This window comes from Shewanella sp. WXL01 (genome assembly GCF_012263345.1).
GTDB lineage: Bacteria > Pseudomonadota > Gammaproteobacteria > Enterobacterales > Shewanellaceae > Shewanella > Shewanella maritima.
Genome location: NZ_JAAIKQ010000002.1, coordinates 591,331 through 649,001 on the forward strand (window position 1 = coordinate 591,331; position 57,671 = coordinate 649,001).

At 44.4% G+C, this 57,671-nt stretch carries 46 protein-coding genes, 2 tRNA genes and 1 riboswitch (1 of these 49 running past the window's edge); of the genes, 29 read left to right on the forward strand and 19 right to left on the reverse strand.

All coding sequences use genetic code 11. The features are described from left to right. Positions 1 to 5 precede the first annotated feature (5 nt). Positions 6 to 81: transfer RNA gene (locus G3R49_RS07690), tRNA-Asn, on the reverse strand. A 1,310-nt stretch (positions 82 to 1,391) separates the two neighbouring features. Between G3R49_RS07690 and uvrB the strand changes: the two genes are divergently transcribed. Beyond that, entirely contained in the window at positions 1,392 to 3,410 is a 2,019-nt protein-coding gene (gene uvrB, locus G3R49_RS07695) for an excinuclease ABC subunit UvrB (RefSeq protein WP_167869226.1), read from the forward strand. 123 nt (positions 3,411 to 3,533) lie between these two features. Here uvrB and G3R49_RS07700 read toward each other — a convergent pair whose 3' ends face one another. Together G3R49_RS07700 and asnS are read right to left on the reverse strand one after the other, a co-directional pair. Beyond that, on the reverse strand, positions 3,534 to 4,457 hold the full coding sequence (locus tag G3R49_RS07700) for an energy transducer TonB (RefSeq protein WP_167869227.1): 924 nt from the start codon (positions 4,455 to 4,457) through the stop codon (positions 3,534 to 3,536). Positions 4,458 to 4,732: 275 nt separating this feature from the next. Further along, positions 4,733 to 6,133 (reverse strand): asparagine--tRNA ligase, encoded by a 1,401-nt coding sequence (gene asnS, locus G3R49_RS07705; RefSeq protein WP_167869228.1) that lies wholly within the window; start codon positions 6,131 to 6,133, stop codon positions 4,733 to 4,735. Positions 6,134 to 6,407: 274 nt separating this feature from the next. On the opposite strand from asnS, the gene G3R49_RS07710 reads away from it, so the two are divergent. Then, positions 6,408 to 6,743, forward strand: coding sequence for a hypothetical protein (locus G3R49_RS07710; RefSeq protein ID WP_130597519.1), 336 nt, complete (start codon positions 6,408 to 6,410; stop codon positions 6,741 to 6,743). A 27-nt stretch (positions 6,744 to 6,770) separates the two neighbouring features. On the opposite strand, the gene G3R49_RS07715 is transcribed toward G3R49_RS07710, so the two are convergent. Next, complete coding sequence (locus tag G3R49_RS07715; RefSeq protein ID WP_167869229.1) at positions 6,771 to 7,346, reverse strand: CoA pyrophosphatase; 576 nt, start codon at positions 7,344 to 7,346, stop codon at positions 6,771 to 6,773. Between the two features lie 205 nt (positions 7,347 to 7,551). Between G3R49_RS07715 and G3R49_RS07720 the strand changes: the two genes are divergently transcribed. The 3 genes from G3R49_RS07720 to G3R49_RS07730 are packed head-to-tail and all read left to right on the forward strand — an operon-like array spanning position 7,552 to position 12,675. Beyond that, a complete protein-coding gene (locus tag G3R49_RS07720) occupies positions 7,552 to 8,241 on the forward strand; it encodes a TetR/AcrR family transcriptional regulator (RefSeq protein WP_130597517.1) in 690 nt (229 codons plus the stop codon). Continuing rightward, on the forward strand, positions 8,228 to 9,565 hold the full coding sequence (locus tag G3R49_RS07725; protein ID WP_167869230.1) for an efflux RND transporter periplasmic adaptor subunit: 1,338 nt from the start codon (positions 8,228 to 8,230) through the stop codon (positions 9,563 to 9,565). The genes G3R49_RS07720 and G3R49_RS07725 overlap by 14 nt, the downstream gene beginning before the upstream one ends. Continuing rightward, a complete protein-coding gene (locus G3R49_RS07730; RefSeq protein ID WP_167869231.1) occupies positions 9,565 to 12,675 on the forward strand; it encodes an efflux RND transporter permease subunit in 3,111 nt (1,036 codons plus the stop codon). Before G3R49_RS07725 ends, G3R49_RS07730 begins: the two co-directional genes overlap by 1 nt. A gap of 423 nt (positions 12,676 to 13,098) precedes the next feature. Here G3R49_RS07730 and pabB read toward each other — a convergent pair whose 3' ends face one another. Then, positions 13,099 to 14,580 (reverse strand): aminodeoxychorismate synthase component I, encoded by a 1,482-nt coding sequence (pabB, locus tag G3R49_RS07735; RefSeq protein ID WP_167869232.1) that lies wholly within the window; start codon positions 14,578 to 14,580, stop codon positions 13,099 to 13,101. 218 nt (positions 14,581 to 14,798) lie between these two features. Between pabB and G3R49_RS07740 the strand changes: the two genes are divergently transcribed. The 4 genes from G3R49_RS07740 to G3R49_RS07755 all read left to right on the forward strand — a co-directional run bounded on the left by G3R49_RS07740 (position 14,799) and on the right by G3R49_RS07755 (position 20,206). Continuing rightward, positions 14,799 to 16,340, forward strand: a complete 1,542-nt coding sequence (locus G3R49_RS07740; RefSeq protein WP_167869233.1) for a fumarate hydratase — start codon at positions 14,799 to 14,801, stop codon at positions 16,338 to 16,340. Between the two features lie 508 nt (positions 16,341 to 16,848). Further along, entirely contained in the window at positions 16,849 to 18,903 is a 2,055-nt protein-coding gene (locus G3R49_RS07745; protein ID WP_167869234.1) for a S9 family peptidase, read from the forward strand. A 439-nt stretch (positions 18,904 to 19,342) separates the two neighbouring features. Next, the gene (locus tag G3R49_RS07750; protein WP_167869235.1) at positions 19,343 to 19,984 is read left to right on the forward strand and encodes a YchE family NAAT transporter; all 642 of its coding nucleotides are present in this window, start codon (positions 19,343 to 19,345) and stop codon (positions 19,982 to 19,984) included. 134 nt (positions 19,985 to 20,118) lie between these two features. Then, positions 20,119 to 20,206: transfer RNA gene (locus G3R49_RS07755), tRNA-Ser, on the forward strand. Positions 20,207 to 20,275: 69 nt separating this feature from the next. Here G3R49_RS07755 and G3R49_RS07760 read toward each other — a convergent pair. After that, the gene (locus tag G3R49_RS07760; protein WP_167869236.1) at positions 20,276 to 21,124 is read right to left on the reverse strand and encodes a hypothetical protein; all 849 of its coding nucleotides are present in this window, start codon (positions 21,122 to 21,124) and stop codon (positions 20,276 to 20,278) included. Positions 21,125 to 21,404: 280 nt separating this feature from the next. Between G3R49_RS07760 and G3R49_RS07765 the strand changes: the two genes are divergently transcribed. Next, positions 21,405 to 23,162 (forward strand): acyl-CoA dehydrogenase family protein, encoded by a 1,758-nt coding sequence (locus G3R49_RS07765; RefSeq protein WP_167869237.1) that lies wholly within the window; start codon positions 21,405 to 21,407, stop codon positions 23,160 to 23,162. A 92-nt stretch (positions 23,163 to 23,254) separates the two neighbouring features. Here G3R49_RS07765 and G3R49_RS07770 read toward each other — a convergent pair whose 3' ends face one another. Together G3R49_RS07770 and G3R49_RS07775 are read right to left on the reverse strand one after the other, a co-directional pair. Further along, entirely contained in the window at positions 23,255 to 23,812 is a 558-nt protein-coding gene (locus tag G3R49_RS07770; RefSeq protein ID WP_167869238.1) for a zf-TFIIB domain-containing protein, read from the reverse strand. A 69-nt stretch (positions 23,813 to 23,881) separates the two neighbouring features. After that, entirely contained in the window at positions 23,882 to 25,651 is a 1,770-nt protein-coding gene (locus tag G3R49_RS07775; RefSeq protein WP_167869239.1) for a M61 family metallopeptidase, read from the reverse strand. Between the two features lie 294 nt (positions 25,652 to 25,945). Here G3R49_RS07775 and hinT point away from each other — a divergent pair, with 294 nt between their 5' ends. The 9 genes from hinT to G3R49_RS07820 all read left to right on the forward strand — a co-directional run bounded on the left by hinT (position 25,946) and on the right by G3R49_RS07820 (position 33,986). After that, entirely contained in the window at positions 25,946 to 26,299 is a 354-nt protein-coding gene (gene hinT / locus G3R49_RS07780) for a purine nucleoside phosphoramidase (protein WP_130597506.1), read from the forward strand. Next, positions 26,292 to 27,305 carry a PaaI family thioesterase gene (locus G3R49_RS07785; RefSeq protein ID WP_167869240.1) on the forward strand — a complete coding sequence of 338 codons (1,014 nt, stop codon included), beginning with the start codon at positions 26,292 to 26,294 and terminating at the stop codon, positions 27,303 to 27,305. The genes hinT and G3R49_RS07785 overlap by 8 nt, the downstream gene beginning before the upstream one ends. Before the next feature lie 8 nt (positions 27,306 to 27,313). Further along, positions 27,314 to 27,721 carry a YcfL family protein gene (locus G3R49_RS07790; RefSeq protein WP_130597504.1) on the forward strand — a complete coding sequence of 136 codons (408 nt, stop codon included), beginning with the start codon at positions 27,314 to 27,316 and terminating at the stop codon, positions 27,719 to 27,721. A 256-nt stretch (positions 27,722 to 27,977) separates the two neighbouring features. After that, positions 27,978 to 28,111, forward strand: a riboswitch (TPP riboswitch). A gap of 53 nt (positions 28,112 to 28,164) precedes the next feature. Further along, positions 28,165 to 30,303 (forward strand): TonB-dependent receptor, encoded by a 2,139-nt coding sequence (locus G3R49_RS07795; RefSeq protein WP_130597503.1) that lies wholly within the window; start codon positions 28,165 to 28,167, stop codon positions 30,301 to 30,303. Positions 30,304 to 30,385: 82 nt separating this feature from the next. Beyond that, entirely contained in the window at positions 30,386 to 30,646 is a 261-nt protein-coding gene (locus tag G3R49_RS07800; protein ID WP_130603163.1) for a YkoF family thiamine/hydroxymethylpyrimidine-binding protein, read from the forward strand. Between the two features lie 39 nt (positions 30,647 to 30,685). Further along, positions 30,686 to 31,351, forward strand: a complete 666-nt coding sequence (gene pnuC / locus G3R49_RS07805) for a nicotinamide riboside transporter PnuC (protein WP_167869241.1) — start codon at positions 30,686 to 30,688, stop codon at positions 31,349 to 31,351. Between the two features lie 11 nt (positions 31,352 to 31,362). Then, the gene (locus tag G3R49_RS07810) at positions 31,363 to 32,478 is read left to right on the forward strand and encodes a phosphotransferase (RefSeq protein WP_167869242.1); all 1,116 of its coding nucleotides are present in this window, start codon (positions 31,363 to 31,365) and stop codon (positions 32,476 to 32,478) included. Between the two features lie 138 nt (positions 32,479 to 32,616). Then, a complete protein-coding gene (locus G3R49_RS07815) occupies positions 32,617 to 33,219 on the forward strand; it encodes a DoxX family protein (RefSeq protein ID WP_167869243.1) in 603 nt (200 codons plus the stop codon). Positions 33,220 to 33,437: 218 nt separating this feature from the next. Continuing rightward, positions 33,438 to 33,986 carry an NAD(P)H nitroreductase gene (locus G3R49_RS07820; RefSeq protein ID WP_167869244.1) on the forward strand — a complete coding sequence of 183 codons (549 nt, stop codon included), beginning with the start codon at positions 33,438 to 33,440 and terminating at the stop codon, positions 33,984 to 33,986. Between the two features lie 836 nt (positions 33,987 to 34,822). Here the strand turns inward: G3R49_RS07820 and G3R49_RS07825 are convergent. Beyond that, on the reverse strand, positions 34,823 to 35,980 hold the full coding sequence (locus G3R49_RS07825; protein WP_167869245.1) for an iron-containing alcohol dehydrogenase: 1,158 nt from the start codon (positions 35,978 to 35,980) through the stop codon (positions 34,823 to 34,825). 225 nt (positions 35,981 to 36,205) lie between these two features. Here G3R49_RS07825 and G3R49_RS07830 point away from each other — a divergent pair, with 225 nt between their 5' ends. Next, positions 36,206 to 36,664, forward strand: coding sequence for a hypothetical protein (locus tag G3R49_RS07830; RefSeq protein WP_167869246.1), 459 nt, complete (start codon positions 36,206 to 36,208; stop codon positions 36,662 to 36,664). A 168-nt stretch (positions 36,665 to 36,832) separates the two neighbouring features. On the opposite strand, the gene G3R49_RS07835 is transcribed toward G3R49_RS07830, so the two are convergent. Continuing rightward, on the reverse strand, positions 36,833 to 37,564 hold the full coding sequence (locus tag G3R49_RS07835) for a glutathione S-transferase (RefSeq protein ID WP_167869247.1): 732 nt from the start codon (positions 37,562 to 37,564) through the stop codon (positions 36,833 to 36,835). A gap of 168 nt (positions 37,565 to 37,732) precedes the next feature. Between G3R49_RS07835 and G3R49_RS07840 the strand changes: the two genes are divergently transcribed. Next, a complete protein-coding gene (locus G3R49_RS07840) occupies positions 37,733 to 38,710 on the forward strand; it encodes a rhodanese-related sulfurtransferase (RefSeq protein WP_167869248.1) in 978 nt (325 codons plus the stop codon). An 89-nt stretch (positions 38,711 to 38,799) separates the two neighbouring features. Here the strand turns inward: G3R49_RS07840 and G3R49_RS07845 are convergent, their stop codons facing one another. Both G3R49_RS07845 and ppk1 read right to left on the reverse strand, forming a co-directional pair. Then, positions 38,800 to 40,281, reverse strand: a complete 1,482-nt coding sequence (locus G3R49_RS07845; protein ID WP_167869249.1) for a Ppx/GppA phosphatase family protein — start codon at positions 40,279 to 40,281, stop codon at positions 38,800 to 38,802. A gap of 14 nt (positions 40,282 to 40,295) precedes the next feature. After that, on the reverse strand, positions 40,296 to 42,428 hold the full coding sequence (ppk1, locus tag G3R49_RS07850; RefSeq protein WP_167869250.1) for a polyphosphate kinase 1: 2,133 nt from the start codon (positions 42,426 to 42,428) through the stop codon (positions 40,296 to 40,298). 382 nt (positions 42,429 to 42,810) lie between these two features. On the opposite strand from ppk1, the gene yegD reads away from it, so the two are divergent. The 3 genes from yegD (at position 42,811) to G3R49_RS07865 (ending at position 45,809) form a co-directional block, all read left to right on the forward strand. Beyond that, entirely contained in the window at positions 42,811 to 44,199 is a 1,389-nt protein-coding gene (gene yegD / locus G3R49_RS07855) for a molecular chaperone (RefSeq protein WP_167869251.1), read from the forward strand. Between the two features lie 65 nt (positions 44,200 to 44,264). Next, positions 44,265 to 44,753, forward strand: a complete 489-nt coding sequence (locus G3R49_RS07860) for a CreA family protein (RefSeq protein WP_130597490.1) — start codon at positions 44,265 to 44,267, stop codon at positions 44,751 to 44,753. A 138-nt stretch (positions 44,754 to 44,891) separates the two neighbouring features. After that, positions 44,892 to 45,809 (forward strand): SDR family NAD(P)-dependent oxidoreductase, encoded by a 918-nt coding sequence (locus G3R49_RS07865; RefSeq protein WP_167869252.1) that lies wholly within the window; start codon positions 44,892 to 44,894, stop codon positions 45,807 to 45,809. Between the two features lie 90 nt (positions 45,810 to 45,899). Here G3R49_RS07865 and ykgO read toward each other — a convergent pair whose 3' ends face one another. From ykgO to G3R49_RS07890, 5 genes are all read right to left on the reverse strand, one after another. Further along, entirely contained in the window at positions 45,900 to 46,037 is a 138-nt protein-coding gene (gene ykgO / locus G3R49_RS07870) for a type B 50S ribosomal protein L36 (RefSeq protein ID WP_130597488.1), read from the reverse strand. Continuing rightward, on the reverse strand, positions 46,037 to 46,285 hold the full coding sequence (locus G3R49_RS07875) for a type B 50S ribosomal protein L31 (RefSeq protein WP_130597487.1): 249 nt from the start codon (positions 46,283 to 46,285) through the stop codon (positions 46,037 to 46,039). Before G3R49_RS07875 ends, ykgO begins: the two co-directional genes overlap by 1 nt. Before the next feature lie 206 nt (positions 46,286 to 46,491). Then, positions 46,492 to 47,688 carry a cystathionine beta-lyase gene (locus G3R49_RS07880; RefSeq protein ID WP_167869253.1) on the reverse strand — a complete coding sequence of 399 codons (1,197 nt, stop codon included), beginning with the start codon at positions 47,686 to 47,688 and terminating at the stop codon, positions 46,492 to 46,494. Positions 47,689 to 47,891: 203 nt separating this feature from the next. Beyond that, a complete protein-coding gene (locus G3R49_RS07885) occupies positions 47,892 to 49,172 on the reverse strand; it encodes a HAMP domain-containing sensor histidine kinase (protein ID WP_167869254.1) in 1,281 nt (426 codons plus the stop codon). Between the two features lie 22 nt (positions 49,173 to 49,194). After that, the gene (locus G3R49_RS07890) at positions 49,195 to 49,866 is read right to left on the reverse strand and encodes a response regulator transcription factor (RefSeq protein ID WP_167869255.1); all 672 of its coding nucleotides are present in this window, start codon (positions 49,864 to 49,866) and stop codon (positions 49,195 to 49,197) included. Between the two features lie 130 nt (positions 49,867 to 49,996). On the opposite strand from G3R49_RS07890, the gene G3R49_RS07895 reads away from it, so the two are divergent. Genes G3R49_RS07895 through G3R49_RS07905 form a run of 3 tightly spaced genes read left to right on the forward strand, consistent with a single transcriptional unit; the run spans position 49,997 to position 53,099 of the window. Further along, a complete protein-coding gene (locus G3R49_RS07895; protein ID WP_167869256.1) occupies positions 49,997 to 51,106 on the forward strand; it encodes a glycosyltransferase family 2 protein in 1,110 nt (369 codons plus the stop codon). Beyond that, a complete protein-coding gene (locus G3R49_RS07900; RefSeq protein WP_167869257.1) occupies positions 51,106 to 52,557 on the forward strand; it encodes a glycosyltransferase family 39 protein in 1,452 nt (483 codons plus the stop codon). Before G3R49_RS07895 ends, G3R49_RS07900 begins: the two co-directional genes overlap by 1 nt. Continuing rightward, positions 52,557 to 53,099: a GtrA family protein gene (locus G3R49_RS07905; protein WP_167869258.1), complete on the forward strand. Its 543-nt coding sequence runs from the start codon at positions 52,557 to 52,559 to the stop codon at positions 53,097 to 53,099. Before G3R49_RS07900 ends, G3R49_RS07905 begins: the two co-directional genes overlap by 1 nt. Positions 53,100 to 53,261: 162 nt before the next feature. Here G3R49_RS07905 and pdsS read toward each other — a convergent pair whose 3' ends face one another. Both pdsS and pdsR read right to left on the reverse strand, forming a co-directional pair. Next, complete coding sequence (pdsS, locus tag G3R49_RS07910; RefSeq protein ID WP_167869259.1) at positions 53,262 to 55,424, reverse strand: proteobacterial dedicated sortase system histidine kinase; 2,163 nt, start codon at positions 55,422 to 55,424, stop codon at positions 53,262 to 53,264. A gap of 32 nt (positions 55,425 to 55,456) precedes the next feature. Next, complete coding sequence (pdsR, locus tag G3R49_RS07915; RefSeq protein ID WP_130597479.1) at positions 55,457 to 56,146, reverse strand: proteobacterial dedicated sortase system response regulator; 690 nt, start codon at positions 56,144 to 56,146, stop codon at positions 55,457 to 55,459. Between the two features lie 232 nt (positions 56,147 to 56,378). Between pdsR and pdsO the strand changes: the two genes are divergently transcribed. Next, positions 56,379 to 57,122 carry a sortase-associated OmpA-like protein PdsO gene (gene pdsO / locus G3R49_RS07920; RefSeq protein WP_167869260.1) on the forward strand — a complete coding sequence of 248 codons (744 nt, stop codon included), beginning with the start codon at positions 56,379 to 56,381 and terminating at the stop codon, positions 57,120 to 57,122. Between the two features lie 66 nt (positions 57,123 to 57,188). Then, on the forward strand, positions 57,189 to 57,671 hold the start of the coding sequence (locus G3R49_RS07925; protein ID WP_167869261.1) for a marine proteobacterial sortase target protein. Its footprint extends 1,998 nt past the window's final position; only the first 483 of its 2,481 coding nucleotides appear in the window; it begins with the start codon at positions 57,189 to 57,191; its stop codon lies beyond the right edge, outside the window.

The window sequence follows — 57,671 nt, forward strand, 5'->3', positions numbered from 1 at the left end:
TTGATTGGCTCCCCAGACTGGACTCGAACCAGTGACATACGGATTAACAGTCCGCCGTTCTACCAACTGAACTACAGGGGAAGCGCTTAGCAATGTATTGCTGAGAACGGAGCGCATAGTAAAACGCTGCAGCCCTTGAGTCAACTCGCATATTAAAAAAAAATGAACATCTGCATCTAATTGGTTATGTAATGTGCATCATGTGCGAGATATAAGCGCTAATGCTGTCAGAGCAGGCAGTAGCGCTATGATTTATTTACGAAACTCTTTTTCTCAAACAGCCATTTATTGCATTTATCAACGCTTAAGTACGCACAAGTATGTGGGTGGGAGGTAAACTTTTAACCTTTTGGCAAAATTCTGGCCGGCAGAGCGTCAAGGTCTGTTTGAATGCGCGGCAACAACATGACTAGTTAAGTTTTAAGGGTTAGTAAGCATGACTTTGATTTTGCCAAGTGGTCGAGAATGGCTGTTAATATTAAAAATAGCAGCTTAGCTAGTAGTGCTTATATATGCCTAAGCTATAGGGGACCAGTTCGCGGCTATTTGTTAAAGAGTTGAGAGCAGCCAAGTCGAGTTTAGGTTTGCTTGTTGGTGCCAAACTAGAGTACTCCAATCTCAGGTCTACTGAACTTTGATCTGTTAACCAAAGAGCTGCACAAAACTAGAATGAGCTGAATAAAATTTTGTTGGTGGGATTGCAATGAATTACTAGGGTTAAATATTAGTAATAGCGCAATTAAAGTTTGTGGATTGTAAGAGCTACTTTCAAATGTAAAAAACTTTCAGTGTGTCATTCATTTGGCAGATATCTTACAAAGGGGCGCTAAAGCACGGCAAAACTGGGTTTAATTGACTTATCCACTATTTCTGTGGATAAGCCTGTGAGTTAAGCCTAAAAATTGGCTGCAAATACCCGTAAAATGGGGCTTGGACTTAAAATGGTCTATTTTTTTAACCATTATTTAAATCTTTTATTATCAGTGGCTTATAAAAATCAAGCGCTTTTTATGTTTGATGTAGTTAACTACGGGAAAATGTAATCAAAAATAATTCAAAATTGTGCATTAAATTTGCTTTTAGCGTTGATTTTTGCTCGCTTTTTAAGCTTGGCAGAGTACTTTTGCTTTACGTAGATAAGTTTCATATTTCGTTATTCAAACTGTCATAATCTGCCGCTATGAGATCGCAACAGTCAAATTTCGTCGAATCAAGTGATCGTAAAATGATCAGCTAACCTGGTTGCGTATCCAAGCAATTTTCATCCTATTTAAACTCATTTGGCGTACAAAGTAGCGCATCAAAATTCAGCAGAAAAGCCATGAGTTTGCCATACACCTTCAGCAATATTCGGAGTATGATAATGGGCTGCCATTTATAAGGATCAACACGTGTCAGAATCGATTTTTTCACTTGCTTCCAAATTTGAGCCTGCAGGCGATCAGCCAACTGCGATTAAACAACTGGTTGAGGGTTTAGAGTCGGGCATCGCTCACCAAACTCTGCTTGGGGTTACTGGGTCTGGTAAAACTTATACCGTTGCCAATGTAATCAAAGAAATGGGTCGCCCGACCATTATTATGGCGCCAAACAAAACCTTGGCGGCTCAGCTATATGGTGAGATGAAAGAATTCTTCCCCAATAATGCTGTTGAGTATTTCGTTTCTTACTACGACTATTATCAGCCAGAAGCCTACGTTCCTGCATCAAATACCTTTATTGAGAAGGATGCATCGGTTAACGATCACATTGAGCAAATGCGCTTATCGGCAACCAAAGCCCTGCTCGAACGTAAAGATGTCGTGTTGATTGCGTCTGTTTCAGCTATCTATGGTCTTGGCGATCCTGACTCTTACATGAAGATGTTATTGCACCTACGTCAGGGTGACTTTATGGGGCAACGCGATATTCTAAAGCGCCTGAGTGAAATGCAATACACTCGCAACGACATTGATCTGCAGCGTGGTACCTATCGTGTGCGTGGAGAGGTGATTGATATATTCCCAGCTGATTCAGATAGAGACGCGATTCGCGTTGAGCTTTTTGATGATGAAATTGAAAGATTAAGCGAGTTTGACCCTTTAACCGGGCAAATTACCAAGCGCATAGCTCGCACCACGGTTTATCCGAAAACGCACTATGTGACCCCGCGCGAAAAAATTCTTGCCGCAACCGAAGAAATTAAAGAAGAGCTTCGCGTGCGCCGTCAGGAGCTACTGGATAATAACAAGCTTATCGAAGCTCAGCGCATTACCGAGCGAGTGCAATATGACGTTGAAATGATGGTGGAGCTTGGGTACTGCTCAGGTATTGAGAACTACTCACGCTATCTATCTGGGCGACCAGCGGGTGACGGACCGCCAACCTTACTTGATTACTTGCCAGCTGATGGTTTGCTGATTATCGATGAGTCTCATGTCACTGTGCCACAAATTGGTGCCATGTATAAAGGTGACCGCAGCCGTAAAACCACGCTAGTTGAGTATGGTTTTAGACTGCCATCAGCGCTTGATAACCGCCCGCTCAAGTTTGAAGAGTTCGAAAACTTAATGCCGCAAACGATTTTCGTATCGGCAACACCAAGCAACTATGAACTTGAAAAAAGTGATGATGAAATTGCTGAGCAGGTAGTGCGCCCAACAGGCTTGCTTGACCCAGAGCTTGAGGTGCGCCCGGTGGCAATTCAGGTCGACGACTTGCTGTCTGAGGCCAACAAGCGTATCGCGTTAAATGAAAGGGTGCTGGTCACCACATTAACGAAACGCATGGCAGAGGATTTAACTGAGTACCTTGATGAGCACGGCGTGCGAGTGCGCTACCTTCACTCCGATATTGATACCGTGGAAAGGGTGGAGATCATTCGCGATCTGCGCCTTGGTGAGTTTGACGTGCTGGTCGGTATTAACTTGCTGCGTGAGGGATTAGACATGCCAGAAGTGTCGCTGGTGTGTATTCTCGATGCTGACAAAGAAGGCTTTTTACGCTCAGAGCGCTCGCTTATTCAGACCATCGGCCGCGCCGCTCGTAACGTCAATGGTAAGGTGATCTTGTACGCAGATACTGTCACAAAATCTATGGACAAGGCGATGAAAGAAACCGAGCGTCGCCGTGCTAAGCAGCATCAGTTTAACCTTGATAATGGCATTGTGCCTAAAGGTGTGGTGAAGAGTATTACCGATGTAATGGACATTGGTGACGCTAGACCAACAGGTAAAGCGAAACGTGGCAAAGGCCTCGCCAAAGTGGCAGAGCCAGAGGTTAACTACGACAGCACTGTTGATATCAATAAGCAGATCCAACAACTCGAAAAACAAATGTTGGAACACGCTAAAAACCTCGAGTTTGAGCAAGCAGCAGCACTACGTGATGAAGTGGCAATGCTTAGAGATAAGATGATTTTGGAAAGTTAGATTTGCTTGGTGTTGGCAATTAAGCTATTGAGTAATAAACGGCTCATACAATATGTGTATGAGCCGTTTTTGGTATATTTAGTTTATATCAGTTTTAATATTCAAAGGCCTGCTGCCTAGGCGCTATTGCGCTTTGATGGTAAATGCGAGCTCTACGGTAAGGTCTTTACTTGCTACCGGATTTCCATTGATGTGCTTTGGTCTATAACGCCATTTTTTTAACGCTTCAATTGCGCTTTGTTCGAATAAACCACTTTCGTCTTGTTCGATAACAACCACGTTTTCGACATTTCCAGATGTGTTTACATTGAAGCTCATCGTTACCCAGCCCTCTATTCCTTGTCTTGCAGCAGATATTGGATAAACAGGCTCTGCACGGTAAATGGATTTTAAGTGGCTATGTTGATTTTGTGCGGCGTCTAATGCGTTAATCGTGTCCAACACCTGTGGGCTTATATTTGAAATCATCATTTCAGCTTTCTTATTCAATAACTTCATCCTTGCATTTGAAGGGGCTATTGATAGTACTTTTCGTGCATAAAGTAGTGTTAAAGACCACTGTTCTAGTTCTGCATGGGACTTCGCCAATTGTGAATCAACTTCAATAGCGGTATCCGTGCAGGTAAACGATTTCCACTCATTATATGCAGTTACAGCGTCCTCATGTTGGTGAGTTTTTGCTAGCAGATCTCCAGAAGTCTTGAGTGCACTCGCATGCATCTTTCCATCGAGCGCATTTAAGTTAATCGCATCAGTAAACTGAATTATGGCTTGCTCATCTTTTCCAAGCTTCGTAAGCATTGTCCCTAGGTAATATCCAATAGCCGCTTTTTCGAAATCATGTTTAGTGTCGATACTTTGCAACGCATTGATAGCTTCCTCAACACGGTGATTTCTTTGTAGATCTATAGCTCTGGTAATTTTTTGTTGAGTTGTAGATGAGAGTATCTTTGATTTACGTTGGTGAGTTGGGCAGTCATCAGCAGCAAGTGCGCTAGATGTGAAAAAAGTCAGTAATGCTAATAAGCCCAGTACGCTTCGATTCATTTATGCTAAGTCCTTTTACGAATGAATTAAATTTACAGCTGGCGCAGAATACCACGTAGTGAGTTTGGTATCACCTGAGTCGTTGGATTAACTAGGAAAATTGCCCAAGTGCAGATAGAAAAACTCATTCAGTTTAAGTCAGTTACTTGAAAACCCTTTAATAGATACACAATAAAAAACGCGCCACTTAACAAGTAGGCGCGTTTTGTTATTTCTAGTGTTTTTAGCAATCAGCTAAAACACAAAGCCATTTCAGCTTAAAAAGTCATTCAAGCTTAGAAGTTTGCTGACTTAGGTGCACGTGGGAATGGGATCACGTCACGAATGTTAGCAACGCCAGTCACGTAAGACACTAGGCGCTCAAAACCAAGACCGAAACCTGCGTGTGGCACAGTGCCGTAGCGGCGTAAGTCGCGATACCAGTTCATGTGCTCTGGGTCGATGTTCATTGCGCGCATGCGCTCATCTAGCACGTCTAAACGCTCTTCACGTTGTGCGCCACCGATGATTTCACCAATGCCTGGAGCCAGTACGTCCATTGCCGCAACAGTTTTGCCGTCGTCGTTCAAACGCATGTAGAAAGCTTTAATGTCTTTCGGGTAGTTCTTGACAACTACTGGTGCTTTAAAGTGCTCTTCAGCTAGGAAGCGTTCGTGCTCAGACGATAGGTCGATACCCCATTCAACGTCAAACTCAAACTTCTTGCCTGATGCTTTAAGAATGTCGATTGCGTCAGTGTAATCAACTTGGGCAAAGTCACTGCTTACGAATGCTTCTAAGCGCTCAATAGCAGTTTTCTCAACACGCTTAGCGAAGAATTCTAAGTCATCACGGCGCTCTTCAAGCACAGCATTGAAGCAGTACTTGAGCATTTTTTCAGCAAGCTCAGCAGCATCGTCAAGATCGGCAAATGCAACTTCAGGCTCTACCATCCAAAACTCAGCTAAGTGACGGCTGGTGTTTGAGTTTTCAGCGCGGAAAGTTGGGCCAAAGGTGTAAACCTTAGACAGTGCACAAGCGTACGCTTCAGCGTTAAGCTGACCAGAAACTGTTAGGAAGGTTTCTTTACCAAAGAAGTCTTCAGCAAAATCAACTTCGCCTTTGTCTGTGCGCGGTAGGTTTTCCATATCCAGCGTTGATACGCGGAACATTTCACCTGCACCTTCTGCATCAGAAGCGGTGATAAGCGGCGCAGATACCCAAACATAACCTTCTTCGTTATAGAAGCGGTGGATAGCTTGCGATAGACAGTTACGTACACGTGCTACCGCACCAATTAAGTTGGTACGCGGGCGTAGATGAGCCACTTCACGTAGATACTCGATTGAGTGACGCTTAGCTGCCATTGGGTAGGTATCAGGATCTTCAACCAAACCAACAACTTCAACGTTAGTTACTTGCAGCTCAAATGCTTGACCGGCACCTGGAGATTCAACCACTTCACCTGTCATGATCACAGAGCAGCCAGCTGTCAGCTTTAACACTTCGTCATTGTAATTAGACAAGGTATTAGGCACGACGCCCTGAATAGGATCAAAACTTGAACCATCATATACGGCTAAAAATGAGATACCTGCTTTAGAATCTCGACGTGTTCTTACCCAGCCACGTACAGTGACTTGTGTACCAACGGCGTGTTCGCCGTTAAATACAGCTGCGACAGTTGCAATTGTCATTACTGCGCTACTCTCCATCTAACGATTGTAAAAAATATTTGGCGTTTATCTTACCTTTATGGTGGCTTTTCTCAAGCTGAAAACGCTATTCTAGGGTGATAATTGAATGACTTTTTTATTATCTGTAACAAATTTGCTGTTATATCAGCCGAAATCGTTATTTTACCTAAAAGTCTGAATCGCTTTAGCTGATTTTTTAAGCGTGTATCAGTACTTAATCAGAATCTGCCGCAACATACTAGCGGTTGTAACTTTGCAAATTGACAAAGGTGCCATGAAAAGACTTGCCGTTTTCCAAACCATTTTAACCGTGCTCTCGGTGTTATCCTGGAGCATTGCTATTTACGCCTTGATTATTTTTGGTGAAGCAAGACCAGACAAAGCTGTGGGATATTTTCGCAGTAAAGGCGTTGAGGTGCGTTTGCACTGGGACCCAGACTTAACCATTCAGCTCGAATACTTAATATGGGCGTGTGCTGCGATTAGTCTGGTTAATCTGCTGGTAAATTTTTACGCAAAGACTACAACGCGGATCGGCTTTTGGGTCAATATCCCCCTGTTGTTTGTGGTGTCGTTAGCAGCAGGCTTGTATATACGTTACGTGGTGTAGCGAGAATTTTGATCGTTAACTCCAGTTTTAGCTATCGCTGATATGCTGGCAAAGCATGTTGATCACAGCGGCAGTAATACCCCAAATAAACTTATCTTGATAGGGCATTACATGCACCTTGTGTGTGGTGCCTTTGCGCTGAAAATCAACTGTGTGACGATTATTGCTGTCGATGAAATAACTCAGTGGAGCGGTAAAACAATCTGCTACTTCATTACTATCTATCTTCATGGAAAAAGGTTGTTTAACCATGCCAATAACCGGCGTTACTTCAAAACCTGTCATGGTGTGATGAGATGGAAACGCTCCCAATACTTCAACGTTATCCGCTTTTAAGCCTATCTCTTCATCCGCTTCTCTGAGCGCTGTAGCAACTAGGCTGCTATCAACTTGCTCAACCTTTCCACCGGGAAAACTGATTTGCCCTGGGTGATGGCGAAGGTGCATAGGTCTTTGTGTCAGAATTAGGTTTAGCTGTGACTCAATTTCAATCAATGGAATGAGCACCGCGGCTTGCAATGACTCTCTGCCAGTCAATATTGATGGAATACCGTGGTTAAGTTGGTGCAATTTAAAGCGAGTGCGAAAGCTATGGCTATCCATATGTTAGTGTTGATTACCTTTTACTTTGTAAATGTGCTGGTTAAGAGGTGTGCCGTAAACCCAGTATTTTAAGCTATCAGAGTTAGTTTAATTTTGTAATTCCTGATTTAGCGCAAATTCGAGAATTAATCTGCTGCCAATGCGCTTTGCTATCAACTACACTTAATTCCACAGTTGAGGAATTAATCAAAATGACGGCGATTAAATGCAATTAGATGACAAACATCCCCGTAAAGTAGGTAGGCCAACAGGTAAACAAGATAATCGCGACAAGATTATCGCTGCAGCTCGTGAGCTATTTATTGATAAAGAATACAGCAAGGTCACTATGCGTGATATTGCAGAGCTAGCAGGTTCAGATCCAGGGCTTATTCGCTACTATTTTGGCGCGAAAGATGCGTTATTTATCACCATGATAAAAGAGACATCCGCACCTGTACTTGCCCAGATAAAATCAATTAGCGAAGCACCAAAAGTCGGCTCGTTGCATGACTTGATGAACACTTACTATCAGGTAATGGCTAAAAATCCTAAATTTCCACGCTTGATGCACCGCTTACTTAGTATGGCTCATGAGTCGAACGATTTCCCTGAGATAGCAGAGGTAGCAAATAACATAGCAAAGACTCAACGAAACCTGATTTTTGATAGTTTAAAGAAACAAGGTGCACTGCAAGATGACGTTAATGTTCCATCAGCTCAATTAAGCTTTTTCTCGTTAATGGTATTCCCATTTCTAGCGCCAAAAATCATGCTCGACTCGCTTGGGATCCAAATAACGCCAGAGTTTTTAACCGAGCATGCCAAGCAAAATAATCAATTACTCACCCAAGGCTTGTTTAAAGCCCAAGTCAACCCAGATGTAACCAAGGAAACAAGCAATGAACACCAATAAACGATTAATTTTGCCTGGAATTGGCATTGGAGCCGCAGCCTTGGTGTTGTCAGTGGTGTTAAAGCCTGGGCCGGATAAGGTTGATGGCTTTGATAACTCGCGTGTTGTCGAAGTATTTACCCTTGAGCAGGTTGATGTTGCGCCGGTGATAGAAGGCTTTGGCCGCGTGTCGCCAAAACATGTTTGGCAGGCGTTGTCAGAAGTCGGCGGCAAAGTCATTTATCGTCATCCACAGTTAGAAACTGGGCGCACATTGGCAAAAGGCACCAAGCTATTAGAGATTGACCCGCTTGAGTATGAGCTAAACCTTGCTCAGGCCAAAGCGTCACTTAACTCAACTGAGGCGCAGTTAGTAAAACTGGATCAACAACTTGAAAGCCTTAAAACTAACTTTGATATTGAGCTGCAAAAACTTAAGTTAGTCGAGCAAGAGTATCAGCGTAAACAAACACTTAAAAAGCGCAATCTTGTGTCTAGCTCAGAGCTTGAAAGTCAAAAGCAAGCTTTACTGGCGCAGCAAAACGCCTTAGAAAATATTCAAAACTCACTCGATACTTGGCCTGATGACAAAAAAGTCACCGAGGCGCAAAAACAAGTCGACCTTGCCAAGGTGCAAGATGCCGAGCGCCGACTAGCACAAACTCAAGTGGTGCTGCCATTTGATGCGCGTTTGTCAGACGTGAACATCGAGCTGAATCAAGTGGTGAGTATTGGTCAGGTTATGTTGGTTGCCCATCAGCTTGGTAGCTCGGAAATCAAAGCCGAAATGTCACTGCAAAATATGCGCGTGTTGGCAACGTCCCTTGATGCTGCCATGCCAGAGCATGCACAGCGATTTGCAAAAGCTAGCGACAATGGCGCGATGCCATCAATTGATCGCTTTGAGCTTAATGGCGAAGTACAATTTCAAGCGGGTAATAATCAGTTTAGTTGGCCTGCCAAGGTCACTCGTGTGGCAGAAACCGTTAATGCTAACCAAGGCACTATTGGTGTGTATTTAGAAGTCGAGCAAGATTACAACAAGCTTAATTTGTTAGAGCGCCCGCCACTAACCAAAGGCATGTTTGTCAAAGCGCGTATTGAAGGCAAAGCCGCTAAGCACTTTAGTGTGCCAGAGCAGGCTATTCACACTAACAACTTGTATGTAATGCAAGCTGATAGCACTTTAAAAATTGTGCCAGTTGAGGTGCTATTTCGTCATGAAGGCGGCGTCGCAGTGCGAGGTGATGTAACGGCGGGTGAACAGTTGGTGGTGAATGACTTAATCCCTGCGATTGAGGGCATGAAGCTACGTGTGGTTGATGCTAACAAGGGGGCTGAATAGTGATTGCGTATGTAACTAGGCATCCAACCCTAGCCAACTTATTGATGATGGCATTTTTACTGCTGGGTTTGCTGCATGTAGGCACAATCAAGCGTGAAACCTTCCCTGAGTTTGCACCGCCTTATGTAACAGCTTCTGTAGTTTACCCAGGCGCGTCGCCAGTCGAAGTGGAAGAGAGCATCTGTTTGAGTATGGAAGATGCTGTTGATGGGCTTGCCAATATTGAAGAAGTAACTTGTGACGCCCAAGAAGGCATCGCAACCATGAAGCTTAAGCTAGCTTCCGGTGCCGATATGGGGCGCTTTTTGATTGACGTACAAACTCAAATCAATGCGGTGAAAAACTTCCCTACAGAAATCGAATCACCGATTGTGAAAGAGTTAGATTGGGCTGATCCTGTGGTCGATATCGCATTGGTTGCCGAAACCAGTTGGCCTGATTTAAAGCACTATGCAGAAGATGTAAAGCGCCGCTTAAAGATTGATGCCGGGCTTGATTTAGTCACCATTACTGGCTTTAGCGATCATCAACTGCGCATTGAGCTTAACGAAGTAGACATGCGCCGCTTAGGGCTGTCGGCAGGTGAAATCGCTGACAAAGTGGGCAGGCAAAACGTAAAGCTACCAGCGGGTAACATTGAACTGGCTGACAAAAATCTGCTAATCCGTTTTGACGAGCGCAAGATGACGCCAGATACCTTAGCGCAGCTGATTGTGGCATCAAATAATGACGGTAGTGTGGTGCGCCTTGGCGATATCGCCACCATCACCGATCGTTTTGAGTTAGATGAAGAGCACGCGTTATTTAATGGCAAACCTGCAGCACTGATTAAAATTCAGAAGAATAAAGCAGAAGATGCGCTGAACGTAAAAGACAAGGTCATCGAGTTTATCGAAAAAGAGCGTCATCTCGCGCCAGATGGTGTCACGCTAACCATGACTAATGACATGTCATCTCTGGTAAAAGATCGCCTAAACATGATGCTAACTAATGGTTGGCAAGGGATTGTATTGGTGTTCTTCAGTATGTGGCTGTTCTTTAGCTTACGTTACTCATTCTGGGTTTCAGCGGGTTTGCCGGTGGCATTCTTAGGTGGCCTGTACCTAATGAGCCTCTTTGGCGTGTCGATCAACATTATGAGCTTGGTTGGTTTGCTTATGGCTATCGGCATCATGATGGATGACGCGATTGTGATTTCAGAATCTATCGCTTCCCATGTTGATCGTGGCCTTGATATCGATACAGCAGTGGTTGAAGGGGTTAAGAAAGTTGCGCCAGGCGTTGCGTCATCCTTTATTACCACAGTGTTGATTTTCAGCTCGCTACTTGGGCTTGATGGTCAAATGGGCGCCGTACTGTCACAAATTCCGATTGTGCTGATCATGGTGTTGTCTATCAGCCTTATTGAAGCATTTATCATCTTGCCAAATCACTTACACCATTCGCTAAAGCATCAAAATGATGACGTGGTGCACAACAATGTATTTGCGCGCTTTAAGCAGCAATTTATGGCAGAGTTTAAGCGTTTTCGTGACACCAAGTTAGTCAATGCGGTTACCTGGGTCGTACGTTGGCGCTATGCCAGTGTCGGCGTCACTTTAGGCATGTTGTTATTATCGTTTTCATTGCTCACCAGTGGTGCGCTAAAGTTTGTACCATTCCCGGAGCTAGACGGTGATATTGCTGAGGCGCGTATCTTGCTGCCGCCTGGCTCTACCTTGTCGCAAACCCAGGCCATTGTCGACCGTGTGGTTGCTGCAGCAAAAGTCACAGGTGATAAATTTACAGACCAGAACGAAGATAACCCGTTGATTGAAGACATCACCAGTCAATTTAACTTTAATGCTGATGCTGGCGAGAAAGGCCCACATGTTGCAACGGTGAGGCTAGATTTATTGTCCGCCGAAATTCGCGAAACCAAAATTGATGACTTTATCAACGCTTGGCGCGAGCAAAGCGGTGAAATGGCAATGCCAATTGCCGTGGTATTTAAGCAGCCATCAATGGGGCCTGCAGGCCGTGATATTGAGCTTCGCATCCAAGGAGATGACTTAAACGAGCTGAAAGCAGCGTCTGTGTCGCTGCAATCATACCTTAGCGAGTTTAACGGTATTAATGGCATTATGGATGACATGCGCCCAGGTAAAGAAGAAGTCAAAGTCAGTTTGCGACCAGGGGCGGAAGCATACGGTATTGATGGGCAAATGGTGGCGTCACAGCTGCGCAGCGCCTATTTTGGACAAACCGCTGATGAAATTCAGGTTGGGCCTGAAAACATCGAAATTGATGTACGCCTTAATCGCGAGCAAGCAGGGGACTTACAGGGTTTAGCTAACTTCCCAATTATCTTAAGTAATGGCGATCAGCTGCCACTGTCGTCAGTAGCCTTGCTTGAGTATCAACGCTCATACGTACGTATTCAGCGCATTAACGGCCTGCGCACGGTTACCGTGATGGCAGATGTTGATAACCGTATTGCTAACAGCACAGAGGCCAATGCCAAAATTCGCAGTGAGTGGGTGCCAATGATCAAACAGCAATACCCAAACATTCGCGTTGATTTTGAAGGTTCAGCGAAAGAAACCTCAAAGACGGGCACGTCTTTAATGAATGGTTTTATCGTGGGGTTATTCGGGCTGTTTGCAATTTTAAGCTTTCAGTTTAGAAGTTACCTTGAGCCGTTTATCGTGATGCTGGCAATTCCATTGTCATTGATTGGCGTACTGTGGGGGCACTTGTTGCTGGGGCACAATATGTCGATGCCGTCAGTGATGGGCTTTATCTCGCTAGCAGGTATTGTGGTCAATGACTCTATCTTGCTAGTGCAGTACATTCGTCATCATGTCGATGAAGGTGAAGATGTTCATCAAGCAGTAGTGAGTGCCAGTCGCGAGCGTTTTAGGGCTGTGTTCTTAACCTCATTGACCACAGCAGCAGGTTTATTGCCGCTACTGCTCGAAACCAGCTTGCAAGCACAAGTGGTTCAGCCGCTGGTAGTATCCATCGTATTTGGTATTTTCGCCTCGACTATGATGGTGCTATTTATCATCCCATGTGCCTACGCCATCCTTGCTGACTTTGGCAAAGTGCAAAAGCATGTAGAGATATAACTGACGGCTAGTTAGACTAAAAAATGCCGCTTGGTTTACTGTAGTGGTTGCTGTCGCAGTAACTGACGGTAAATAAGCGGCATAAGTGTTGTCAGCCCTAAATCACCTGATTTAGTCGGAGGTGGTTATCGTTCAGTAAGGCTTTGCCTGTAAATTCTGTTGATTACCAGTTCTGGTAGCCTAAATAATTACCTCACGTTGCAATAACATTTAAAGCACGCCGTGAACACCTCCGTGTGGGCTCAACGAAAACATCCATGTTTTCAATGGCTTTAGATGTTGTTGCAACTCAGATTTATAGGTGAAATTAGGCTCTCTTGTAGGGAGTTCACACAAAGCTACCTTTTTCATAAGGTGGCACTTTACCTGCGTTTATGTCGAAGCAAAGCTGGTTGAGTAGTGACCTTGTCTGATTGATATTTGCTACAAAGTGCCATTATCTAGCACTGGCAAAATCTTGCTGACTTTATCGAATGATTCCTGATACTCCGCATCGCCTTTTGAGTCGGCAACAATCCCGCCGCCAGCCCAGCAGTAGATGTTGTGTTTGTCAGTTACTAGGGTGCGAATGGTGATACTCGTATCCATTTTATTGTCTTGGCTGATGTAGCCGATACTGCCGCAATACATAGAGCGGCGTGACGGTTCTAACTCTTCAATAATTTCCATGGCGCGAATTTTAGGTGCGCCAGTAATTGAGCCACCGGGGAAGGTGGCTTTAAGCACATCCACGCAGTTTTTACCTTTATCTAAGGTGGCAGTCACTGTGCTAACTAAATGGTGCACAGCGGGGAAGCTCTCAACATCAAATAGCTTAGGTACAGCAACACTGCCCGGTGCGGCAACGCGGCTAACATCATTACGCAGCAAATCAACAATCATTAAATTCTCAGCGCGATCTTTCTCAGACTGCTTTAACTGCGCAGCAAGCAGCGAGTCTTGCTCAGGTGTTGCGCCGCGAGGAAGCGTGCCTTTAATCGGCTTAGTTTGAATTTGGTGTTGATTAACCAGAATAAAGCGCTCTGGCGAGATAGATAAAATGCAGTGCTCAGGTAGGCGCATAAAGGCTGAGAACGGCGCCTTGTTTGCTGCAGTAAGTGTGCAGTAAGCTTGCCACTCATCACCTTGGTATTTCGCTTCAAAGCGCTGAGTTAAGTTAATTTGATAACAGTCGCCACTGAGTAAATACTCCTGCACCTGATCAAACTTAGCCAGATACTCATCACGACTAATCTGTGTATGCCAGCCTTCACAAAGCGTAAATGGATTAAATTCGGCTTTATTAACTAAGAAATGAGTAAAATCATTGCTATCGGATTCAGCCGCAGTAACTAGCTGTTCAATTTCAGCAAGCTTTTGCTCAAGCGCAGTTTCGCCCTGATAGTGACACGCAAGCCATTGGCTATTGGCATAATCAAACAGCAACACAAAGTCATAAAAGCCAACATTCATTGCAGGCAGGGAAATATCATCAGCTGCATCGGCGGGCAGTTTTTCAAGCTGACGACCAAGGTCATAGTTAAATGCACCTAACGCGCCGCTGCTAAAGGGCAGGTGAGTGTTGCTCGATTTTGGGTATAGGCTTTGTTTGACCACATCCAAGGCATCAAAAGCATTGCAGCTTTGAGTTTGCAGCTTAATGGCATCAGCTAGTTCATCAGAAATGACATCAGATAACGCGGTAAATTGATTACTGTAACTATTTGCCGCGCCGTTGCTATTTGCGGTAAGTGTCGCGATTGGGTCGATAGCGATGATGTCGTAGCGGGCATCGATATGATCAGAAAAGCCTGAGTCTAACAACATCGACCAGGGCTTAGCAGCAAACAAACCAAACACAGCTTTAGTGTCTAATTGCCAATCCAATTTGCGAATTGCCAGAGTGTGATTTGATCGCGCAGACATCGATAACCCTTATCTAAAATGTGATGTAGCCCAAAAAGGATGGAAAGAGTATCATATTGCTCACAAAAGGATTAGGGCTTGTGGTTGACGCCTGCCGCTTTTATCAACAAACAAGATAAAAAACTGTATCGGTAAGCTTTTCGACCATATTCCCAATAGTTTGATTTAAAACAACGATAAATAAACTAAGCCATAAAAGGCTGCTGGAGCGCACCAATATGTCCACTAGTGAAACATCTCAAGCTGTTGTTATTAAGCAGGCTGACTTTATTGAAAGCATTGCTGACTCACTACAGTACATCTCCTACTATCACCCTAAAGATTTCGTTGATGCCATGCACGAGGCTTACCTTAAAGAGGAAAGCCCAGCTGCAAAGGATGCCATTGCGCAAATCTTGATTAACTCGCGCATGTCAGCCGAAGGTAAACGTCCATTGTGTCAAGACACAGGTATCGTAACCACGTTCGTTAAGATTGGTATGAATGTGCAGTGGGACAAAACGGACATGACAGTGCAGCAAATGGTGGATGAAGGCGTTCGCCGTGCTTACACTAATCCTGATAACCCGCTGCGTGCATCCATTGTGGCAGACCCTGCTGGTGCGCGTAAAAACACCCGAGATAACACCCCATCAGTAGTGCATATTGATATGGTGCCAGGCAGTCACGTTGAAGTTGCGATTGCAGCAAAAGGCGGTGGCTCTGAAAACAAATCTAAAATGGTCATGCTAAACCCGTCTGACGATATCGCAGCTTGGGTCGAGAAAACCTTGCCAACCATGGGCGCAGGTTGGTGTCCACCAGGTATGTTAGGCATAGGTATCGGCGGCACGGCTGAAAAAGCCGCGGTAATGGCAAAAGAGTCATTAATGGACCCTGTTGATATCCATGAGCTGTTAGATAAAGGCGCAGAAACAGCAGAAGAAAAGCTGCGTTTAGACATCTTCAACCGTTGTAACGACTTAGGTATCGGTGCCCAAGGTCTTGGCGGTTTAACCACTGTGCTGGACATTAAAATCAAGTCAGCGCCGACTCACGCCGCATCTAAGCCGGTTGTGATGATCCCAAATTGCGCGGCAACCCGTCACGTACACTTCCATCTAGATGGCACAGGCCCAGCAGATTTAGCGCCGCCTGCACTGGAAGACTGGCCAGAAATTACTCGTGAAGCGGGTGAGAACACTCACCGTGTTGACCTTGATAATGTCACTCAAGCTGACATTGAAAAATGGAAAAGCGGTGACACCTTATTGCTCAACGGTAAAATGCTAACAGGCCGTGACGCTGCTCATAAACGTATTCAAACGCTAATTGAGTCAGGCGAAGGTTTACCAGAAGGCGTCGACTTTACTGGTAAGTTCATTTACTACGTAGGCCCAGTTGATCCAGTTGGTGATGAAGTAGTTGGCCCTGCAGGCCCAACTACAGCAACCCGTATGGATAAGTTTACTGACCTAATGCTAGAGAAAACTGGCCTAATGGGCATGATTGGTAAATCTGAGCGCGGCCCACAAACCGTTGAGTCGATTAAAAAGCATAAAGCAGTTTACTTGATGGCCGTTGGCGGCGCAGCTTATCTAGTTTCTAAAGCCATTAAGAAGTCTCGCGTAGTCGCGTTTGAAGACTTAGGTATGGAAGCGATTTACGAGTTTGAAGTCAAAGATATGCCAGTGACCGTTGCGGTAGATAGCCAGGGCGTGAATGCTCACGATACTGGCCCTGCGATTTGGAAAGTGAATATAGCTGATGCAAAAGCTTAGCAGCGAACCGCTGTGCTAATGTCGTGAATAACCACTAAGTGGTTAGGTAAACATTAGTGCATGTTTTGCTCACAATTTAACGCTTAAGCCACTGCTTTAAACAAAAGCAGTTGCTTAGGCGTTTTGCTTTCGCTAGTCTGACTGCGCTTTAAAGGCATTTCGTTAAACAAGTCTAGGTTGCTTAAGCGTGTAAAAACCAAAATTTGTTGATAATCAATAGATGCATAAAACTCGTTACGCATCGGTATGGCAAGAGCGAGTTTGGCAAAAGTGCCAATTTCAAAACCCAATAGTGTCGTTGTTAAATCGCTTGGTACTGAATTGCGATAGTAAGTCGCGTCGTAGCAAGTCACTGCGGCAACTAATATAGCCGTTTTGAAATTTGTGCTTTTGAATTTTAGCCATCTAACTGAGCCTTGAAACTGTGCTCCGAAATAGCGCCCTCATTGAAGCCAAGCGTTTTACAAAAAACTGATTAAAAAATAGTAAAAATCGAGACCCAATAACAATGAAAACATCTTCTATATTCATCGCCCTAGCTGCAGCAGGTATGATGAGCAGTGCAGTTGCCGCTGACCAGCGTGCCTTCACGGTACAAGACCTATCTAACCTAAACAAACTTCACAGCGCAGCAGTATCAAACGACGGTAACACCCTTGTTTATGCTGTAAAACTGATTGATGCCGACGGTAAAGCAAGCTCAGATCTATACCAATTAGACCTAAGCGACAAAAACGCTAAGCCTAAGCAGCTAACTTCAGTAAAAGGCACTGAGCACGATGTGAAATTCGCGCCAGATGACAAGTCGATATACTTCCTAGCAAATCGCACCGGAAGCAGCCAGCTATTCAATATGTCGCTGACCGGCGGCGAAGCACAGGTTATCTCTGATTTACCGCTAGATATTCAAGGTTACGTGTTATCGGCAGACGGTAAACAAGTCGCTTTGAACATGCGCGTATTCCCAGAGTGTAAAGACCTAGCTTGCACAGTAGAAAAGAAGCAACAAGTTGCAGATGCTAAAACCACAGGCCGTGAATACAAGCAGCTAATGGTGCGCCACTGGGACACCTGGGAAGACCATGCTCGCAACCATATCTTTGTAGCAAGCCTTAACGGTACAACCATCAAAGATGCGGTAAACGTGACTCAAGGCCGCGATACAGAAACGCCGCCTAAGCCGTTCTCTGGCATGGAAGAAGTAACTTTCACCCCAGATGGCAAGCACATTGTTTACACGGCAAAAGCACCAAGCAATACCCAAGCTTGGACAACAAACTATGACCTATGGCAAGTGCCTGTAACAGGCGGTGAAGCCGTTAACCTAACTGAAGCTAACAAAGCCTGGGATGCACACCCAACGTTCTCGGCTGATGGTCGTTACCTTGCATATCTTGCGATGAGCAAACCAGGTTTTGAAGCAGACCGTTTCCGTATCATGCTGCGTGATAATGTCACAGGTCAGGAAAAAGAAGTCGCGCCACTTTGGGATCGCAGCCCACACTCACTGATGTTCAGTAAAGATGGCCGCAAGCTATATGTCACTGCGCAAGATGTAGGTCAAGTCAGCATCTTTGAAGTTAACACTCAATTTGGTGACGTGCGCCCAATCTACAACGATGGTAGCAACAGCCTAATTGCAGCAACTGAAGACAAGCTAATTTTCAACAAGCGCTCTTTAGTTGAGCCGGGTGACCTTTATACAGTTAACCATGAAGGTGAGCATCTAACTCGTTTAACTCAAGTAAACCAAGATAAACTTAGCAAGATTAAGTTCGGTGAGTTTGAGCAGTTTAGCTTTAAAGGTTGGAATGACGAGAAAGTACACGGCTACTGGATCAAACCATACAACTATGAAGAAGGTAAAAAGTACCCAATCGCTTACCTAGTTCATGGTGGTCCACAAGGTTCATTCGGTAACTCATTCTCTGGTCGCTGGAACGCTCAGTTGTGGTCAGGTGCGGGTTACGGTGTAGTCATGGTCGACTTCCACGGCTCTACCGGTTACGGCCAAGCATTTACTGATTCAATCAGTGAAGACTGGGGCGGTAAGCCACTTGTTGATCTACAAAAAGGTATGGATGCAGTTACCAAGCAACAGCCTTGGTTAGATGCCAACAATGCTTGTGCATTAGGTGGTTCATACGGTGGTTATATGATGAACTGGATCCAGGGTAACTGGAACGACGGCTTCAAATGTCTAATCAACCACGCTGGTCTATTCGATCTACGTTCTATGTACTATGTGACTGAAGAGCTCTGGTTCATCGAGCATGAGTTCGGTGGCACTTACGAGCAGAAAAAAGATCTGTACGAGAAGTTCAACCCAGTTAACTACGTAGAAAACTGGCAAACACCTATGCTAGTTATCCACGGTGAAAAAGACTTCCGCGTACCTTACGGTCAAGGTCTAGGTGCATTCACTTACATGCAGCGCAAAGGTATTCCATCTGAACTGTTAATGTTCCCAGATGAAAACCACTGGATCTTAAATCAAGATAACCTAGGCCAATGGTACGAAAATGTATTCCGTTGGATGGACAAGTGGACTGAAAAGAAATAGCAATTAACTATTTGCTATTGAAATAGAAGCTGATGGATTTTTTGATATTAGCTTAGTTAAATTAAAGGGTGCCTTAGGGCATCCTTTTTTATTTGATTACAATTTTTTAACCCGCGTTCCCCATGATAATAGCTGCAGTACCTAGCGATTGTTTGCCTTCGTATTTTATAGGGCTAAAACTGTGATCTTTTCACTTAGAAAAACTAATCCAAATATGGTGTTTGGTTACTAAATTTCTCATTTTGCGATACTCACTTTATCCGCTACATTAGCGCCGAAATTTAACAGTTGTACTAGATATTTAGCAGTCGAAATAAGTATTTAGCGACTAGACTTAATCTTTGTTCTACAAGGCCGCTCGGACAAGCTTAGCTTTTTATAGGCTTTCGGGTAGCCAAGTAGCATATACATCACGTAAATTAACAGTGAGGATACGAGATTGGACTACATGTTGTTTATCAAGTTCTTTTTAGGGCTGGTGGCAATTATCAACCCAGTAGGGCTATTACCTGTATTTGTTAGCTTAACCAGTCACCAGACTGATGCTGAGCGCGAACATACCAACAAGGTAGCCAACTTTGCGGTAGTGGTGATCCTAATCGTGACCATCACCATAGGTCAGCATATTCTCAATATGTTCAGTATCTCGCTGTCATCGTTCCGTATTGCTGGTGGCAGTCTTATCTGCATTATTGCGATGTCGATGCTGCAAGGTAAAATAAGTGAAGTTAAGCGCAACAAAGAAGAAGACCGCGAGTCATCAGGTATGGACTCGGTAGCTGTTGTGCCACTTGCATTGCCACTGATGGCAGGCCCAGGCGCCTTAAGCTCGGTGATTGTATTTGCTGCAGAGCATAACTCGTTTGCCAATATTATGGGGATGTTTGTTACCGTGATAATTTTCGGTAGCTTAAGCTGGGGCCTGTTTAGAATGGCGCCGGTTATTTTCAAGTTGCTTGGTACTACAGGCATTAACGTGATTACCCGTATTATGGGCCTACTAATGTTCTCGCTAGGTATCGAGATTATCGCCACCGGTGTCAAAGGCTTGTTCCCGATCTTGTTGGCTAGTGCTTGGTAATCGGCTTTACGTTCGAGGTTGGTTAACTCAAATGCTTAGCAAATGTGCAAACGCGCCAGAGCAGGGCGTTTTAACTTGACCACAATCAGGCATTTGCGTAAAGTACCCGCCAGATCTCAAAGAGGTCAACATATGGTGAGGTGTCCGAGTGGCCGAAGGAGCACGCCTGGAAAGTGTGTATACCGCAAGGTATCGAGGGTTCGAATCCCTCCCTCACCGCCAGAATTTATAAACAAAGCCCCAGCAGAAATGCTGGGGCTTTGTTGTTTCAGTCATCTTACAAAAACCTAATTATTTCCCTTGAATACTCGCCACCGCGATCAACTGTTGGCAATAAGCTAGGTGATGGCGGATTGGGTTAAGGTATTGATTAACCTTTGGGTCTGTGAGATACCAGGGGCTTGATTCTGTTTCCGCTTGTTCATGAGCAAAGATGGCCTCGACCTGGGTGAGGGCTTTGGTGGATGCCATAGTCAGCCAAATGTGGTCGCTCATTTGTGCTAGTTGCTTAAAGATTGACGTTTGAAAGGTGTAAATCATCGCTGCTGGTGTTTCCGCTTTGCGGCTTATTTTATGTAGCAGCTCAAACGGATTGGCAATTTCAAGGTTTTGTTCATCTAGCGCCTGTGCCTTTTCGTTATCTTCACTAGTCACTAACGGCGATAAAAACAACTCTGGCCATTGAATGTGCTTGTTGGTGAGCACCAGCCCTAATGCGATACGTCTTTCGCCCAACCAATTGTGTACCACACACAGCAGATGTTGCTCCTTTGGCATACCTTCATCACGCGCTAGGCTTGGCAATAAAGCCATACGCTGCACATTTACTTGTTTACTCAATAACGACATCAAAATCACCGTTACCAACCCTGTTGACGGCCAGCAGCCTATTTGCGGCTCAATTTGTTTAGCGACGGTATCAAGCTGCTGCTCTAACCATTCATTATCTGGGCTGTTACTTACCACAAAGCTTTTATCAGACTTAGCATATGGGCCATTACAAATGTTGATCACGTTTGGCTCTGCGCGGCGGGTTGAGTTAAACGTAATGGCAATACCTTGATTGGGTACTTGAATTTCGCCTTTGGCATTACCAAAGATGGTGACCTGTTCAAAGCTTAAGTGTGGCGTGTCTGTCATGTGGGATGTCTGTAATTTGCAGCGTTAAAGTTAACTGCTAGTGCTGTATAAAGCCCCATATTCTAACGGATCATGATGCGATATGTCATGGTTAGATGCGGATTGATTGCAGCAGATGCCCCCTAGATTGTAGATAAAAGTTAAGCCAGCAAGATAGTGCGCTCAAAGCTTGATTTTAGAGACTTTACTCTAGTTAGATTGAGATAAATTGCTTGTGTTTTGTAACGGCTTTGGATAATAATTGAAACACTCGTTTGAATCATCTGTTTAAGAGAATAATATGAATCCGTATCAAGCTCCGCTAAAAGACATGCAGTTCCTGCTCGAAGACGTTTTTGACGCAACATCAACTTGGCAGTCGATGCCGGATATTGCAGAGATGGTCGATACCGATACGGCAATGGCTATCTTAGATGAAGCCAGCAAGATTAGCCGTGATCTAATCCACCCTTTAAACAGAAGTGGCGATGAACAAGGCGTACGCCATGAGGGCGATAACGTTATCACGCCAGACGGATTTAAAGAGGCTTACCAAGAATTTGCTGACGGCGGTTGGGTCGGCCTATGTGGTGATGCTGAACTTGGCGGAATGGGCATGCCGAAAATGCTTGGCGTACTGGTTGATGAAATGAGCTACAGCGCGTGTAACTCATTTACGCTTTACGGCTCGTTAACTGCGGGCGCAGCGCTGGCAATCAATGCTCACGCAACAGATGAATTAAAGAACACTTACCTGCCAAACCTATATTCAGGTCAATGGGCGGGCGCAATGGATATGACAGAACCGCAATCGGGCTCTGACCTTCGCACTATTCGCACTAAAGCGGTACCAAACGATGACGGCAGCTATGCCATTTCTGGCACCAAAATCTTTATTACTGGTGGTGACCACGACTTAACTGAAAACGTAATTCACTTGGTTCTGGCGAAACTGCCTGACACCAACGGCATTTCATTATTCCTTGTACCAAAAATCAATGTGAATGAAGACGGTAGCCTAGGTGAGGCGAACGGCGTTTCGGTTGGTTCAATCGAGCACAAGATGGGTTTGAAAGCGTCAGCCACTTGTGTGATGAACTTTGACAATGCCAAAGGTTATTTAGTCGGCAAGCCAAATCGCGGCCTAGTGTGTATGTTTACTATGATGAACTACGAACGCCTAGCGATTGGTATTCAAGGCTTAGGTAGCTCACAAGCGGCTTACCAAATGGCGGCAGAGTATGCCAAAGAGCGTATGCAAGGTTTAGCGGCTGGTGGCTCTCCAACAGGTGCTGACAGCGACCCAATTATTGTTCACGGCGATGTGCGCCGTATGCTACTTACCATTCGCGCATTAACCGATGCAGGTCGTGCGCTGTCAGTATTTACTGGTAAGCAACTAGATTTAGCCAAATACGGCAGTGATGAAGCAAAATCAAAAGCAGCGCGTTACGTTGGCTTAATGACGCCAGTTGCGAAAGCATTCTTATCGGATCGCGGTTTAGATGCCACGATCATGGCGCAGCAAGTATTCGGTGGTCATGGTTACATTCGTGAAACGGGTATCGAGCAACTGGTACGTGACACCCGTATCGCACAAATCTATGAAGGCACTAACGGTATTCAGGCGATTGACTTCCTAGGCCGTAAAGTGACTGGCGACAACCTAGCAACACTTAAAGAGTTTGTAGCTGACGTGCGCGAAGATTTAGCTGGCTTAAGTCATATTGATGACGCAGATAAAGAAGCTGTGCTAGATAGATTTGAGCAGATTGTACAAACCGCTGCATTTATTAACGATAACAAGGTTGCCCAACCTGCGTTAATCAATGCTAGCGCAGTCGACTTTTTAGATGCTTTTGGTTACACCCTTTATGGCTTCTACTCATTGTTGATGGCAGACAAAGCAGCCGATCATGAAGATAGTGACTTTAAAGCGCAAAAAGCCTTTGTCGCTCGCTTCTACATGGATAAGTTATTTGCAAAAGCAGACTATCATTTAGCGCAAGTAAACCAAGGTGATAGCGCGGTTATGTCTATGCCAGAAAACTTGTTCTAAGCCTAAGCTTCTAAAGAGTTATAAATAAAAAGCCGCTCTGATTTAATCAGAGTGGCTTTTTTAGGTGTTTACAAATTTGAAAGTATGAACTGTTATCTTTCTGCCGAATACGGGTCGTCAGCCAGCAAATAAGCGCGTAAGTCGGCTTTATTTTCTTGAGCGCTTAACCACTCACGCATTTGTTTAACTTTGCTGTAGCCCTCATTACCAAACTTAGTTTGATAAAGCTCGGTTAAGCTCTGTTTTGTAGTTTGCTGACGGATATTACGTTGCCAGCTTTGAGTGACCACTGAGTTTAGGCTACCTGCTAACCCTTCGCTTTTTAATAGTTCCCATTCGCCTTTATCCAACCAGATCCCGCCAACGGCTGCGCTATAGTCTAGACGGTGCTCGTTACCTGCTGAAATCTTGAATTTACGCATAATTGCGCCAGATTTAGGGCAAAGCAGTGCTTGTTTGCTGTCAGTAGCATCAGACTCTTCAAAGCTGATGTTATCTGAAAATTGATAGTCAGGGTTTTGCTCTTTCCAGGCGATATAGTCTTCAATCAATATCCAGTTGCCGCCACAGTTTGAGCAAGTGTGTGCTCTAAATTGTCCATCGATAAAGCTTGGAAATAGCGCGCCATTTTTACAACTTGTACAGTTCATAACATTCCTTAGTTATTAGTTTATTTCCATAGAAGAGGGCGGCTAAACTGGGTTAACCGCCTTAAATATTTAAGCCTTACCCAACCACAGCTCAGCTTTGCTGTCGTCTTTAATGACTAGGCTTACGGTATCTTTCACCGATTCGGTTAATACCATAGTGCCTTGCATCAGTTGATCGCGGCGGAACCAATGTAGCTCAAGCTCGCTGCCAGCGCTGTAATCTTGCAGTAGCTTTTCAAACTCGCCATTGACTTGCAAACCATCAGCGGCAATTAGTACATCGCCTGCGCTCAAGCCTGCTAGGTGAGCAGGGCTGTTGTGGGCAACGGTGTTGATTTTGATCCCCATAGCTTGCGGGGCAAACTTAGCACCAAAGGCTATCTTGTTACCTTTGTCTGCTTTACCGCCGCCAACATCACTGCTACCTTCGCTAGCACGCAGCACTAGCTCAACACCAACTTGTTCAAGTAACTCGCTAAGTGGTAAATCCTCGGTTGAATCAAGCCATGCAAATAATTCAGAGCAGTCGCGATTAAGCAAACGCTCAATGATTTGTTGGTGAGTGTTATCTTGCGTGCCGATACCAGTTAAACCATGTTGCTGCCATAGCTCGCGCATTACATCATCGAGTGAGTATTTGCCGTTTGACTCAAGGCGCAGGGTTAAATCCAGCATTAGAGCGAACATTGCGCCTTTGGTGTAATAGCTAACAATGGCATTAGCAGCGTTTTCTTTTTGCTGGTAAAAGGTCGTCCAAGTGTTAAAGCTTGAGTCGTTTAGGGTTTGGATAAAGCGTCCTTCACCACGATAAACTCGGGTCATTAACTCGCTCAGCATATCCAAGTATTGGCTTTGGTTAACCCGGCCGCTGCGGTAGGTAATAAAGTCATCAAAGTAAGAGGTGATACCCTCGTATGCCCAAAGCTGTTTGGTGTACGACTCTTTTGATAAATCGAATGGGGTAAACTCAGCCGGTTTAATGCGCTTCACATTCCAGCTGTGGAAGTACTCATGGCTGCAAAGTGACAAATAAGTGCGATAACCGCTATCGACCTTGCTATCCATGCTTGCTGGTAAATCGCTTCGTGAGCACATTAACGCCGTTGATGCTTTATGCTCTAGGCCGCCAAAGCCTTTATCCAGTACAGTAGTCATAAATACGTAGCGTTCAAACGGCGCAGGCGTGCCAAAAAAGTTGATTTGATATTCGCAAATGGCTTTTAAGTCTTGCTCTAAACGCGCCATACATGCGCGGTGCTTGCCGCTTAGTACAATATCGTGAGGTACGCCGTTTGCTTCAAAGGTGCTAATGGTTAAATCGCCCATTTCCACAGGGTGGTCGATTAAATCATCGTAGTTGTCAGCGCTAAATTCACCAAAGCCAAATTGCTCACCTTGAGTGCGCTTCATGCTAGTAGCAACTTTCCAATCGCTCAGTTCATTAAGTGCTGGCGGCGCAATAGTCACGCTATGAGCATTGTCTTCTAAGCCATTCGCGGCAAGGAAAACACTGCTGCCGTTAAAGAAACCATGGTTAGTATCAAGGTGTGCAGTACGTACCGATAAGTCCCAGGCGTAAACCTGATATTCAACGCGCACGCTACCTGCTTGATTGTGTAGTTGCCAGGTTTGCTTGTCTTGCTGGCTAATGGCGATGTGCTTGTCTGACTCATCATATGCCTTAATACCGATGATGTTTTTAGCAAAGTCGCGGATCATATAGCTGCCAGGAAGCCAGGCTGGCAAGGATAGCGTTTGCTCTGCTAACGCATTTGGGATGGTAAAACTAACAGCAAATAAGTGGGCTTTAGGGTCAATCGCATGGATATGATAATGCATAGGGAGAGTCCAATTTGCGTGGTGAAAATTACTTATATTGGCGCTCATGCTGCCAAAAACACTGCAATTAGACAAGGATTAAGCGGTTATTGGTTGTTTTTACATTATATCGCTAGAGTCGGGAGGCTAAGGCTTGATAGAATTAGCTTTATTTCCTATTTTTGGTGAAAGATAAGCCTGCTTGGCTGAAGTTGTTTTCATGCTTAAACAATGAAGCAGCTTTAGCAATGAGATAAGGGCTTAGGCGTAACCAATATTCTTTTTTAAGTCAGCGACTGTATAGAGGAAGCAAAAATGGCCGAAGAAACCATATTTAGTAAGATTATCCGCCGCGAAATTCCTGCCGATATTCTTTATCAAGACGAGTTAGTCACCGCCTTTCGTGACATTGCACCTCAAGCGCCAACGCATATTTTGATTATTCCAAATCACCTTATTCCTACCGCCAACGATGTAAAAGCATCAGATGAAAAGGCTTTAGGCCGTATGATGACTGTAGCAGCAAAGCTTGCTGACGAAGCTGGCATTGCCGAAGACGGCTACCGCTTGATCATGAACTGTAATAAGCATGGTGGCCAAGAGGTTTACCATATTCACATGCACCTTGTGGGTGGTAAGCCATTAGGACGTATGCTTGGTCATGACTAATCCTTCAACTACGAACAAGCAAATTGTTAGCCCAGAGTTTTTTGAGTTAACCGATGTCGCTAAGCGCTTTGTTAATCAACTGGCGCAATGTCGCCGTCTTGGGTTTGATGTAAAAGAGGGCAGTGCTCACCACGTGTTGATTGAGCTGCCATACAGCAAAGATATTATTGGCTACCCAGATACCGGCGTTATTCACGGCGGGGTGATCACAACCTTAATCGATACTGGCTGCGGCGCTGCTGTGGTTTGTGCGATTTTAGATAAGTATAAGTCGCTTGAGATCTCACCTACGCTTGATTTACGTGTCGACTATATGCGCCCAGCTGAGCCAAACAAGTCGGTGTTTGTGCTAGCTGAGTGTTATCGTTTAACGTCAAGCGTGGCGTTTACGCGCGCGATTGCTTATCAAGACAGTATTGATGCCCCAATTGCTCACGCCGTTGGCTCATTTATGCGTATTAGCCCAGAGATGATCAGCGATGAGTTTCGTCATTCATTAATTGGTGATAACTGTGAGCAAGTGGCATTAGATGCATCAAATAGAGCCAAAGAGTTTGCCGAACAAAATCAGCGAATTGAGTTTCAAGATGTGGTTAAACGCGCCATTGAAACCAATAACTACACCTATCTGTTAGAGAAAGTACCGTACTCGCAGTTTATTGGTATTTCGGTAGAACGCTTTGGCGATGAAATGGTGTTTAAGTTGCCAGCTAAAGCTGACAATATCGGCAACCCAATCTTGCCAGCTATTCACGGCGGGGTGATTGCAGGCTTTATGGAAATGTCGGCCATTGTGCAGCTTATGGTGTTTATGACGGCTAAGAAAGTGCCTAAAATTGTCGACTTTTCGATTGATTACCTCCGCGCTGGTTTGCACCAAGATACCTTTGCCGAATGTAAAATTACTCGTCAAGGCCGCCGCGTGGCGAATGTAAGCATTAATTGTTGGCAGTCTAACCGTAAGCAGTTAATTGCCACGGCGCGAGCACACTTTTTATTAGAATAGGAGTTCCCATGAAACTATTGAAATCGGCTTTGATTGCGTTGGGTTTAGTTGGCTCAGCGGTTATGTTTGCCGGGTGTGCAAATCATACCTCGGGTTTATCGGCCAGTTCTGACGGCAACGTGCGCGTTGACAACGCCACTTTTAACCGTGAAGTTGCCATTGGTAATCTACGCTCAAAAATGACCTCAAATATTATGGAAGGCGCAGCGGTCATTTCAAGCAAGGTTGCTACTGACCTGCGTTTGCAATACAAGTTTACTTGGTACGATGCCAGCGGTTTTACCATTGAAGATGAAGCCACAAGCTGGAAGTCGTTAAAACTGCACGGCAAGCAGCAAATGCAAGTAAGCGCAGTCGCGCCTAATGCTAATGCAACTCGCTTTGAAGTGTATGTGCGCAAAGCGTTTTCAAACTAAGTCACTTGCTTAATTCGTTTGGTCAATTCTCTTATTCAATTCTCTTAGCCAATAGTTTGAGTGTGAGAAATCCTGCAAACAAGCGTGACCATAAAGCCAGCTAACACTAGCTGGCTTTTTTAATGGAATTTTCAAGGTTTTTGTAATAGGTAAATCACTCAATCTGTGCTGCAGGTCAACTTGGTTAAAATTCATGCTTATAAGTGAGTAAATTGTTTTAATTTGAGTGTAAAGCCACAGGGCTTTGGGTATAATCGACGCCGCCAAGGGGTGTTAGTTGCTGCGTTTATCGCACGTTTTTATTGCAGCACTAACTGAGATGTTTTTTTAACAAACCCTTAGAACCTGATCCGGCTCATACCGGCGTAGGAATAGGCCGCAAAATCTACCTGCACAGACCTTACTATGCTTGCCGGATCTCAAAATCGGAATTTGAGGTCCTCATGTCGTTTAAAAAGAAATCTTCTCTCGCACTAGCCATTATTGCGAGTTTCCATGCCAATGCTGATCAAATTGAAGTCGCTCCTGCTGATGAAGCGATGGAAGTGATAGTGGTTAATGCTGACTTTAACCAAATTAACATTGAGCGCATGCCATCAAGCGTGACTGTGATTGGTGAGCAACAGATTAAAGATGAAGGTGCGCAGCACTTTGAAGATGTATTGAATTCTATTGCCAACTTTAACTGGTCTGGTGGTAGCTCGCGCCCGCGTTATTTCCAAATTCGTGGTGTGGGTGAGCAAGAGCAATATCAAGGCGCGCCAAATTCATCTGTAGGCTATGTGGTTGATGATATTGACCTATCTGGTCTAGGTATGGTGTCGAGCATGTACGACATGCAGCAGGTTGAAGTACTGCGCGGCCCACAAGGTACCCAATACGGTGCTAACGCACTGGCTGGTCTTATTTATCTTAAAAGTAATGACCCGACCGAGCATGCAGAGCATGGCGCAAAAGTGAGCTTAGGTGATGATGACCTACGTACTTTTTCTGGCTTTAGCTCAGGCGCAATTACTGAATCAGGCAAGGTGCTATACCGCGTTGCGCTTGAAAAGCATGACCAAAATGGTTTTAGAACCAACGAATATTTAGGGCGTGATGACACCAACAAGCGTGATGAGTTAACTGCACGCGCAAAATTGCGTTGGTATATGACAGACGATCTTCAAGCTGATCTCACCTTAATGCACGCCAACTTTGACAATGGCTATGACGTGTGGACGCTTGATAACAATGGCTTTAACACCTTAACTGATCAACCTGGTGTGGATAATCAAAAAACCACTGGTGCTGGTCTTAAGTTTATTTACTCTGGCGGTGAGGGCTTTGAGTTAACCTCATTAACGTCATTCGCGAAGACTGACCATCGCCACATGTACGACGGTGACTGGGCTAACCCTGACTACTGGGGCGGTAAAGATTGCGAAGGTGAAGCATGCCAATACGATTACACCTGGGATAAGAAAGCTAATCGTCAGACTATCACTCAAGAGTTTCGTTTTACCTCAACTGAATCTGGTCGTATTTGGAACGGCACCACAGATTGGTTAGTGGGTTTATACGCAATGAACCTTAAAGAAGACAATGACTTATATTCTGAGTACAACACCTGGCCAGACGAAGTCCTAGTATCTGAATACGATGCGACTAACTATGCAGCATTTATGCAGTTTGATACTCAGTTAGGCAATGATTACCTGTTGTCGACAGGTCTGCGTATTGAGCGCCGCGTAAGTGATTATAAAGATACCAACGGCGATAACTTTGATCCAAGTGAGAACATGTGGGGCGGTCATATCGCGCTATCGAAAGCAATTAATGTTGATCACAACGCCTATGCACGTATCGCACGTGGTTATAAAGCGGGTGGCTTTAACATGACTTTGCCACCTGAGCTGGCTGATAAAAAAGAGTTCACCGCTGAAACCCTATACAACTATGAGTTAGGTTTAAAATCTAGCTGGTTAGATGGCAATGTGGATACCAATATCGCGTTGTTCTATATGGATAGACGTGATCAGCAGGTATCAGCTTCATTGCAAGACCCTGAAAACCAACAGCGCTTCATTCTATTTACTGAAAATGCTGGTAGTTCAAACAACTATGGTGCTGAGGTTGATGCTAAGTGGTATGCCAGCGACAACATCGAAGTATACGGTAGCTTAGGTTTACTGAATGCAACCTATGGTGACTATAAGTACAAAGACAAATACGGCTCTGAGGTCGATTTATCTGGTCGCGATCTGGCGCATTCACCAAAGTACACCTACAGCTTAGGTATGACGTACTTTAGCGACGCAGGTTGGTTTGCCAACCTTAATGCTAGCGGCAAGAGTGATTTCTACTACTCTGATAGCAATGATTCTAAGTCTGAAGCTTACACTATCTTTAATGCGCGCATGGGCTATGAAACCGATACCTGGTCTGCTTATGTTTGGGGTCGTAACCTAACTGATGAGAAGTACGGCGTGCGTGGCTTCTTCTTCGGTAACGAGCCAGATCAAGGCTGGGTTGATAAGCAATACATCCGTTATGCCGACCCGCGCCAAATTGGCGTAACCTTTGACTATAAGTTTATGTAAGCGATAGGTTTAATAGTCACTTAGTGTTTAGTGCGGCGGTGTAATACCGCCGCATTTGTTTGGAAAAAGCCTGGAGAGAATGATGAAACTGACCGTTGAAATCAGCATGTATCCGTTTAATGAAAACTATATTGATCCAATCAAATGGTTTATCTCGCGCCTTGATAAATACGACAATATTCAGCGTGTAACTAATGCGATGGCGACACAAGTTTGTGGCAATTATGATGATGTGATGCAAATGCTCAATGTTGAAATGCAAGCTGCGCACGAAAAGTGGGGCAAGGCAGTATTTGTATGTAAGTTTATTGGCGGTGAATTAAACCTAAGTCACAGCGAGTAAATGCTCATCAATTCCATGAACGAATAATAAGAAAAAGAGATGGTAGATACTTTATTACAAGCTGCGAATGAAATCAGCGTGATGACCGTGTGGGAATTGATTGCGGTGATTTTAGCGGTTGCCTATCTGGCGTTAGCAATGAAAACCAGCAAGTGGTGTTGGCACGCGGCCTTCATCAGCACGGCGATTTATACCGTATTATTTTGGCAAGTATCCTTGCTAATGGAGTCTGTGCTTAACGTTTACTATATGGCGATGGCTGTTTATGGTTATTGGCTTTGGACGCAAAAACCGAAGACGGAGGCTGATAGCACGCCGAGCACGGACAACAAGCAAGATGGCTCTTTGATCGAATCCTGGTCTTTAGCCAAACATGGGGTAGTTATTGCCATTACTGGAGCTGTTTCTTTGCTGCTAGGTTATTTGATGGCAACCTATACCCAGGCTTCATTTGCTTATTTAGATGCTGCCACAACCTGCTTTGCGGTGATGACAACTTACCTAGTGGCTAAAAAAGTGCTGGAAAACTGGATTTATTGGGTAGTCATCGACCTAGTCAGTATTTATTTATACTTCCAAAAAGGGTTGATGCTAACCACAGTATTATTTGTCGGTTATGTGTTTATGGCGATTGCCGGATACTTTATGTGGCGCAAACGCTACTTGGCTCAAACCGCAATTAACCCAAATTTAGCAACAACGTAGGCGCGAGCTAAGTGTTCATTGAACTTATTAAGCCTTACCTTACTCACGCTCAGCTTAAGTGTGTGCAAACCATGCCCGCTGCGTTATTTGAATCACTTGAACAAAGCTGTCAGCAGGTGTCAGCTTTGTCCCACGGGTTGAGCAATGACAATTTTCGCTTGCACTGTATCGGTGGCGATAAGGTGCTGCGCATTAACCGTCAGACTAGTGAGTGGTGTGATAGGGCGCTTGAAGTTGAGACCTGGCAGTTTGCCTATGCGCAAGAATTGGCGCCAAAGCTATTATGGCATGCTGCCGACTATCAAACTTATTTAAGCGAGTTTATCGCGCCGCAACAAGCTTCAAATCTAGATGAAGATACAATCAACGATTGGTCTAGCCTGTATGCAGAGCGTGGCTGTAGGCAAATTTTTTCTACGTTTGTACCCGATGAACGCGAGCAGAAGAGTTTCACCGCGGTGTTACTCGCGAGCATGTTAACTGAGCTTCATAGTCTGCCTGTGCCAAGTAAGGCCATTTCCACATCAGAGCAATATCAAAACTATTGGCAGAGGCTTTTGGCGAGAAAAGCTCGGTTAGAGGCTGCATCTCAATCTGATGACGCGGCAAAATCAGCAACTGAGTGGCTAGCGCTATTTAAGCAACTCAAAGAAATGCAGCCGCGGGTTGAGGGCTGGCTCGCGCAAATGGATGCCAGCTTGATTAAACCGTGTTATTGCCACCGAGATTTAAACCCTTACAACATTTTACCTAACACCACAGTTTGTGGTCAGCCGCGACTGCAATGCATTGATTTTGAATATGCTATTGCCAGTCATCCTTTGTTTGACCTTGCCTCTGTGATTGCTACTCATGATATAGATGCTTATGCTACTCAGCAGTTAATTAGCGATTATCTGTCATCTTCAATCGCACAATCACATCTTACAAATGATGCTGCCAGTGCCATTGAAAGCGCAGTAAATCTATTTTGGCTATTTGCAGTCATGTGGGCGTTATTGATGTTTGATATGACTCTTTATGAAATCCATCTTGATGAAATCCATCGTGACAAAATCCAAAGCGATAAGAGCCTTACATACCTTGATTATGCTAAGCAATACTTAACTTTAATTGCTATGCGCTAACTTGAACTACTCTTAAAGCACTCAATTGAAACAAAAGTTTTGTAATAAAAAACCTTGTGGTTAGGTCTGATGTAAATAACAGACCTATAGCGCTTTGCTGAGCAAAGTGTCGCGTTGAATTTACTTTAAGGATAAACCATGCAAGCACTTGCGAACTTATACCAATCAATACTCAATAAACTGCGTCACTTTGATGGACTAGCACCGCTGGCGCTGCGAATTTATTTAGCGCCAGTATTGATGCAAGCAGGTTACACCAAACTGAGCGCATTTGAAGATACTGCTGCCTGGTTTGGTAACCCTGATTGGGGCTTAGGCTTACCAATGCCTGAAGTGATGGTCGCGCTGGCGGCGGGGACTGAGTTTTTTGGCGGTATTTTATTGTTGATTGGATTAGCAACACGTGTAGTGGCGATCCCTATGATGTTTACCATGTTGGTGGCTGCATTTGCGGTGCATTGGGAAAACGGTTGGTTAGCGATAGCGGATAGCAGCTCGTGGCTCGCGAATGAAAGTGTGCTTGCTGCAGGGGATAAACTAGCAATGGCAAAGTCGATTTTGCAAGAACACGGTAACTACGAGTGGCTAACTAGCTCAGGTAGTTTTGTGATTTTAAACAATGGTATTGAGTTTGCGATAACCTATTTTGTAATGCTGTTAGCCTTGCTGATGACAGGTGGTGGTCGTTACACCAGCGTAGATCATCTACTTGCAAACAAGTATTTAAAGCCTGCTCAATAGATAGGAATGTAGATTAGCTAGGTGCAATTAAATTAGCGGTTAGTCATTTAACCTAATCATTCTATTGAATTAAATATCCCACCAGTTTGGTGGGATATTTGTTATGATAGCTTCAACTTACAGTTTTTATCGCACAGTTTAAATAGCTCAGCTTGCAACCTTAGTACGCTAAATTCAAAGGTTTAAGGTAAGGTGCTATTTAGTAAAAGGATGTATTCGTGGACGCAAAAACACTGCTATTAACTCGTCAATCTACCCCAAGACTTGCCGCTCCCGCCCCTAATCAAGAGCAATTAGATTTTATTTTAGACGCGGCAATTCGGGTGCCAGATCATTGTGGATTAACGCCATGGGAGTTCATTATTGCCGAGGGTGAAGGCCTAGATAAGCTAGGTGCAGTGTTGTCGCAAGCGGCAATCGATAAAGGTGCTGACCAAGCCTTTATTGAGAAGGCGAGCAAGATGCCTCACCGCGCGCCAATGGTGATCACTGTGGTATCGAAAATTCAATCTCATCCGAAAGTACCTGAGCTTGAGCAGCATTTAGCGGCTGGTTGTGCCACTCTTGCGATGCAACAAGCTGCGTTTGCCTTAGGATTAGGAGCCATTTGGCGTACTGGTGATTTTGCTTTCAATCCAAGTGTTAACAAAGGTTTGGGTATTGCTGACACCGATCAAGTCATTGGCTTTTTGTATATCGGCACGCCTGTCACCAGCGCAAATATCAAGCCACAGAAATCAGGTCGGGAGTTTGTGCGTCATTTGTAACGGACGAAAGTGATGTAAAGCAAAAAAGGCTTACCCCCAGGGTTAAGCCTTTTGATATAGGTGAACAATTTTTGCCTCTAGCAACTAAAACAGCAACGCCAGCAGGTACTACTTCATTATCCTCAACATTATCCACTTCAGTAACTGGAACTTGTTATTAAAGCCAGCTGCCTAAATCAGTCATCAAAATCCAATGGCAATTGATTTTGGTATAGATAGTACCCTAGTGGACCCATGAACAGGCTGAGAACGCCCCAAATATAGCGTTTATAGGCATCAATTTTAGCGTGCGAGGTGAGCGCGCGGTAGCAAAAGTGTATGTGCAGTATGATAAGCAGTGCTATCAATACGAGTAACATAATGTCCATATTATTCATGTCGGTTCCTAAGCAATCATTGCTTGACGTGGGCAGCTATTGTCGCGATTCATGTCTAACTGTATATAGGGTTTGTAGCCACTTTTGTGGCAACTTATCTTCGCGTTATGCTTTTATAAGTGTATCTCTTTATAGATAACTTGCTCGCTCACGATTGAAAATACGCCAAATGGGTGAGGTTGCTTCGTTAATCTACAAGTTAAAAGTATTAAGCCTATTGGAGCATATGAGTTAAGTTATAAATAGTGCTAAAAGCGTAAATTAACTTAAATTTCAGCTGTTTGTGATGAGAACGTAAATTTAAGTTGTTGTAATGGTTATTTTGCTGCAGACGGGCTAGTTGACGGATAGTTTGAAATGCTGGGCTTGATTATTGTAGTGGATGTAAAAAGTGCCAGTGATGGATTGTCACTGGCACTTGGTATTAGCGGCTCTGTTTACTATCGATTGCTTTTGTGGCTAGTAAGCTGTTTCAAGGATTTGCTTACTTACTTCTAGCGTCACTTCTCCGCGCTCGCCAAGCTTGGTCATGCCGTGAGTTTCAAGTGCATTAACCCAGGTATCGATATAGCTTTTCTCAATTCCCTCATCTGAAATACGCGTCGGTACTTGCATTTGCTTGAAGAAGTTTTCGGTTGCGGCGATGGCAGCATCAATTTTCAAATCGTCACTGCCTTCTGTGATGTTCCATACACGTTCAGCATATTGCACTAGCTTGCCACGTTTTTGCTCGCGGCGAACTTTCATCACTGCAGGTAATACGATAGAAAGCGTACGTGCATGGTCAATACCATGGCTTGCGGTTAACTCGTGACCAATCATGTGAGTTGCCCAATCTTGCGGTACACCTGCGCCGATTAACCCATTTAGTGCCATCGTCGCTGACCACATAATATTAGCGCGCACTTCTAAGTCATCTTTAGTTTCGCTCGCCAATGCTTTCGGGCCTTCTTCAATTAATGTCAGCAGTAGACCTTCACTGAATCTATCTTGTACTTTACCGTTAACATCGTACGTGAGGTATTGCTCCATAATGTGCACGAATGCATCTACTACACCGTTTGCCACCTGGCGCTCTGATAACGACAAAGTGACTTTTGGATCAAGTACAGCAAACTGTGGGCGTACCAGTGGGCTACCAAATGGTAGTTTATTACCATCACGGGTCACTACTGAGCCATTGTTTGATTCTGAGCCAGTAGCTGGCAGGGTCAACACTGCGCCAATTGGGATGGCGGCTTTCACTGGTGCACCTTTAGCAACGATATCCCATGGGTCTTCGCCTTTAAATTTAGCGGCCGCAGAGATAAACTTCACACCATCAACGACTGAGCCACCACCTACTGCAAGCAAGTAATCAATGTTTTCAGTTTCAATAATCGCCTGTGCTTTCATCAGAGTGTCATAGTTTGGATTTGGCTCGATGCCGGAAAATTCAAACCAGGTGTGGTTTGTTAACGCTTCAACCACTTGATCATATACGCCGTTGCTCTTGATTGAGCCGCCGCCGTAAACCATAAGCACCCGTGCATCTTTTGGGATTTCTTTGCTAATCGCACTGATCTGGCCTTCACCAAAATGAATTTTAGTGGTGTTGTGGAATGAGAAATTAAGCATGACATTGTCCTAATTACCGCTAAGGGTTAGCGTTTTTGTGTGTATAAGTTATGTATATGGCTTGGTTTGGCGTTTTTCAATTTGTTCACTGAAATTTTAATCAGCACTAAGTGCTGTAACTTGATTGAAAATGTCGCTAAATCTAAACGATAGCTTTTATACGTGCTCAGCAGCTGTTAGGGTCATATACAAATCCGTAAGTTATAAATATAAATTAGCCAAGTTATGCCAAGAGCAAAGAAAGACCTTAAAGCACAAGAAAAGTATTTAGATCAGCAAGCTAAGATGGCTTATGAGCATCTGGTTAGTCAGCAGTCTGCGCAAAAGGCAGCAATGGCAAGTATTACTGCTGCGCTGTTGTTGATGATAGTGTTTATGTTGATTGTCAGTGCTGGTCTGAAGTTTGTTTGGCTATTTTTTATTAGCGCCTGGTTTATCGGCCATTTGTCGGCGCAATTTGGCAAGGTGTTTGAGCGAAAGCTGGCGTTGATCCCGGCTATTGCTGCATTAGTCAGTCATGCTGTACTTACGTTAAGTTTGGCTGCGCTAGGGCAGATAGAATTAGATGCGCTAAATCTTGCTATGATCCCGCTAAGTTTTTTTAGTGCTTTTTATGGCGGGGTCATGGAGCTTAATCAAATTCAGCGACGAGCACTGTGGCGCAAGGAATTAGGGCGTATTTAGCTTTTATCAACTAAACATCAGCACAAGTTGCCATCAACTAAGTTTCTAGTAAGCCTTAACGTTCTTTTGCGCCATCAAAGTGCATTTTCCCCATTCAACCGTTATCTATCATGTAGTTGCCCAGTTAAAGGGGACTCTATGAACTATCTTTTCTAGGAGCAATGTTCTCTAGGAGCTTTGTAAAGCGATAAAATGATCTTTATCGTCTAGCCACAGTGGATATTTGCGCATCACATCGGCAAATAGCTTAGATTCAAGATGCGTTGTTAACCAGTTTCTGACTTTGGGGTAAGGCGCAGACTCAAACCACTTTTTGTCGACATGCGCAAATTGGCGCACAAACGGGAAGATGGCAAAATCTGCAAAGGTTGGGCTATTTGCAAATAGATGCGTGTTAACTTCAAGTCTTTGTTCAAGTTTGGCGATGAACTCACACCCTCTGTCACGGTAGTCTTGCTCAGTAAACTCAGGGTAGCGATCGGCGTATTTGTATCTATCAAGATTTTGCTTAAACTCACCATCATTTTGGCTTATTAGCGCTTTAGCCTCATCCCAATTTAGGCTTTGCAGCAATAACTGGTAATCATCTTTATCTAAATAGCTTTGTACTGTGCTTGGGTGCTTAGTGAGTGCAAAGGTAAAAATATCTAAACTCTCATCAATAATCAGTGCTGACTCACCGCGCTCACTTAATGCAGCTTTGGCTTGAGCTTCATCTAAACAAAGTACCGGTACTGTGCCTTTAGGCGAAATGGCGAGCATTTCTTGCGGTTTGTGCTTAAGAATAATCTCTCTAATTTGCGGGTTAAGTGATGATAAATGCAGGCCAATGCGTCCACGCATGGCGTAAGGGCAGCGTCTAAAGGTATATAAAACAGCTTGTGATGTGTGTGGTGACATATTTGATACTACTGATTGTTAATCGTTTGATAGCTATGTGAACTAGATTCGGTTAGAATTCTGCGCGCAAAATTGATCTAGATCAATTTTTAAAGCGTTAGTTTTGTAGAATTAGTCACATTTAGTTGTTTTGCACTGGGGATTAAGCCTCAGCGAGCGGAGAAAATCATGTCACAAGTTGTTGTTTGCGCGTTATATAAGTTTGTCGAATTACCTGAGTATCAATCTTTGCAGCAGCCTTTGCTGTCAACAATGCAAGCGCTGGATGTTAAGGGCACTTTGCTGCTGGCGCAAGAGGGCATTAATGGTACGGTTGCGGGCACGCAGCAAGCAATTGATGGCTTACTTGCCTGGTTAGATGCGCAGCAAGGGCTAAAAGACATTGTTTACAAACTGTCATTCGATGATGAAATGCCGTTTTACCGCACTAAAGTAAAACTTAAAAAAGAAATTGTGACCATGGGCGTAGAGGGTATCGATCCTCGTAAAGTGGTTGGCACCTACGTAAAGCCAAAAGATTGGAACAAGCTTATTTCTGATCCTGATGTACTGCTTGTCGATACTCGCAACGATTATGAAGTCGAAATTGGTACCTTTGAGAACGCGGTTAACCCAAACACCGAAACCTTCCGTGAGTTTCCAGACTATGTGAAACAAAACCTAGATCCAGCTAAACATAAAAAAGTCGCCATGTTCTGCACTGGTGGCATTCGCTGCGAAAAATCAACAGCTTATATGAAGGAGCAGGGCTTTGATGAGGTGTATCACTTAGAAGGTGGCATTTTAAAGTATCTTGAAGAAGTCGAGCCTGAACAAAGCATGTGGCAGGGAGAGTGTTTTGTATTTGATAATCGAGTGGCAGTAAATCATCAGTTAGAAAAGGGTCAATACGATCAATGTAATGCGTGCCGTTTACCAATTACTGAACAAGACAAGCAATCAGAGCATTATGTACAAGGGGTAAGTTGCCCGCACTGTATCGACAAACTATCGGATAAGCAGCGTCAGCGCTTTATGGAGCGCGAGCGACAGGTGCAGCTAGCAAAAGCCCGCGGTGAGAGCCATATTGGTAGTGATGTGGGTCAGGTTATCAAGAATAGACGTCAGCAAAAAGCTGAGCAGAAACAAGCTCAAGCTGAAAAGTAGCCAGAAAATTAATAACGGCGCACCCAATTAAGGCTGCGCCGTTTTTGTACCAAACGTTTATAGAAGCAAGTGCTTATAGCAGTAGGTACTTATAGCAGTAAGTGGACGCCAAGTGGCGCTAATTTTTGCTGTTCGCTCATTAAGTCTTGCATTAGCAACTGGTCTTGCTTGTTATGCTCTTTGGTAAATTTGAAACTCAGCTCATTGGCAGATGCATTGAGTTTTACTGCATAGTCTTTGTCGGGTGAACGACCAAGGTTCAACAGTACAGCAAGGCGCAGTATGGTCAGCAAGCGGGTAAATATTAATCGCTGCTGATTATCACCAAAGATTAAGGCTGGATAGTCTATTTTTTTACGATGACACCCAACGAGCAAAGCTAACATTTGTTGTTGCTGCTGGTTAAAGCCAGGGAGATCGGCGTTATCAAGAATGTAACGGCCATGCTTGTGATGAGACTTTGAATTAATTGAAATACCTATCTCATGCAATTGACAAGCACCACTTAACATCCAGTGATAATCACTAAGTTGCCACTTGTCACAGATTTGTTCAAATAGCGCCAGAGCTGTGTCTTGCACCTGGCGAGCCTGAGCGGTATCTGTGTGGTAAAGCTGAGAGAAACTGGTGATCGTTCGCTGGCGAATATCATCTTGGTGTTCAATTCTAGCCAGTTCATACAATACGCCTTCGCGCAGTGCACCTTTTGCGACTTGTAGCTGTTGAATATTCAAACGACGAAAAAAGCCAATCATAATGGCCAGGCCTGCCGCGATTAATGGCAGGCGTTTGTCATCCAAAGAGGGCAGGTTTAGGGTATTAATATGGCCGCATTCGATTAGGTAAGCTTTGAGTGCTTTAAGGTTGTGGTAGGTAATACCGTCAGGGTTGTCAACGATATCATTGATGGCACTGCTAATCGCTTTAGCTGTGCCAGAGCTGCCTAAAACCAAAGACCAGTCTTGATTAAAGTACACAGGCCCTAAGTTGGAAAATTGTTTGTCCGCTGCTTTAACCGCTTGTTTAAATGCTTCCTTGGTGATTGCACCAGTAGTAAAAAAGCGTTTGTTGTAGCTGACACAGCCACATTTTAAGCTGGCAAGGTGGGTTGCTTTTTGCTCGCTTCCTAAAATGACTTCAGTTGAACCGCCACCAATATCAATCACGATATTACTGCTCTGTAGTACCTGACTGTGGGCAATGCCGTTGTAAATAAGTCGCGCTTCTTCGTGCCCAGATACGACATCAATTGGGTAATCCAATGCTTTACGGGCGGCCTTAATAAATACTTGGCGATTTTTAGCCTCCCTAAGGGTATGAGTGGCAACTAATTTTACCCGTGTTTTTGCAAGCTCAGAAAAGCGTTGGCTGAACTCCTTTAGGCATTGCACTCCATTTTTGATAGCCTCTTCAGCCAGTAAGCTTTGGCTATCTAAAAACTTAGCAAGTTGAACCTGACGCTTTTCTTTGTGCAAAATTTGCAAAAGACCGTCTTGCTCGCGCGCGATCACTAAATGAAAGCTGTTTGAGCCCATATCGATAGCGACAAAATGTTGTGAGGTATCTGACATCCGGTTAATTTACCCTAAGCTTCACGTGGCTGTGTAGGTACATCGATTGTATCGGATTTTATCTCAAGTTGCTTTTTTACCCGTTTTTCATGGTTTAACAGATAGTCATGAATCGCAATTTGGCTACGTAACTTTCGCTTGTTTCCCCGCGGTTGATAACGATTATCTTGTTGTAAATTGATGACCCGCGCCTTGGTGTTGTCTCTAAATTGCAAGTCGATGATGTCGCAGATCATGGTTTTTAATTGCTCGTCATAAACTGGCGTGAATACTTCAACCCGCTCATCGATATTACGTGACATCCAGTCTGCTGAACCGATAAATAGCTTTTGCTCACCGTTGGCATGGAAGTACATTACCCGAGAGTGCTCAAGGTAACGGTCGATAATGCTCACTACCTTGATGTTGTCACTAATACCAGGAATTTGTGGCACCAGACTGCACATACCTCGAATAAGCAGTTGGATTTGTACGCCGGCTTGAGAGGCCTCATACAGTTTATCGATAAGCTGTTTATCAACAAGGTTATTAAGTTTGAGCTGAATATGCGCTTTACGTTTTTGTTTCGCTAGCGTGATTTCATTATCGATGAGCGACAGCAATTTACCTCGTGAGTTGTATGGCGAGACAATTAGGTGTTTAAAATCGTCTTTTCGATAAGGGTGCTCAATTAAATCAAACACCTGCTTAACCTCTTTGGCGATCTCTTGGTTGGCGGTGAATAATGAAAAGTCGGTGTAAAAACGCGCAGTACCTTCGTTGAAGTTGCCCGAACCGACATGACAGTAATACTGGTTTTTGCCGTGTTCTTTACGGGTGATCAGGCACAGTTTGGAATGAATTTTTAGGCTTGGTATACCATGGTGAACATTGACGCCAGCTTCTGCGAGACGGCGGGTCCAGTTAATGTTCGACTCTTCATCGAAGCGCGCACGTAGCTCAATTACTGCGGTGACACGTTTACCATTTTTAACCCCGTCAATTAACGACTGCATTATATGACTCTTTTTCGCGACACGATACAGGTTGATGCGAATGGCGCTAACAGCTGGATCATAAGCTGCTTGTCTTACTAGCTCGGTAAAATGTGAGAACTTGTGGTATGGGTAATTAAGCATAATGTCTTTATGCCTAATGGCTTCGAAGCTGTTGTCAAAAGCAAGAAACTGTTGTGAGTCGATGGCATGAAGCTTTTCGTTAATCAGTTTTTTGCGTCCCGGATTTGGGAAGTCCATAAAATCACGAAAGCTATGGTAGCGACCACCTGGAATAAGGCACTCAGTTTCGGTTGAACTGATATTTAGGTGTGCTTTGAGCATATTGAGCATGTGCTGCGGCATATTGCGGTCGTATACTAGGCGCACAGGCTGAGCGTTAAGACGCTTTTTAATCCCCATGGTCATTTGCTCAAGAGTCGTCTTCTCTAGCTCGTTACTCACATCATACTCGGCGTCTCGGGTCATTTTCATTGAGAAGACTTCGATGCTGTCATAATCAAAAAATGGTGTGAACAGGTCGTCAATACAGTGACGAATGATATTGTCGAGCAAGATTAAGTGTTTAATCTTTGTGCCTTTTTCAGATGGAAGCTCAAGGAATCTCGGCACGCTTTTATTGGGAACTTCAACCAGAGCATACTCTTCTTTGTTGGCTTTTTTTAAACTAGCGACGAGATAGGTGGTGCCATCAACGAGGTGCTGCACTAAATCGCTTTCATCAGTAATAATATGTGGTGCAATGTGACGCTTTAGCTGATTGTTAAAGTATTTTCTTAACCAGGCACTGTGGAATTCACTTAGCTGCGACTCGTTAATTAAAAATATATTGCAGCGGGCGAGCTCTTTCATTAGCTCTTGATAGATAAGATCGAACTTTTCTTGAAGCTTTAAGACCTTTTGCTGAATGCTGTTCATCAGTTGCAAACACTTTTGCTGTTTGCGGCCAAAGCCCGTTAGAAGGATAGAGCGCCTAACTGCAGCGACTCTCACCTGAAAAAACTCATCCATGTTGCTAGAAAAAATTCCTAAAAAGCGCACACGTTCAATTAGAGGCACCGCTTTGTCGAAAGCTTCTTGCAGAACTCGTTCGTTAAATGAAAGCCAAGAGAGTTCTTTTTCAATGAAAAGCTGAGTTTGCGCATCGGCCATTAGGTACTCCATATACACCAATAACAATAAGGAATAGTTGGAAAGGTAGAGCTTGAAAATAAAGGTAAGCTGCTGTTTCTAAAGTGTTTATCAGCAGTGGCAACATCCTTTCTATTGTAAATTTAGTATATGACAGATTTATTAAATTAGCCTTTGCAACTCGGTATTAAGTCGGGTTTGTGAGCGTTGTCACTTCGCTGCTATTGAGCTAAAACCAGTGTTTTATTCTCGCTAAATTCGTTTTTCATTTAGTTATCACGACAAACGCTGCTTTTATCGACTGTTAGTGTGAATGGACGTGTTTGTGCTTTAGTTGTAATTCACCGCGTGCTAAATTTGACGGCTTTTTGTTAGTGTGCGCTAGGGCGCTTGAGGGGCAGTTATGTTTGTTGGGTTCGACTATGGCAGTGCCAATTGCTCGGTGGGGATGATTAATGAGGGTGAGGTAGAGCTATTGCCTCTGTTGGATGATTCCAATTATATGCCATCGACGCTGTATGCCTACGATCGCGATCTTATCGCGCAGGCTGTATATCAAAATCTACCAGCAACCGAACAAGCAAGTTTCGCTCAGTTGCGCTCATCTCAACTTGCCCATGCTAAACGCGTTCGCCATGAATTAGACCTAACACCAACTGAGCCTGCCGTGTTTGTAGGCAAAGAAGCTCAAGCACACTATCTTGATATGCCCGAAGAAGGGTTTTATGTCCGTTCACCAAAATCGTTTCTTGGTGCAACGGGGTTGCGAGATGAACAAGTCGCCTTGTTTGAAGATATCGTCACCCTGATGATGCAATATGTTAAGCAGCGCGTAGATAAACTGCTTAATCAAAAAGGGCTAGGTGTTGCCAGTCATGCAGTCATTGGTAGACCCGTTAACTTTCAAGGTATTGGCGGTGAGCAATCTAACAAGCAGGCTGAAGCCATTTTAACCACAGCGGCTAAACGAGCTGGCTTTAAGGAAGTGAGCTTCTTGTTTGAACCATTAGCTGCAGGTATGGATTATGAAGGGCAGCTTGAACAAGATAAAACCGTGTTAGTGGTTGACGTTGGTGGTGGTACAACCGACTGCTCAGTAGTGCGCATGGGGCCAAAGCTAGCAGCCAAGGATGTCAGGCAACAAGATTTTTATGGTCACAGCGGCCAACGTATCGGTGGTAACGATTTAGATATTGCGCTAGCAAAACAAGGCTTTATGCCGCATTTTGGCGACGGGAGTTTGCTTAAAACCGGTAAGCCGTTACCGAATCAGGTTTTTTGGAATGCGGTTGCGGTGAATGACATTAGTGCCCAGCGCGACTTTAGTAGTTTGAGTACCAAAAAGCTGATTGATGATTTAATCAAAGATGCTGCTGAGCCTGCTTTGATTAAAAGGCTGCAAAAAGTGCAGCGCGATCAGCTTAGCTACCAGCTAGTGCGTCAAGCCGAGCTTGCTAAGATTAATTTATCGGATACCGATGTCGCCCAAGCAGATTTAACCATGGTTGAAGCGGATTTAACCCCTACTGTCAGTTTTGATTTATTTACTCAAGCTATTGATGATTCGCTTAATAAAGTCGACAGCTTAATGCGCCAAGCGGTTGAGCAGGCAAAGGCTAACCAAGATTTTAAGCAAGTGGATATTATCTATGTGACTGGCGGTACTGCACGCAGCCCCGCCATTTACAATAAAATTGCCAGTATTTATCCTGATGCAGAAATTGTAGTGGGTGACCACTTCGGCTCGGTGACTGCGGGGCTGACTAAGTGGGCGCAGCGTTGTTATTCATAGTTCATAGATAAATCAGACATCTAGTTCAGTTTAATATTTATCGAAACACTTTTAGGGAAATTCAAATGAAGAAACTTAGCAAAGTACTTGCTTGTTTGTCAGTGATTACAACTATTGGTGCACTCAGCGCCTGTAGCGATGATGTGGGTAAAGTAAGCCTGGGCGTGTTTACCACCAAAGATATTAAACTTAACCACATGAACGATCCAATCGTAACTGGCGTCACTTGCCACGTTGCTAGCATTGAGGCTGACTTAGATTTAGCCGACCCGTCTGACTCCTCTATCTCATGTCGTCAAACTGGTGAAATTACGCTCGATATGATTGCTGCAATTGATAAAAGCAAATCCGGTGAAGTGGTATTCAAGAAGTCAAAAAGTATCTTTTTTAAGAGTATGAAGATTCGCCGTATCTATGATGCTGACAATCAAACCTTGATGTACGTTTCATACTCTACCAAAGAAACCTCAGGTAGCTACAAACACAGTTTATCGACCGTGCCGCTATGGGGTACCAAAGCGTATCAAGCCGCTGCAAAAGTTAGCGTGAATTAATGACCGCCACAGTTACTACTACGAATATCGTTAACGACCGTCAACACTAACACAAACACCAACACCGCAAGAAAAGTCAAAAATCCTCGCTTTGGCTTCTTTAATCTAACTCTCGTTTTCAAGATTAAAGGAGTCAACATGATACGCAGTGTATTCATTACTGGTGCCAATGCAGGGTTGGGCAAGGAGTCTGCCCGACAACTCGCACTTAGAGCTAACATCGACAAAATCTACTTGGGCTGTCGTGATCCGCAAAAAGGTCAAATTGCGCAAGCTGAACTTGAGCAACTCACTGGCCGCAATATCTTTGAAGTTATCACAATAGATGTCAGCAACCTTGATTCTGTTGCTAATGCCGTTAACTCATTACCTCAAAGTGTCGATGCTTTGGTTATGAATGCTGGTGGTACTGGCGGCAAGCATTTCCATAATTTAAACAGCAGCGGTGTAACCGAGATTTTTGCCGTAAATCTACTTGGGCATAGTGTATTGGCTGAGTCGCTGCTCACTAGCGGTAAGCTTAATCACGTGGCAGTTTATGCTGGCTCTGAAGCTGCGAGAGGTGTTGAGGAGATGGGCATGAAGCGCCCAACATTTGATACGTCATCTGTGAGTGAGTTTGTTGGTTTAGCACAAGGGAGTTATTTGAGTTCAGTTAACGATCCCACTGTTGCTTATGGTCCAATTAAATATATGGGCGCATTATGGATGTCGGCAATGGCGCGCCGTTACCCACAAGTACGTTTTGTCACTATGAGCCCAGGTGCAACAATTGGTACCCAAGGATTTGATAGTTTGCCATTGCTAAAACGAGTTATGATGCAATCGGCGATGAAGGTGATGCTATTACTGGGTAAAGCGCACAAGGTTGAAACCGGCGCGAGCCGATACATGGATGCCGTATTCAATGCAAATTATAAGAGCGGTCTATTCTATGCGAGTAGGAAGGGGTTAACAGGTGAGCTAGCTGATCAAGCGACGCTGTTTGCTGATATTGCCAAAGAGCAGTATCAAGAAAATGCCTATCAAGCGATTAAGCAGTTAGCACCAATGTGACAATAGATGACTAGCAAAGGTGACAGTTCGGGCTAAAGAGTAGTTGGTTATTCCTATTCTTTAGCCGCGATTCATTACAATGTATACGTGTTACTTGCGTGCCTTGCCTTGTACGGCTTTAAATCTTGGATTTGATTTGCAAATCACGTAAACGCGACCACGACGTTTAACCACTTGGCAGTCAGGATGGCGCTGTTTAGCGCTTTTTAACGAGCTTAAAACTTTCATTAGCCAAACGTTCCTTTAAATTTGTTCTTAAATTTAGCTACGCGGCCCTGGTTCTTAGTCGTGCGTTGCTCACCAGTGTAGTAAGGATGAGATTGACTCGATACATCAAGGTTATAGTAAGGGTAAGTTTTACCCTGATATTCAATTGTTTGATCAGTCTTTAACGTTGAGCCCACTACAAAGTATGCGTCACACGATGTGTCGTGAAAAACCACTTGGCGGTATTCAGGATGGATATCTGGTTTCATTCGCTTCTCCTTGATAAGTGCAGGAGATAATAAATGCTATAAGGTATCATTGCAAATGATAATTATTTTTATTTGCATCTTAAGGTTGGGCTGATGGTAACTACTTATCGATTGACTAGGGCGAATTTAGCCGTAAAACAAAAACAGGTAGCTGTTAGGCTACCTGGGTATTAATTTTAGTCGATTAAATTACTTAGCTAATGCGATTACTTGCATGAGTTTACGACTAGGTTATAACGCTCAAAAGCAGCATCAAGATCGGCAATCAGGTCATCAACATCTTCAAGTCCGATATGCAATCGAATCAATGGCTTTGATGTATCCCAATTAGTAACCGTGCGGATTTTATCTAGACCAAAATAGCCTAAGATCAGGCTTTCATAACCGCCCCAAGAGAAGCCCATTTTAAAGTGCTGCATGTTTTCAACAAATGCGGTGACAGCTTTAAGGTTGCCTTGCTTTAAGACAAATGAGAACAGACCATTACCGCCACAGAAATCGCGCTTAAAAAACTCATGCCCTGGGCAGGTGTCAAACGCCGGATGTCTTAAATGATCGACTTCTTCACGCGCTGCGAGCCAGTTAGCTACTTTTAGGGCATTTTGTTCGTGCTGTTTAAGACGAACCCCTAAAGTGCGAAGACCACGGTTTGCTAGATAAACGTCATCTGGGGAGGTGGTAAGCCCCATTAAATAGCTGTGTTCACGTAGGCGCGGCCAGTGTTCTTCGTTCGCCGTTGCTGTGCCAATCATCACATCTGAATGACCCACAATGTATTTAGTCGCAGCTTGAATAGAGATGTCGATCCCCATTTCAAATGGTCGGCAATTGATTGGCGATGCCCAGGTGTTATCTAACATGGTGATAATATTGTGCGCCTTGGCAACTTCACAAATGCCAGGTACGTCTTGAATTTCCATGGTAATTGAGCCTGGTGATTCCAAAAATATTACCTTGGTATTAGGGCGAATAAGCTCTTTAATGTCCGCGCCGATGAGCGGGTCGTAATATGTGGTTTCTACGCCGTAACCGGCAAGCAGTTTGTCACATAAATCGCGTGTTGGCTCATAGACGTTGTCGACCATTAACAAATGATCGCCTTGACCTAAGAACGACAATAAAGCGCCACTGATTGCCGCAGCACCTGAAGGGTATAAAGCTGTGCCACAGCCGCCTTCAAGTTCAGCGATAGCTTGTTGAAATGCAAAATGAGTGTGGGTGCCACGGCGCCCGTAAAATAGCTCGCCGTTGGTTTTGTGTTTAATGGCGTGGCGCATGTCATCCATCGAGTCAAACACTACGGTTGATGCACGGTAAACAGGTGGGTTAATAATGCCTTGGGTGTATTTCTTATCTCGGCCTGTGCTGACAATTTGAGTTGCCAATTTATCGTGCTTGCTCATAACGCGCCGCTCTCCTTAAACCACATTTTGGGTAAATAGCTTCTTTATTTTAGCTATCTTAACATCTAGATGGCTAAATGTAAGTGGCTATACTCGCAAATATGAAGTGTTGCTAAATATAAGGTGCTTATAAAAATTGAGTGCTCGTTAATATGAAACAGGCGCGAGCCACCTGACCAATGCCCTTAGCACAAGCCACAGCACTAAAAACTCAGCTCTGCCACACAACCTTGTGGCTCATTGGGTTTGAGTTGAAATTGCCATTGATAGCGTTGGCAAAGCGTATCAACGATAACTAGCCCCAAACCATGGCCAGTTTGGTTGTGCTCATTGTGACTCAGGCCATGCCCGTTGTCGCTAACGGTAATCGCATTCTCACTAATAATGATTTCAATCGCTTTGTTGTCTTGCTCAAGATCTGTGAGCGCATTAATGGCATTTTGTATTAAGTTGCCCAGTAGCATTTTAAGTACGGCTTCACTTGGAATGATATGAGGTGTTGTTTGAATGTCTAGCTTTAAGCTAATACCTCTTTGGTTAGCTGTGGTCACATGGTTCGACAATATCTGCTCTAGCTCTTGTGACTCTAACAGTCTTGGCTGAGCTTGTGAGTTAGGGTTTTCTTGTTTGACGATATGCAGCAGGGCATCGACGGTATTTTGCATATCTTGGCTGGCGCGAACGATACGCTCACGTTGTTTTTGTTGAAATGCCTGCTCTTGATTGTGACCAAGTAACACTGCTGCGCCGCGCACGATACTCAGTGGTGTTCTCAATTCATGGCTGGCATAACGTGCAAAGGCCTGTTCCTGTTTAATGCGTTGCTCGCTGTTTTCGCGGTATTGATTGAGGCTGTCGGTTAGAATGCCAAACTCGGTTACCGCGCGGCTGCTAATCGTAAAAGAGTCTGGTAGCGGGTGTTGCTGCAGCTGATCGCTTAGCTGATTGATAGGTTTGATCATTGGGCTCAGCACTTTGGTCGCGACCGTGTTGAGAATGACAAATAACACAGACATTAGCAGTACACAAAATAATAAAGTGCGTTGCCATTGCACATCGGTGAGCTCAGAGTATTGTGCTAGCGAGATAATATACACTTCTTGCACGCCCTTACTGGTGACTAGTTTGGTTTTGTAGACAAAGTAATCAATAGATTGGCTATGAATTTCGGTTTGGTATTCACTGGGGAACTGGGCGGCTTCTTTAAACTCATCTGGCAGTTGCTCTGCGTGAGAATAGGCGATGACCGTTGGCGAAACCGTTAGCGGAAATCCCGCAGATTGCTCCAAAGCTTCTCCAACATAGGGTTTTGCTTGCTCAAGATTCCTAAGGCTTACCTGATCTTCAACCCATTGCATGACGCCAACCATGACTAAAAATACAAACCCAGCACTGATAAAGCTGATGGCTGCAAACGCAAGCCTTAGCAGCGTCATCAGGGAGCGAGAGGAATATTGGCCGGTGGAGGCTTTGTCTTTGGGCATGGTATGAAACGCCTTGCTGTTTTTAAGATTGTTGTAATTTAAAGCCAACTTTTGGCACTGTCACTAACATAGGTGTGGCGAAGGGCTTATCCAGTTGAGTCCGCAGTTGATAAATATGGCTGCGTAGAATGTCTTGTCCTGGTGGATTATCACCCCAAAGCTGCTCAATGACTTGCTCGCGGGTAACCAGGTTAGGTGCATATTGAGTTAGTAACACCAGAATTTGATAGGTGGTGGGTGTGAGTACTAGCGTTTGCCCTGCGCGCATTGCTTTGTGCTGAGCAAGATTAATACTGAGCTCTGAAAAGCTAATTTCATTAGGTGCCACCTGACCTTTGTGCCTTTTTACCAATGCCTTGACTCTGGCGTAAACCTCTTCTAAATCAAATGGCTTACCTAGGTAATCATCGGCGCCGACATCAAAGCCTTGTAGCAAGTCTTGTTTACTATCAAGGGCGGTCAACATTAAAACAGGGGTGATGCAGGCTTGCTGGCGCAATTGACGGCATAGGGTAAGGCCGTCGATTTTTGGCAGCATTAAATCAAGAATGATGGCGTCAAATGCGGTTTGAAGTGCGAGTTTTAGTCCTTGTTCACCATTGGTCGCATAATCTAACTCGCAACCAAGTGCCTCAAAGTAATCACCTAACACGCCAGCCACATCATGGTTGTCTTCAATTATTAGAATTTTCATTTAGCCAAGATAAACAGTCATCACGTTATTGAGTAAATTATCACATGTGCAATGTGTAAGAAATGTCGTCGACATTTCTTACACGCGCACTTGTTCATAATCCAATTCTATTTTTTAAGTGGACAAGATTATGGTTGTGAACACCCACCTAACAGCAGTTTCTCCGGTCACCTTATCGATTGTGATCCCCATGTATAACGAGGTTGAAGGCATTGATGTGCTGTTCGAGCGTTTAAATACACTCATTAGCGATATGGATGACTTGTGTGAGGTGGTTTTTGTCGATGACGGCAGTCACGACGGTACCTGGCAATACTTGCTGCAAAAACACAGCTTACACTTTGAGACGCAATACATTCGCTTGAGCCGTAACTTTGGTAAAGAGGCGGCGATGACAGCCGGTTTAGAGAGTGTTCGCGGTGAAGCGGTCATTTTGCTCGACGCTGATCTACAAGATCCGCCTGAGCTGATACCTGAAATGCTTGCCAAGTGGCGTGAGGGCTTTGATGTTGTCAACATGAAGCGCCGCAAGCGCCATGGGGAAACCTGGTTTAAGCGTTTTTCTGCGGCATGCTTTTACAAATTAATGAATTGGCTTTCAGATACGCCAGTTCATGAAAATGTAGGTGATTTTAGATTACTCAGCCGCCAGGTCGTTGATCACATCAATGCCATGCCTGAACGAAATCGTTTTATGAAAGGAATTTTGAGCTGGCCAGGCTTTGCACAAGCTACTATCGAGTTTGATAGGCACAGCCGTCAATGTGGTGATACTAAATGGAACTATGGCTCGCTGATAGGTTTAGCGATGGACGGTATTACTTCTTTCAGTTTCAAACCATTGAGACTAGCAACATACTCTGGCGTTACGATTGGCGTGTTTGCCTTGGTATACGGCCTGTGGATTATGACTAAAACCTTAGTGTTTGGCGAAGCTGTGGCGGGTTATGCCTCAATTATGGTGACGCAATTGTTTCTTGCGGGTGTGCAGTTGCTTGCTATTGGCTTAATTGGTGAATATGTCGGCAGGGTATTTGTGGAAGTGAAACAGCGACCGATTTTCATTGTGGCACAAGCTTATCAGCAACACCGCAGTGATAAACCATTTTCCGTTTCTCAAAGGCAGCAATTACAAGCTAACACTGTGCCTAATGCTTTTAGTTACGGTAGCAACAACGCGCCCGGTCCTATAACCAATACAGTGACAGCCTTTAACTCTGCCAAAGAGGTGAATGGCTAATGTTGAGTATCAGACAAAAGCAATTATTGGGTGTGCTGATTACAGCTCTTTTCATTCGTTTAATTTCATTGCATTTTTATCCGCTAATGGACACAACTGAAGCCCGCTACGGCGAAATGGCACGCCTGATGGTGGAAACGGGTAACTGGTTAACGCCATTGTTTGATTATGGCGTGCCGTTTTGGGGTAAACCGCCACTGCAAAATTGGATGAGCGCAGGCTCAATCGCGTTATTTACCAATAATGAGTTCTTTTTAAGGCTACCTCATTTTATCGCTGGGCTGTTTACGTTAATAGCTGTGGCGCTATTTGCTAAACAGTTTGCTATCAGTCGTCTAAATGTCGCATTGGTGCTGTCGACCATTTGTGTATTTTACGTGTGTTTAGGCACCGTAATGACAGATATGGGCTTGTTATTAGCGGTCACCTTGGCCTATATCGGGTTCTACTTAGCATTCACAAAGCATAAATCCTTTGCTTATATCGGCTTCATTGGACTTGGCATTGGGTTATTAGCAAAAGGGCCGGTGGCATTAGTAATATTCTTTATCGGCTCTGGCTTATGGTTATTGTGGCATTTCGGCGCAGTAAAAATGTGGTCGCAGTTAGTGCTAAAAGTACCGCTTATTAGTGGTTTTGCTTTAATGCTATTGCTCGCCGCGCCCTGGTATTGGATGGCAGAGCAAGCGACACCGGGCTTTTTAGAATATTTTTTAATTGGAGAGCATTACTCGCGCTTTGTAGATAGTGGCTGGCAAGGGGACTTGTACGGCTCTGCGCATGACCAACCAAGAGGTAAAATCTGGCTATTCTTTGCTTTTGCAGGCTTACCGTGGACGCTATTTATTCCAGCAGCGCTGTATAAATTATATCAACGGCATAATGGATTTGATGGTTTAACTAAGTTTTTGATCTGCTGGATGCTGTCGCCACTTATCTTGTTTACCTTGGCGGGCAACATTTTACCCGCATACGTGCTGCCGGCGGCGCCAGCGCTGGCATTGTTAGTTGCGTATGCGTGGAAAGAACACGGCGTTGCCCACCTTGCTAAAGTTGCCGCATTTATACCCGTGCTTTTGCTAGTCGCATTAGCAATGGTTAACTCGGGCATTGATAAGCAAAAAAGTGATAAATGGCTGTTATCGCAGCGTAGTGAAGATCACCGTGTATTTTATTGGTTGCAACAAGAATTCTCTGGGCGGTATTACACCCAAGGGCAAGCAAAACTTATTGATCAAAATACTCTGCAAGAGGTGACACAGTCACAGTTTTATCTGGTTGCCCATCATAAACACATTGATGTTTCATTACCGCCATTTAGCCGCTGTATCCAGCAGGCAAATACTCAAGATAAGTCACTGTTATTGTGCCGTTCTTCTGCTTCGACATCGGCATATGAATTGAAGGCAAAATCTGATGACTTAGCCGTCGAGCAGTTGAGTCGTCACTGATGAGTCAGCCAGCTTTTGAGACTGAGAGTCAAAATGGCGAAGTCGCGCTTTCCTCTGAGCGGCCTAGGTACAGTAAATTTGCTCTAAAACATAAGTTTAGCCTGATTAACCCAAGCTTTTATCGTTTTGTGTTGGTTGGTGGCGGTAGCTTTATTATCGATGCCAGCATGTATTTTTTACTCATTGAGTTTGTGTTTACTGGTGATACAGGTGCGGCGCAATTTGCTCGCGCTATTGCCATGTTAGTTGGATTGCTATTGACGTGGATTGGCCACAGATATTACAGCTTTGGCAAGCGAAAACAGCTGAGCGCCAAGGCACAATTCAAGTGGGTTGTGCTGGTGGCAGTATGTTCAATTAGCGTGAACTTTATTGGCTTTAGTTTGATGCATACCTTGTTGCCCCAACATACTTTGGCGAGTTTATTTAGCCTAGGCTTTGGCGTGGGCTTAGGGCTGGTGGTCAATTGGCTTGGCGCAAATTACCTCACTTATCGTAATGTCGCGGCGCAAGCAAAGCAGCTTTGTGGGTTGACTAAATAGATCGGTTGACTAAATAGATGAAACAGCGCCTATCAGGATGTCTCGATAGGCGCTTTAGGTAATACCACTTATTTGAGCTGGCTCGCTGCACCAGCTTGCTACACTATGCGAATTGCTAAGAGACTCGCTCAAGGAATCGCTCACATAATAGCTTTCGAACAATTAGTTAAGCGGAAGTGTCACGCAAATTTCAACCCCTTGTCCTGATTGCGTCTCCACATTCGTCGCACTGATTGTACCGTTATGGAATTCACTAATTAATCTTGCGATATACAAGCCTAAGCCCAGATGTGGCTTGCTGCTGGCTTCTTGCGGGCGTACTGACACCATAGACTCAAAAATTTGATCGTTCATGTTCTCGGGCAGTAATGGCCCAACATTGGTGACCTTGATGATAGCTTGCTTATTGTATTGCGTGAGACTCACGTCAATGGCGCTATCATCAGCGCTAAATTCTATGGCGTTGTTGATGAGTTTGTCCATTAGCTGCGCGATGTATTCTGGCACACCATGACACTGCATCGGCTTGTCTTCAATGTGAGTGCTAAAGCTTTGCTGAGGGTAGGTTAGCTGATACCCCTGTATGCAACCTGCAATTACTTTTTGCAGCGGGAAATCATTGGTTTCAGCTTTAGTAAGACTTTCTTCTAAGCGGGTCGCTTCACTTAAATTGTTAAGAATAAGGTGCAGGCGATTGACCCCTTCCTGGGCGCGATTAACGTATTTTTCTGTGGGTTCATCTAATTGCTGTAAGCTTAGGTGTTCAAGGGAGCTACGCACCACGGCCACTGGCGTGCGTAGCTCGTGTGACAATCTTGACGACATATTCTCTAAATAATGGGTGTACTGACCTAAGCGGCTGACAATACTTGAGAAGCTGCGCGATAGATCGCCAATTTCATCTCTGTTTTTTGAAGGCTCAATTTGCTGGCGTACACGTCCTTGAGCATCAATAGCGGTTTCAGCCTGGTCGCGTAAGCGGCGAATGCGGCTAGAAATGCTCGATGCAAAAATAAATAGCGCCAATGTGCCCATGCTCATGATGGTGAGAATAATATTGAACAGTTTTTCTAGTGCTTTATTTCGCAGCGAGCGAATGCCGTGAGTGGTTTCTTCCGCTATCACCACACCCATGACTTTATCGTCAATCCAAATAGGGCTTGCCGCGGCTAAGATCACCGCTTTACTGTCGGGTGTTAGCCTCCAGGTTGAGCCAGGCTTACCCTCAAGCGCTTTTTCGATATGGCTGCCACTTAACTCGGTAGAGTCTTGCAAAGAGTCAATAAAGTCTTGTGGTGGGCGGGTGAGGATTTTGTAATACAGGGGCAGTAAATATTGGCTATGGAATTTCTCCCAGCCGCTGTTATCAGTTTCTAGTAGGGCCGTGCTCTTCCAGGCGTTGCTAGATGAGCGAATATCGCCCGATTTAGCCAGTACGCGGCCGTGGTTATCCACTACCCAAATCCGTGAGCTGTTGTGGCTCATGCCTTTGATAATACTTTCGATTTCAGGTGAGGGAACCAACACTGTACCAAGGTTTGCCACCGAGTTAGTTTGCGATGTACCGATAATGTTGACTAAATCGCGAGTTTGTTTGCTGTCGACATTATGAATGGCGAAACCAAGCTTGCTGCCAACCATTGAAAGTGGCACTCGAAACTCAATGTTGTAGCCTTGTTTCGTCAGACGCCAGTGACCTTGAATACGCACTTCTGGGGTAACAGGAATGCTTTGACTTGGGTCGGCTGGCAGCTCAAATGCACTTAGCCAGCCTTGTTCTGTATTGGCAATAATGTAACGCTTAAATTCGCCAGCAGGGGTTAGCGTAGCCATGACGAGATGATCGTTTCTGTCTACTCTAAGGCTGTTTTTGCCACGAAAGATGACATTGGCATCGCTTACTTGAAAAAATCCGTACAGGTATCCTGCATATTTACCCACCATATGAGTAAAGCGAATATCAGGGGTATCTTGCTCGTCACGTTGATATAGCAGATTATCTTTGCCGTATTCCAGCATACGGTGAGCATATGGTTGCCAGTCGTGCAGTTTACCGTCTAGCTGAATAGGGCCAGCAAGCGGGTAGGCATAAAGATCACGGCCTTTTTCAACCTGGCTTAAAAAGCTTGCCTGATTGTCAAACAGTTTTGGACGTTCGTGTAAGGCAGTGGCCAGCGCTTGAGTTGTGCCCTCTAAGGTCTTTTCTTGACCGTGACGCAGGTATTTCTCCATCTCCCACACATACTGATAACCAAGCCAGGGCAGGCACAGTAAGAATAGCGACAGGATAACGACTTTGGCTCTAAGCCCTAATGGTAAATACATGAATAACCTTGGTTAAGATACTTTCGATTGCTTTACAAGCTGTCCCAGCGATAGCCCATGCCATATACGGTATCGATACAGTCAAAGTCACTATCAACGGCGAGAAACTTCTTGCGAATACGCTTTACGTGCGAGGTAATTGTGCTGTCATCAACGTAGATTTTGGCGTCTGCCATTAAATCTTGGCGGCTACGCACATGGCCTGGGTGTTTTGCCATGGCGTGCACCATCCAAAACTCGGTTACTGTTAGCTCAATCGGGGTTTGCTTCCAGCTCACCTGAATACGGTTGGCATCAATGGTAAGTGGGCCTCGCTCCATCAAGTTATCTTCAATTGGACTTGAGCTGATCAGCTCTGAGCGGCGAAATAGTGCGGCAATCCGTGCAATAAGATGAGGAAAGCTGACATCTTTTGATAAGTAGTCGTCAGCCCCTAAGCGCAGACCGCAAACCGTATCAATGTCGCTATCGCGAGCAGTTAAAAAAATGATCGGCAAGGTGCTCGACATATTGCGCAGTGCTTGGCACAGAGTAAAACCGCCGTCGATTTCTTCTTCAAGTCCAATATCTAAAATGGCCAAATCAGGTAAGCGACTGTTAAAAGCTTGCATGGCTTCTGGGCGATTAGCATAGGCCTGAACTTGATAGCCTTGCTGCTGCAATACATCTTTATAGTTCTCGCGGATCGCCGCTTCATCTTCAACTATGGCAATTCTTTTCATCGTCTCTGTATCTTTCTAACACACTCATTTTTCGTATAACGCTGACTATACAGTAAATTTAGCCGCAAAAAAGCGAACTGAGGCAATTGCCATATTGTTGCCACATTTGATCTTTGCATTGCCATTTTTGATGCCAAAAAAAGCCATTTGGGCATTGTTTAATAGCTTCATCGAGTTCAGGAACACACATTCTGAAACGCAAATTTAAATAACACCTAAAAGGATGAAGCACATGAAAAAGCAAACTATCGCCATTGCACTAATCGCCACTCTTTCGCTATCAAACATGGCAGTTGCCGCGCCGCAAAGCGCAGATATTGAAGAGCGTGAACACACAGAAGAATTAGTAGGTTTGAGTTCTGGTTTAGTGTTTGGCGCAGTTGTGGGTGGCCCGGTTGGCGCATTTATCGGCGCATTTACGGGCTCACTTATTGGTAAATCTGTTGGTGATGACAGTGAGATTGCGGCGCAGCAAGCCAAAATCAGTGAGCAAAGCTCAACCATCACTGCCATGGAGCGTAACAATCAATCATTGCAAGAGATGACCCAAGCCTACAACGAGGCACAAGTGCAGCTGGCACAAATTAAAGCAACTCAACAACAAGTGCTTGATGAGTTAAGCATGGGCATGAATGTACAGTTTAAAACCGGCTCTAGTCATATTGAACCTATCTTCAAACAGCAACTTGATAACGTGGCTTACATGATGAATGTATCGCCAGAGTTAACCCTTGATTTAACCGGCTATGCCGATCGCCGCGGTGACTCTAGCTACAACCAGGTGTTATCTGAGCAGCGTTTACTTGAAGTGACTAACTATCTGACAGCGCAGGGCATTGATGCGAGTCGCTTACAAGGCCAAGCCTATGGTGCTACTGCACCATTGCATCAAGAGCAGAACTTTGAAAATGACTTCTTTGATCGCCGCGTGACCTTAAAACTTGGTGCTAAGCACGGCGAACTTGCTTCTAACTAACCCCTTCTATTTATTGAAATTAGACAGTTGCCTGCTTGCAATGCAAGTAGGTGACAAGGAGCATTTATGTGTCATGGTTCCCGTTTTAGAAACGAAAAACTAAAGCGCTCATGCTTTAAACGTTATGTATATTTGGTGATCTCTTGCTCGCTATTGATGCTATTTGTGACTCGCTTTGCTAGCGCTTCAGGTCATACCCAAGGGCAAAATGAGCAGTTAACCCAAGGCTTAATGAGTTATCAAATTGCGAATGCAAATAGCTATGTGAATAAAAATACCAATAGCCATGGCATCGCCCAAGATGGCTTAGTGCAATTTGGTGAGCCCCAAGCTGAGCAAACTTATTATGCATTGCCGCTAAGTACTTCGGTTGATATCAATGTCACTGGCATGGTTAGCCGCGTTAAAGTTGTGCAAACCTTTAAAAACCCAACCAATCATTGGATTAATGGCGAGTATGTATTTCCTTTGCCTGAAAATGCTGCCGTAGACTCATTGCTGATGCACGTTGGTGGCAACACGATTGTTGGCATTATCGAAACCAATAAG

Bases quoted from the DNA above. Each gene is read 5' to 3' on its own strand.
- G3R49_RS07860 (WP_130597490.1), top strand. From the start codon at position 44,265: ATGAAGAAACTTAGCAAAGTACTTGCTTGTTTGTCAGTGATTACAACT.
- G3R49_RS07740 (WP_167869233.1), top strand. From the start codon at position 14,799: ATGTCCACTAGTGAAACATCTCAAGCTGTTGTTATTAAGCAGGCTGAC.
- G3R49_RS07875 (WP_130597487.1), bottom strand. From the start codon at position 46,285: ATGAAACCAGATATCCATCCTGAATACCGCCAAGTGGTTTTTCACGAC.
- G3R49_RS07710 (WP_130597519.1), top strand. From the start codon at position 6,408: ATGAAAAGACTTGCCGTTTTCCAAACCATTTTAACCGTGCTCTCGGTG.
- G3R49_RS07825 (WP_167869245.1), bottom strand. From the start codon at position 35,980: ATGCTTAATTTCTCATTCCACAACACCACTAAAATTCATTTTGGTGAA.
- G3R49_RS07840 (WP_167869248.1), top strand. From the start codon at position 37,733: ATGTCACAAGTTGTTGTTTGCGCGTTATATAAGTTTGTCGAATTACCT.
- G3R49_RS07880 (WP_167869253.1), bottom strand. From the start codon at position 47,688: ATGAGCAAGCACGATAAATTGGCAACTCAAATTGTCAGCACAGGCCGA.
- G3R49_RS07905 (WP_167869258.1), top strand. From the start codon at position 52,557: ATGAGTCAGCCAGCTTTTGAGACTGAGAGTCAAAATGGCGAAGTCGCG.
- G3R49_RS07790 (WP_130597504.1), top strand. From the start codon at position 27,314: ATGAAACTATTGAAATCGGCTTTGATTGCGTTGGGTTTAGTTGGCTCA.
- G3R49_RS07745 (WP_167869234.1), top strand. From the start codon at position 16,849: ATGAAAACATCTTCTATATTCATCGCCCTAGCTGCAGCAGGTATGATG.
- yegD (WP_167869251.1), top strand. From the start codon at position 42,811: ATGTTTGTTGGGTTCGACTATGGCAGTGCCAATTGCTCGGTGGGGATG.
- G3R49_RS07815 (WP_167869243.1), top strand. From the start codon at position 32,617: ATGCAAGCACTTGCGAACTTATACCAATCAATACTCAATAAACTGCGT.
- G3R49_RS07835 (WP_167869247.1), bottom strand. From the start codon at position 37,564: ATGTCACCACACACATCACAAGCTGTTTTATATACCTTTAGACGCTGC.
- pnuC (WP_167869241.1), top strand. From the start codon at position 30,686: ATGGTAGATACTTTATTACAAGCTGCGAATGAAATCAGCGTGATGACC.
- G3R49_RS07720 (WP_130597517.1), top strand. From the start codon at position 7,552: ATGCAATTAGATGACAAACATCCCCGTAAAGTAGGTAGGCCAACAGGT.
- G3R49_RS07725 (WP_167869230.1), top strand. From the start codon at position 8,228: ATGAACACCAATAAACGATTAATTTTGCCTGGAATTGGCATTGGAGCC.
- G3R49_RS07800 (WP_130603163.1), top strand. From the start codon at position 30,386: ATGAAACTGACCGTTGAAATCAGCATGTATCCGTTTAATGAAAACTAT.
- G3R49_RS07795 (WP_130597503.1), top strand. From the start codon at position 28,165: ATGTCGTTTAAAAAGAAATCTTCTCTCGCACTAGCCATTATTGCGAGT.
- ppk1 (WP_167869250.1), bottom strand. From the start codon at position 42,428: ATGGCCGATGCGCAAACTCAGCTTTTCATTGAAAAAGAACTCTCTTGG.
- G3R49_RS07775 (WP_167869239.1), bottom strand. From the start codon at position 25,651: ATGCATTATCATATCCATGCGATTGACCCTAAAGCCCACTTATTTGCT.
- G3R49_RS07865 (WP_167869252.1), top strand. From the start codon at position 44,892: ATGATACGCAGTGTATTCATTACTGGTGCCAATGCAGGGTTGGGCAAG.
- G3R49_RS07900 (WP_167869257.1), top strand. From the start codon at position 51,106: ATGTTGAGTATCAGACAAAAGCAATTATTGGGTGTGCTGATTACAGCT.
- G3R49_RS07830 (WP_167869246.1), top strand. From the start codon at position 36,206: ATGCCAAGAGCAAAGAAAGACCTTAAAGCACAAGAAAAGTATTTAGAT.
- G3R49_RS07700 (WP_167869227.1), bottom strand. From the start codon at position 4,457: ATGAATCGAAGCGTACTGGGCTTATTAGCATTACTGACTTTTTTCACA.
- G3R49_RS07895 (WP_167869256.1), top strand. From the start codon at position 49,997: ATGGTTGTGAACACCCACCTAACAGCAGTTTCTCCGGTCACCTTATCG.
- hinT (WP_130597506.1), top strand. From the start codon at position 25,946: ATGGCCGAAGAAACCATATTTAGTAAGATTATCCGCCGCGAAATTCCT.
- asnS (WP_167869228.1), bottom strand. From the start codon at position 6,133: ATGACAATTGCAACTGTCGCAGCTGTATTTAACGGCGAACACGCCGTT.
- pdsR (WP_130597479.1), bottom strand. From the start codon at position 56,146: ATGAAAAGAATTGCCATAGTTGAAGATGAAGCGGCGATCCGCGAGAAC.
- G3R49_RS07760 (WP_167869236.1), bottom strand. From the start codon at position 21,124: ATGACAGACACGCCACACTTAAGCTTTGAACAGGTCACCATCTTTGGT.
- pdsO (WP_167869260.1), top strand. From the start codon at position 56,379: ATGAAAAAGCAAACTATCGCCATTGCACTAATCGCCACTCTTTCGCTA.
- G3R49_RS07770 (WP_167869238.1), bottom strand. From the start codon at position 23,812: ATGAACTGTACAAGTTGTAAAAATGGCGCGCTATTTCCAAGCTTTATC.
- ykgO (WP_130597488.1), bottom strand. From the start codon at position 46,037: ATGAAAGTTTTAAGCTCGTTAAAAAGCGCTAAACAGCGCCATCCTGAC.
- pabB (WP_167869232.1), bottom strand. From the start codon at position 14,580: ATGTCTGCGCGATCAAATCACACTCTGGCAATTCGCAAATTGGATTGG.
- pdsS (WP_167869259.1), bottom strand. From the start codon at position 55,424: ATGTATTTACCATTAGGGCTTAGAGCCAAAGTCGTTATCCTGTCGCTA.
- G3R49_RS07785 (WP_167869240.1), top strand. From the start codon at position 26,292: ATGACTAATCCTTCAACTACGAACAAGCAAATTGTTAGCCCAGAGTTT.
- G3R49_RS07765 (WP_167869237.1), top strand. From the start codon at position 21,405: ATGAATCCGTATCAAGCTCCGCTAAAAGACATGCAGTTCCTGCTCGAA.
- G3R49_RS07845 (WP_167869249.1), bottom strand. From the start codon at position 40,281: ATGTCAGATACCTCACAACATTTTGTCGCTATCGATATGGGCTCAAAC.
- G3R49_RS07885 (WP_167869254.1), bottom strand. From the start codon at position 49,172: ATGCCCAAAGACAAAGCCTCCACCGGCCAATATTCCTCTCGCTCCCTG.
- G3R49_RS07890 (WP_167869255.1), bottom strand. From the start codon at position 49,866: ATGAAAATTCTAATAATTGAAGACAACCATGATGTGGCTGGCGTGTTA.
- G3R49_RS07715 (WP_167869229.1), bottom strand. From the start codon at position 7,346: ATGGATAGCCATAGCTTTCGCACTCGCTTTAAATTGCACCAACTTAAC.